This window comes from Streptomyces sp. NPDC091416 (assembly GCF_044756845.1).
Classification (GTDB): Bacteria; Actinomycetota; Actinomycetes; order Streptomycetales; family Streptomycetaceae; genus Streptomyces.
This window is the reverse complement of record NZ_JBIVTU010000008.1, coordinates 245,991-302,500: the sequence shown is the minus strand read 5'-3', so window position 1 is coordinate 302,500 and position 56,510 is coordinate 245,991. Positions and strand designations below refer to the sequence as shown.

At 71.3% G+C, this 56,510-nt stretch carries 51 protein-coding genes (1 of these 51 only partly in view); 20 read left to right on the top strand and 31 right to left on the bottom strand.

Annotation, left to right across the window (positions count from 1 at the left end):
- Positions 1-41, bottom strand: partial view of an ATP-dependent Clp protease proteolytic subunit gene (locus ACIQMX_RS24640; RefSeq protein WP_402481130.1) — the beginning only. 595 nt of this gene lie to the left of the window's left edge; only the first 41 of its 636 coding nucleotides appear in the window; the start codon lies at positions 39-41; its stop codon lies beyond the left edge, outside the window.
- 96 nt (positions 42-137) lie between these two features.
- Here ACIQMX_RS24640 and ACIQMX_RS24635 point away from each other — a divergent pair, with 96 nt between their 5' ends.
- Entirely contained in the window at positions 138-422 is a 285-nt protein-coding gene (locus ACIQMX_RS24635; protein WP_402481128.1) for a type II toxin-antitoxin system Phd/YefM family antitoxin, read from the top strand.
- Positions 423-488: 66 nt separating this feature from the next.
- Here ACIQMX_RS24635 and ACIQMX_RS24630 read toward each other — a convergent pair whose 3' ends face one another.
- Positions 489-1,481 carry an ABC transporter permease gene (locus ACIQMX_RS24630; RefSeq protein ID WP_402481126.1) on the bottom strand — a complete coding sequence of 331 codons (993 nt, stop codon included), beginning with the start codon at positions 1,479-1,481 and terminating at the stop codon, positions 489-491.
- Positions 1,482-1,591: 110 nt separating this feature from the next.
- On the opposite strand from ACIQMX_RS24630, the gene ACIQMX_RS24625 reads away from it, so the two are divergent.
- The 8 genes from ACIQMX_RS24625 to ACIQMX_RS24590 all read left to right on the top strand — a co-directional run bounded on the left by ACIQMX_RS24625 (position 1,592) and on the right by ACIQMX_RS24590 (position 8,640).
- Complete coding sequence (locus ACIQMX_RS24625; protein ID WP_402481123.1) at positions 1,592-2,221, top strand: TetR/AcrR family transcriptional regulator; 630 nt, start codon at positions 1,592-1,594, stop codon at positions 2,219-2,221.
- A gap of 138 nt (positions 2,222-2,359) precedes the next feature.
- Entirely contained in the window at positions 2,360-2,662 is a 303-nt protein-coding gene (locus tag ACIQMX_RS24620; RefSeq protein WP_148015252.1) for an urease subunit gamma, read from the top strand.
- A 10-nt stretch (positions 2,663-2,672) separates the two neighbouring features.
- The gene (locus tag ACIQMX_RS24615; protein ID WP_402481420.1) at positions 2,673-2,984 is read left to right on the top strand and encodes an urease subunit beta; all 312 of its coding nucleotides are present in this window, start codon (positions 2,673-2,675) and stop codon (positions 2,982-2,984) included.
- On the top strand, positions 2,977-4,698 hold the full coding sequence (locus tag ACIQMX_RS24610; protein ID WP_402481120.1) for an urease subunit alpha: 1,722 nt from the start codon (positions 2,977-2,979) through the stop codon (positions 4,696-4,698). The genes ACIQMX_RS24615 and ACIQMX_RS24610 overlap by 8 nt, the downstream gene beginning before the upstream one ends.
- A gap of 13 nt (positions 4,699-4,711) precedes the next feature.
- Positions 4,712-5,374 carry an urease accessory protein UreF gene (locus ACIQMX_RS24605; protein ID WP_402481118.1) on the top strand — a complete coding sequence of 221 codons (663 nt, stop codon included), beginning with the start codon at positions 4,712-4,714 and terminating at the stop codon, positions 5,372-5,374.
- Between the two features lie 84 nt (positions 5,375-5,458).
- A complete protein-coding gene (gene ureG / locus ACIQMX_RS24600) occupies positions 5,459-6,136 on the top strand; it encodes an urease accessory protein UreG (protein WP_402481115.1) in 678 nt (225 codons plus the stop codon).
- Complete coding sequence (locus tag ACIQMX_RS24595) at positions 6,133-6,906, top strand: urease accessory protein UreD (protein ID WP_402481113.1); 774 nt, start codon at positions 6,133-6,135, stop codon at positions 6,904-6,906. Before ureG ends, ACIQMX_RS24595 begins: the two co-directional genes overlap by 4 nt.
- Before the next feature lie 156 nt (positions 6,907-7,062).
- Complete coding sequence (locus ACIQMX_RS24590) at positions 7,063-8,640, top strand: alpha/beta hydrolase (protein ID WP_402481110.1); 1,578 nt, start codon at positions 7,063-7,065, stop codon at positions 8,638-8,640.
- Positions 8,641-8,711: 71 nt separating this feature from the next.
- Here ACIQMX_RS24590 and ACIQMX_RS24585 read toward each other — a convergent pair whose 3' ends face one another.
- The 6 genes from ACIQMX_RS24585 to ACIQMX_RS24560 all read right to left on the bottom strand — a co-directional run bounded on the left by ACIQMX_RS24585 (position 8,712) and on the right by ACIQMX_RS24560 (position 13,047).
- On the bottom strand, positions 8,712-9,434 hold the full coding sequence (locus tag ACIQMX_RS24585; protein WP_363078363.1) for a lysophospholipid acyltransferase family protein: 723 nt from the start codon (positions 9,432-9,434) through the stop codon (positions 8,712-8,714).
- Positions 9,435-9,625: 191 nt separating this feature from the next.
- On the bottom strand, positions 9,626-10,066 hold the full coding sequence (locus ACIQMX_RS24580; RefSeq protein WP_402481107.1) for a Crp/Fnr family transcriptional regulator: 441 nt from the start codon (positions 10,064-10,066) through the stop codon (positions 9,626-9,628).
- Between the two features lie 135 nt (positions 10,067-10,201).
- Positions 10,202-10,933 carry a GAF and ANTAR domain-containing protein gene (locus ACIQMX_RS24575; RefSeq protein ID WP_402481105.1) on the bottom strand — a complete coding sequence of 244 codons (732 nt, stop codon included), beginning with the start codon at positions 10,931-10,933 and terminating at the stop codon, positions 10,202-10,204.
- Between the two features lie 87 nt (positions 10,934-11,020).
- Positions 11,021-11,791, bottom strand: coding sequence for a GAF and ANTAR domain-containing protein (locus tag ACIQMX_RS24570; RefSeq protein WP_402481103.1), 771 nt, complete (start codon positions 11,789-11,791; stop codon positions 11,021-11,023).
- Positions 11,792-11,908: 117 nt separating this feature from the next.
- Positions 11,909-12,376 carry a hypothetical protein gene (locus tag ACIQMX_RS24565; RefSeq protein ID WP_402481100.1) on the bottom strand — a complete coding sequence of 156 codons (468 nt, stop codon included), beginning with the start codon at positions 12,374-12,376 and terminating at the stop codon, positions 11,909-11,911.
- Between the two features lie 236 nt (positions 12,377-12,612).
- A complete protein-coding gene (locus ACIQMX_RS24560) occupies positions 12,613-13,047 on the bottom strand; it encodes an STAS domain-containing protein (protein WP_402481097.1) in 435 nt (144 codons plus the stop codon).
- Between the two features lie 394 nt (positions 13,048-13,441).
- On the opposite strand from ACIQMX_RS24560, the gene ACIQMX_RS24555 reads away from it, so the two are divergent.
- Complete coding sequence (locus tag ACIQMX_RS24555) at positions 13,442-13,840, top strand: DUF5133 domain-containing protein (protein WP_402481095.1); 399 nt, start codon at positions 13,442-13,444, stop codon at positions 13,838-13,840.
- Between the two features lie 238 nt (positions 13,841-14,078).
- On the opposite strand, the gene ACIQMX_RS24550 is transcribed toward ACIQMX_RS24555, so the two are convergent.
- The 11 genes from ACIQMX_RS24550 to ACIQMX_RS24500 all read right to left on the bottom strand — a co-directional run bounded on the left by ACIQMX_RS24550 (position 14,079) and on the right by ACIQMX_RS24500 (position 28,694).
- Positions 14,079-16,199 (bottom strand): glycoside hydrolase family 6 protein, encoded by a 2,121-nt coding sequence (locus ACIQMX_RS24550; RefSeq protein WP_363078349.1) that lies wholly within the window; start codon positions 16,197-16,199, stop codon positions 14,079-14,081.
- Positions 16,200-16,404: 205 nt separating this feature from the next.
- Positions 16,405-17,946, bottom strand: coding sequence for a cellulose binding domain-containing protein (locus ACIQMX_RS24545; RefSeq protein WP_402481092.1), 1,542 nt, complete (start codon positions 17,944-17,946; stop codon positions 16,405-16,407).
- On the bottom strand, positions 17,943-20,696 hold the full coding sequence (locus tag ACIQMX_RS24540; protein WP_402481417.1) for a glycoside hydrolase family 48 protein: 2,754 nt from the start codon (positions 20,694-20,696) through the stop codon (positions 17,943-17,945). Before ACIQMX_RS24540 ends, ACIQMX_RS24545 begins: the two co-directional genes overlap by 4 nt.
- Positions 20,697-20,887: 191 nt before the next feature.
- Entirely contained in the window at positions 20,888-22,423 is a 1,536-nt protein-coding gene (locus tag ACIQMX_RS24535; protein WP_402481089.1) for an endo-1,4-beta-xylanase, read from the bottom strand.
- Positions 22,424-23,150: 727 nt separating this feature from the next.
- Entirely contained in the window at positions 23,151-23,552 is a 402-nt protein-coding gene (locus ACIQMX_RS24530) for a cupredoxin domain-containing protein (RefSeq protein WP_402481086.1), read from the bottom strand.
- A gap of 3 nt (positions 23,553-23,555) precedes the next feature.
- A complete protein-coding gene (locus tag ACIQMX_RS24525) occupies positions 23,556-24,086 on the bottom strand; it encodes a hypothetical protein (protein ID WP_402481084.1) in 531 nt (176 codons plus the stop codon).
- A gap of 150 nt (positions 24,087-24,236) precedes the next feature.
- A complete protein-coding gene (locus ACIQMX_RS24520) occupies positions 24,237-24,395 on the bottom strand; it encodes a hypothetical protein (protein ID WP_363078341.1) in 159 nt (52 codons plus the stop codon).
- A 57-nt stretch (positions 24,396-24,452) separates the two neighbouring features.
- Positions 24,453-25,403, bottom strand: a complete 951-nt coding sequence (locus tag ACIQMX_RS24515; protein ID WP_402481082.1) for a cytochrome c oxidase assembly protein — start codon at positions 25,401-25,403, stop codon at positions 24,453-24,455.
- Positions 25,404-25,523: 120 nt separating this feature from the next.
- Complete coding sequence (locus ACIQMX_RS24510) at positions 25,524-26,549, bottom strand: 6-phosphofructokinase (protein WP_219571799.1); 1,026 nt, start codon at positions 26,547-26,549, stop codon at positions 25,524-25,526.
- 143 nt (positions 26,550-26,692) lie between these two features.
- The gene (locus tag ACIQMX_RS24505) at positions 26,693-27,421 is read right to left on the bottom strand and encodes a glutamine amidotransferase (protein WP_362639577.1); all 729 of its coding nucleotides are present in this window, start codon (positions 27,419-27,421) and stop codon (positions 26,693-26,695) included.
- Positions 27,422-27,455: 34 nt separating this feature from the next.
- Positions 27,456-28,694, bottom strand: a complete 1,239-nt coding sequence (locus tag ACIQMX_RS24500; RefSeq protein ID WP_148015277.1) for a MurT ligase domain-containing protein — start codon at positions 28,692-28,694, stop codon at positions 27,456-27,458.
- Positions 28,695-29,055: 361 nt separating this feature from the next.
- Between ACIQMX_RS24500 and ACIQMX_RS24495 the strand changes: the two genes are divergently transcribed.
- A complete protein-coding gene (locus tag ACIQMX_RS24495) occupies positions 29,056-32,736 on the top strand; it encodes a S8 family peptidase (protein ID WP_402481078.1) in 3,681 nt (1,226 codons plus the stop codon).
- Between the two features lie 56 nt (positions 32,737-32,792).
- Here the strand turns inward: ACIQMX_RS24495 and ACIQMX_RS24490 are convergent, their stop codons facing one another.
- Complete coding sequence (locus ACIQMX_RS24490) at positions 32,793-33,740, bottom strand: helix-turn-helix domain-containing protein (protein WP_402481075.1); 948 nt, start codon at positions 33,738-33,740, stop codon at positions 32,793-32,795.
- Positions 33,741-33,866: 126 nt separating this feature from the next.
- On the opposite strand from ACIQMX_RS24490, the gene def reads away from it, so the two are divergent.
- Positions 33,867-34,412, top strand: a complete 546-nt coding sequence (def, locus tag ACIQMX_RS24485) for a peptide deformylase (protein WP_402481072.1) — start codon at positions 33,867-33,869, stop codon at positions 34,410-34,412.
- 12 nt (positions 34,413-34,424) lie between these two features.
- On the opposite strand, the gene ACIQMX_RS24480 is transcribed toward def, so the two are convergent.
- Positions 34,425-35,075, bottom strand: coding sequence for a TetR family transcriptional regulator (locus ACIQMX_RS24480; RefSeq protein ID WP_402481070.1), 651 nt, complete (start codon positions 35,073-35,075; stop codon positions 34,425-34,427).
- Between the two features lie 170 nt (positions 35,076-35,245).
- Between ACIQMX_RS24480 and ACIQMX_RS24475 the strand changes: the two genes are divergently transcribed.
- The gene (locus ACIQMX_RS24475) at positions 35,246-36,475 is read left to right on the top strand and encodes an acyl-CoA dehydrogenase family protein (protein ID WP_363078328.1); all 1,230 of its coding nucleotides are present in this window, start codon (positions 35,246-35,248) and stop codon (positions 36,473-36,475) included.
- A gap of 79 nt (positions 36,476-36,554) precedes the next feature.
- On the opposite strand, the gene ACIQMX_RS24470 is transcribed toward ACIQMX_RS24475, so the two are convergent.
- Together ACIQMX_RS24470 and ACIQMX_RS24465 are read right to left on the bottom strand one after the other, a co-directional pair.
- A complete protein-coding gene (locus tag ACIQMX_RS24470; protein ID WP_363078625.1) occupies positions 36,555-37,043 on the bottom strand; it encodes a glutathione peroxidase in 489 nt (162 codons plus the stop codon).
- Positions 37,044-37,078: 35 nt separating this feature from the next.
- Positions 37,079-38,083 carry an AsnC family transcriptional regulator gene (locus ACIQMX_RS24465; RefSeq protein WP_363078627.1) on the bottom strand — a complete coding sequence of 335 codons (1,005 nt, stop codon included), beginning with the start codon at positions 38,081-38,083 and terminating at the stop codon, positions 37,079-37,081.
- A gap of 151 nt (positions 38,084-38,234) precedes the next feature.
- On the opposite strand from ACIQMX_RS24465, the gene ACIQMX_RS24460 reads away from it, so the two are divergent.
- From ACIQMX_RS24460 to ACIQMX_RS24450, 3 genes are all read left to right on the top strand, one after another.
- Positions 38,235-39,785: an amidase gene (locus ACIQMX_RS24460; RefSeq protein WP_402481066.1), complete on the top strand. Its 1,551-nt coding sequence runs from the start codon at positions 38,235-38,237 to the stop codon at positions 39,783-39,785.
- A gap of 106 nt (positions 39,786-39,891) precedes the next feature.
- Positions 39,892-41,322, top strand: coding sequence for an MFS transporter (locus ACIQMX_RS24455; RefSeq protein WP_402481064.1), 1,431 nt, complete (start codon positions 39,892-39,894; stop codon positions 41,320-41,322).
- A 47-nt stretch (positions 41,323-41,369) separates the two neighbouring features.
- Complete coding sequence (locus tag ACIQMX_RS24450; protein WP_402481061.1) at positions 41,370-42,617, top strand: amidohydrolase family protein; 1,248 nt, start codon at positions 41,370-41,372, stop codon at positions 42,615-42,617.
- On the opposite strand, the gene ACIQMX_RS24445 is transcribed toward ACIQMX_RS24450, so the two are convergent.
- Positions 42,587-43,153 carry a GNAT family N-acetyltransferase gene (locus ACIQMX_RS24445; protein ID WP_402481059.1) on the bottom strand — a complete coding sequence of 189 codons (567 nt, stop codon included), beginning with the start codon at positions 43,151-43,153 and terminating at the stop codon, positions 42,587-42,589. The two genes, ACIQMX_RS24450 and ACIQMX_RS24445, sit on opposite strands and share 31 nt — an antisense overlap.
- A gap of 13 nt (positions 43,154-43,166) precedes the next feature.
- Positions 43,167-43,736 carry a helix-turn-helix domain-containing protein gene (locus ACIQMX_RS24440; protein ID WP_402481056.1) on the bottom strand — a complete coding sequence of 190 codons (570 nt, stop codon included), beginning with the start codon at positions 43,734-43,736 and terminating at the stop codon, positions 43,167-43,169.
- A gap of 266 nt (positions 43,737-44,002) precedes the next feature.
- Between ACIQMX_RS24440 and ACIQMX_RS24435 the strand changes: the two genes are divergently transcribed.
- Positions 44,003-44,341 (top strand): hypothetical protein, encoded by a 339-nt coding sequence (locus ACIQMX_RS24435; RefSeq protein ID WP_363078655.1) that lies wholly within the window; start codon positions 44,003-44,005, stop codon positions 44,339-44,341.
- Positions 44,342-44,374: 33 nt separating this feature from the next.
- Here the strand turns inward: ACIQMX_RS24435 and ACIQMX_RS24430 are convergent, their stop codons facing one another.
- From ACIQMX_RS24430 to ACIQMX_RS24420, 3 genes are all read right to left on the bottom strand, one after another.
- Positions 44,375-45,748, bottom strand: a complete 1,374-nt coding sequence (locus ACIQMX_RS24430) for a chloride channel protein (protein WP_402481053.1) — start codon at positions 45,746-45,748, stop codon at positions 44,375-44,377.
- A 131-nt stretch (positions 45,749-45,879) separates the two neighbouring features.
- Entirely contained in the window at positions 45,880-47,649 is a 1,770-nt protein-coding gene (locus ACIQMX_RS24425) for a cation:proton antiporter (RefSeq protein WP_363078641.1), read from the bottom strand.
- Between the two features lie 211 nt (positions 47,650-47,860).
- Complete coding sequence (locus ACIQMX_RS24420) at positions 47,861-48,550, bottom strand: hypothetical protein (RefSeq protein WP_402481050.1); 690 nt, start codon at positions 48,548-48,550, stop codon at positions 47,861-47,863.
- A gap of 130 nt (positions 48,551-48,680) precedes the next feature.
- Between ACIQMX_RS24420 and ACIQMX_RS24415 the strand changes: the two genes are divergently transcribed.
- Entirely contained in the window at positions 48,681-48,905 is a 225-nt protein-coding gene (locus tag ACIQMX_RS24415) for a DUF6011 domain-containing protein (protein WP_363078645.1), read from the top strand.
- A gap of 33 nt (positions 48,906-48,938) precedes the next feature.
- On the opposite strand, the gene ACIQMX_RS24410 is transcribed toward ACIQMX_RS24415, so the two are convergent.
- Positions 48,939-49,820, bottom strand: coding sequence for an acyl-CoA thioesterase II (locus ACIQMX_RS24410; protein ID WP_363078647.1), 882 nt, complete (start codon positions 49,818-49,820; stop codon positions 48,939-48,941).
- Positions 49,821-49,866: 46 nt separating this feature from the next.
- Entirely contained in the window at positions 49,867-52,380 is a 2,514-nt protein-coding gene (locus ACIQMX_RS24405; protein WP_363078649.1) for a DUF3516 domain-containing protein, read from the bottom strand.
- Positions 52,381-52,550: 170 nt separating this feature from the next.
- Between ACIQMX_RS24405 and ACIQMX_RS24400 the strand changes: the two genes are divergently transcribed.
- Positions 52,551-53,342: a metal-dependent hydrolase gene (locus ACIQMX_RS24400; protein WP_363078651.1), complete on the top strand. Its 792-nt coding sequence runs from the start codon at positions 52,551-52,553 to the stop codon at positions 53,340-53,342.
- Between the two features lie 22 nt (positions 53,343-53,364).
- On the opposite strand, the gene ACIQMX_RS24395 is transcribed toward ACIQMX_RS24400, so the two are convergent.
- Entirely contained in the window at positions 53,365-54,360 is a 996-nt protein-coding gene (locus tag ACIQMX_RS24395; protein WP_402481047.1) for an Lrp/AsnC family transcriptional regulator, read from the bottom strand.
- 272 nt (positions 54,361-54,632) lie between these two features.
- On the opposite strand from ACIQMX_RS24395, the gene ACIQMX_RS24390 reads away from it, so the two are divergent.
- On the top strand, positions 54,633-56,288 hold the full coding sequence (locus tag ACIQMX_RS24390) for an MFS transporter (RefSeq protein WP_402481044.1): 1,656 nt from the start codon (positions 54,633-54,635) through the stop codon (positions 56,286-56,288).
- Positions 56,289-56,510: the final 222 nt, after the last annotated feature.

The window sequence follows — 56,510 nt, the reverse complement described above, 5'->3', positions numbered from 1 at the left end:
GTGAACTCGGGCAGTACGTGGCGGGCGGCGGGGCGGTGCATGGCTGAGCCTCTCGTCCGTGGTGCGCGGGGCCGGGAGGCAGCCGGGCGCACTTCTGTAAAAAATGTACAGGACGTACAGAAGGTTATGATGGGAGCATGGCTTATGAGATTCCGGTGACGCAAGCCCGAGCTGACCTCGCCGAACTGATCAACCGAGTCGTCTACGGCGGCGAGCGCGTGGTCGTGACGCGGCACGGCAAGCCGCTCGTGGCACTCGTATCGGCCGCTGACCTGGAGCGACTTGAGAGCGAGGAGGCGGCGGAGCGTGAGCAGGTGATCAGTTCCGTCTCCTCGCTCGGCTCCTCGGCGTCCGCTCCGGGCGAACGGCACCGTTTCGGGATCGCCGCGGAACACCGGGGCCAGCAGGGTCCGGCCAGCTGACGGAACGCGGTGAGGCCGTGCATCCCCCACCGCGGTGGCGGATGCACGGCCTCACCGCGCGTCCGCTCAGCCCGCGAGCGCGGGCTGACGCGACGGCTTGGCCTCGGGCGCGGCCGGTACCGGAGGCCTGCGGCGGCCGCCTATGAGAACTGCGGTGAGGCCGAGTACGGCCCACAGGCTCAGGGTCAGGGCCGCGCCGCCCGCCGCCCGCCCGTCGAAGAACGCGACCGAGCGCAGCAGTGAGCCGCCCGCACCGGGCGGCAGCAACTGGCCGAGCGCCCCGACCGGCCGGGGCAGGAGTTCGGGGGCGCTGGTGACGCCCGAGAACGGGTTGCCCATGAGCACCATGAGCAGCGCGCCGAGGCCGACACCTGCCGGCCCGATCAGTGCGGCGAGCCCCGCCACCGTCCCGCCGATGGCGAGAACCGTGAGGCCGAGTGCCCCCGCCTCGCTCCACCAGGCGCCGGTGATCACTCCCAGCCAGCTGTCGGTGAGCGCGGCGGCGACGATCCCCACCAGTACGGCCACGCCGAGCAGCGCCGTGACCGCGCGCCCGCCGCGCAACCGCAGCAGCGTCACGGCCGAACCGGCGGCCACGCCCGCGATCGCCAGGGGCAGGATGCTCGCGCCGAGCACGCTGCCCCGCGGATCCGTGGCCGGTGCCGCCACCACGTCCGTGACCGGCACCGAGGTGCCCGCGGGCGCGGATGCGGTCACCGCTTCGTGCAGCAGCTGGGCGACCACGGGGCCGGCGGCGGAGGCCGTCAGCAGCTCGGGGCCCTTCGGGGTGGCCACGATCGCGCCGTATACGGAGCGGTCCTCGATCGCGGTACGGGCGGCGGCCTCGGAGCCGTAGCGGTGGACCTCGAAGGCGCCGTCGCGCTGTTCGAGCTGCTGCGCCAGGTGGTCGGCGGCCGGTGCGGCGCCCGCGACGCCGACGGGCAGGTCCCGGGGCGCCATCCGGGCGGCGGGCCAGGCGAAGGCCCAGAGAGCGAGCGCGACCACCACGGGGACCAGGAGGACGACCGCCACCAGACGGCGGTTCGGGGCAGCGGACATGACGGGAACCTCGATTTCAAAGAGAAGGATCGTTCGTTTTACGTGACGGTGTCACTGTCCCGCCGGGCGGGAGGCTTGTCAAGAAGGAACGTTCGTTTTAGATTGAGTCCATGGCCCGTGTATCCCAGGAACACCTCGACGCCCGCCGCCGGCAGATCCTCGACGGGGCGGCGCGCTGCTTCGCCCGCGACGGCTTCCACGCCACCTCGATGCAGGACGTGTTCAAGGAGGTCGGGCTGTCGGCCGGTGCGGTCTACCGCTACTTCGGCGGCAAGGAGGACCTGATCGCCGCGATCGCCGACGAGGCGGTCGGCGGGGTCCGGCAGGCTTTCGAGCGTGCCGCCCGCGTCAGCCCGCCGCCCACCCCCGACGTGCTGATGGGCCGCGTGGTGCGCACCCTGTTCGGTGACGACCCGGCGCGACGGGGCGGACTGGACCCGAGGGCCTATGCCGGGCTGATCGTCCAGGTGTGGTCGGAGACGCTGCGCAGCGAGCGCCTGGCGGTCACGCTCGGTGAGGCGTACGAGGGCCTGCGGCGCTCCTGGGCCGAGTTGGTCGGCGTGTACCGCGTGAGCGGCCTGCTCGGCGCCGACGTGCCGGACGAGCACATGGCCCGCACGCTGATCGCCACCGCCCAGGGCTTCATCACCCAACTCGCCATGTTCGGCGACGCGGAGCCGGAGGTTCTCGAGAGCGGCCTGCGCGGGCTGATGTCCATGGATCTGCAAAGGCCCAGTTAACGCGCCGGAAAAACTTCGGCTCTAACGTGCAATACCTCGCCGTGCGGCACCGGTTCGACCTTCAACAGGATGTTGAAGATCGCTAGTGTCTCGCTGCGCCCAGGGCCGGTACTGGGCGGACGACTGTGAGGTGGACGCGTGCAACTGACCCCGCACGAGCAGGAACGCCTGCTCATACATGTGGCCGCCGACGTGGCCGAGAAGCGCCGCGCGCGCGGACTGCGGCTCAATCATCCGGAGGCGGTCGCCCTCATCACCTCGCACCTGATGGAGGGGGCGCGCGACGGCCGGACGGTCGCCGAACTCATGGCGTCCGGCCGCAAGGTGCTCACCCGCGACGACGTCATGGACGGCATCGCCGAGATGATCCACGACGTGCAGGTCGAGGCGACGTTCCCCGACGGCACCAAGCTCGTCACCGTCCATGAACCGATCGTCTGACGGGCCGCCGATGATTCCGGGAGAGATCCTGTACGCGGAGGGGCCCGTGCCGCTCAACGCGGGCCGGACGGTCAGCAGCCTCACCGTCCTCAACGCGGCCGACCGGCCGGTTCAGGTGGGGTCGCACTACCACTTCGCCGAGGCCAACCCCGGCCTCGAGTTCGACCGCGAGGCTGCGCACGGACTGCGGCTGAACATCGCCGCGGGAACGGCGGTCCGCTTCGAGCCCGGCGTGCGTGTCGACATCGAACTCGTCCCGCTGGCCGGGCGGCGCATCGTTCCCGGCCTGCGCGGCCAGACCGGAGGCCCTCTCGATGGCTGAACTCCACCGTGCCGTGTACGCCGACCTGTTCGGCCCCACCGCCGGCGACCGGATCCGCCTCGCCGACACCGATCTGCTCGTGGAGATCGAGGAGGACCGCTGCGGCGGACCCGGACGCGCGGGCGACGAGGCGGTGTTCGGCGGCGGCAAGGTGATCAGGGAGTCCATGGGGCAGGCGCGTACCACCCGCGCCGAAGGCGCGCCGGACACCGTGATCACCGGCGCCGTCGTCATCGACCACTGGGGCGTCGTCAAGGCGGACATCGGCATCCGCGACGGCCGGATCACCGGGATCGGCAAGGCCGGGAACCCGGACACGATGGATGGCGTCCATCCGGAGCTCGTCATCGGCCCCGAGACCGAAATCATCGCAGGCAACGGGAAGTTCCTCACTGCGGGCGCCATCGACGCCCATGTGCACTTCATCTCGCCGACCCTGGTCGACGAGGCGCTCTCCAGCGGCATCACCACTCTGGTCGGCGGCGGCACCGGACCGGCCGAAGGCACCAAGGCCACGACCATCACCCCGGGTCCCTGGCACCTGGCCCGGATGTTCGAGGCGCTGGAGGCGTACCCCGTCAACATCGGTCTGCTCGGCAAGGGCAACACGATGTCCCGTGACGCCATGCACTCCCAACTGCGTTCAGGAGCACTCGGGTTCAAGATTCACGAGGACTGGGGTGCGACCCCCGCGGTCATCGACGCCTGTCTGGGTGTTTGCGAGGAGACCGGGGCCCAGCTCGCCATCCACACCGACACGCTCAACGAGGCCGGATTCGTGGCCGACACCCTGGCCGCCATCGCCGGGCGCACCCTCCACGCGTACCACACCGAAGGTGCGGGCGGCGGGCACGCTCCTGACATCATCAGCGTGGTCTCGGAGCCGTACGTCCTGCCCAGTTCGACCAATCCGACCCGGCCGCACACCGTCAACACCATCGAGGAGCACCTCGACATGCTGATGGTCTGTCACCACCTGAACCCCACGGTGCCTGAGGATCTGGCGTTCGCCGAGTCACGGATCCGGCCCTCGACCATCGCGGCCGAGGACATCCTGCACGACCTCGGCGCCATCTCGATCATCTCCTCCGACTCCCAGGCCATGGGCCGTATCGGCGAGGTCGTGCTGCGTACCTGGCAGACCGCCCATGTGATGAAGAAGCGGCGGGGCGCCCTGCCGGGCGACGGGCGGGCCGACAACCACCGGGTCCGTCGCTATGTCGCCAAATACACCATCAATCCGGCAGTGGCGCAGGGCCTCGACCGGGAGATCGGCTCCGTGGAGACCGGCAAACTCGCGGATCTGGTCCTGTGGGAGCCCGCCTTCTTCGGCGTCAAACCGCAGCTGGTCATCAAGGGCGGCCAGATCGCCTATGCGCAGATGGGTGATGCCAACGCCTCCATTCCCACCCCACAGCCCGTTCTGCCGCGCCCGATGTTCGGTGCCGTCGGCAGGGCCCCGGCCGGCAACTCCTTCAACTTCGTCTCGTCAGCGGCGATCGAGGACGGGCTGCCTGAACGGCTCGGGCTGGGCAAGCAATTCGTGCCGATCACCAGCACCCGGAGCGTGACCAAGGCCGACATGCGGGAGAACGACGCACTGCCCCGGGTCGACGTCGACCCGGACAGCTTCGCCGTGACGATCGACGGCGAAGCGGTCGAACCTGCTCCCGCCAGTGAACTCCCCATGTCCCAGCGCTATTTCCTCTTCTGAGAACGGACCAGGGATGAGCCGTGCGACCCTCCTCGTCCTGGCCGACGGCCGCTTCCCCGCCGGCGGTCACGCCCATTCCGGCGGCGCGGAAGCGGCCGTCGTGGCAGGGCGGATCCGCGACACGGACGACCTCGCCGCATACTGCCTGGGCCGTCTGCACACGACCGGACTCACCGCCGCGGCACTCGCCGCGGCGGCCGCCCGCGGCCACGACCCGCTGGCCCTGGACGAGGCCGCAGACGCCCGTACGCCCGCACCTGCCCTGCGGGCGGTCGCTCGCAAGCTCGGCCGGCAGTTGATGCGGGCCGCCCGCGCGACCTGGCCGGGCGCGGAGCTCGACGCCTTCGCGCTGGCCCGGCCACGCGGCGGCCACCAGCCGGTCGTACTCGGCCTCACCGCGCGCTCGGCGGGGCTCGCGCCCGAGGACGCCGCACACTGCGCCGCGTACGAGACGGTCGGCGGACCGGCCACCGCCGTGGTCCGGCTGCTCTCGCTCAACCCTTTCGACGCCACCGCCGTACTGGCCCGGCTCGCGCCCGAACTCGACCGCGTCGCCGAGCTGGCCGCCGCAGCCGCACGCGGACCCATCGACGAACTGCCCTCTCTCTCCGCCCCGTTGCTCGACATCGCCGCAGAGGCCCACGCCGCACGCCCCGTCCGGCTCTTCGCCTCCTGAGCCCGCACCGCCGAGCCGCACGCCCCGTCCGGCGACCTCGCACCGCCGAGCCGTACGCCGCCCGAACAGCACAGGAGCCGCCCCATGCACCTCGACCACTCCCACACCGGCCCCGCCGCCCTCGGCGCGGACGCCGCGCGCCCCGACGGCACCCGGCGGGCCCTGCGGATCGGCCTGGGCGGACCCGTCGGATCCGGCAAGACCGCGACGGTGGCGGCGCTCTGCCGTGCCCTGCGCGACCAGCTGTCCCTGGCCGTCGTCACCAATGACATCTACACCCGTGAGGACGCGGCGTTCCTGCTGCGCAACGCGGTTCTGCCGCCGGAGCGGATCCGGGCGGTCGAGACCGGCGCCTGCCCGCACACCGCCATCCGCGACGACATATCCGCCAACCTCGAAGCCGTCGAGGACCTGGAGGACACCGTGGGACCGCTCGACCTCATCCTCGTGGAATCCGGCGGTGACAACCTCACGGCCACCTTCTCCAAGGGGCTCGTGGACGCCCAGATCTTCATCATCGACGTCGCCGGCGGCGACGACATCCCCCGCAAGGGCGGTCCCGGCGTCACCACGTCCGACCTGCTGGTGATCAACAAGACCGACCTGGCGCCCTACGTCGGTTCCGACCTCGGGCGGATGGCCCGTGACGCCGCACAGCAGCGAGGCGATCTCCCCGTCGCCTTCACCTCGCTCACCTCGGGCGAAGGCGTGGGCCCCGTAGCGGACTGGGTACGGGGGCAGCTCGCCTCCTGGACCGCGTGAGCGTCCGCGCGACCGCCCGCATCACCGCCGTACGTGACGCACGCGGCGCGACCGTGCTCCCCGTCCTGGAGAGCGACGGACCGCTCGCCCTGCGCCGGACGAGAGCCGTTCCTCCCGGAGCCGCACGTGTCACCGTCGTGGGCGCGATGAGCGCCCCGCTCGGCGGAGACCGGCTCGCCGTCCAGGCACGGGCCGGTCAGGGGACCCGGCTCACCGTCGACGCGGTGGCGGCGACGGTCGCCCTGCCCGGGCCGGGCCCTGACCCGGCGGCAGCCCGCTACGCCATCACGCTGAAGGCGGAGGAAGACGCCGAGCTGAACTGGCTCCCCGAGCAGCTGATCTCGGCGCACGGCAGCGAACTCCACATGACCACCATGATCGAACTCGCCTCCACCGCACGGCTGGTGCTGCGCGAGGAACAGATTCTGGGCCGGCACGGCGAGACCACCGGAACGCTCCTGAGCAGGCTCACCGTCCACCGCGCCGGACGCCCGCTCCTCGACCAGCAACTGGCATATGGTCCGGGCGCGCCAGGCGGCTGGGACGGCCCGGCCGTGCTCGGCGGACACCGGGCGGTCGGACAACTGCTCGTAGTGGAACCGGCCTTCGGTGACGGAGGCCCCGACACCCGGCTGCTGGGGGCAACTGCCGTGCTCACCCGGCTGGCCGGTCCGGCCGTCCTGGTGACCGTACTCGCCTCCGACGCAAGGGAGTTGCGATCCGTCCTGGACCGGGCGAGGAAGGAGCTGGAAGCCGCCGTGCGGGGCTGAGACACCGCTGGCAGGACTCCGGTGTCCGGTTATCGATTCGGTAAAGAAGTGTGTGTGCGATCTGTTCCCGGATGCCCCACAGGCGACAGGATCCGCGGGAGGTTCCTACAGAACTGCGCCGCACCCAAAGGCGCTTCACCATGGGGGAGGTTCCACTTGAGACGCACAGCAGCGTTCGGCTCAGCCGGCGCTCTGGTCGCGGGCACGCTCATAGCGGGCGCGATAGCCGCACCGGCGGCCACCGCCAACGGCCGCCACCACAACGGCTCCGAGGCACGCGGCGTCCAGCTGGCCGCGGCGCGCGCGGCCAGGGCCGGCATCGACTGGGCGGACTGTCCGGCCGACTGGGCCATCTCCGCGCCGATCCAGTGCGGGTGGGTCACCGTCCCGCTCGACTACGCGAGGCCCGACGGCAAACAGATCAAGATCGCCGTCGACCGGCACGTCAGCACCGGAACCAGCAGCGAACGCCAGGGCGCCCTGATCTACAACCCGGGCGGCCCCGGCGGCTCGGGCATGGCGTTCCCCAAGCGCATCGCCACGAAGAGCCCGCTCTGGGTGAACACGGCCAAGGCCTACGACTTCGTCGGCTTCGACCCTCGTGGCGTCGGCCACTCGGCGCCCATCTCGTGCATCGACCCGCAGGAGTTCGTCAAGGCACCCAAGGCCGACCCGGTGCCCGACTCCGAGGCCGACAAGCGTGCCCAGCGCAAGCTCGCCGCCGAGTACGCGGACGGCTGCGCCGAACGCAGCGGCGAGATGCTGCCGCACATGACCACCCCCAACACCGCACGCGACCTGGACGTGATCCGCGCCGCGCTCGGTGAGAAGAAGCTCAACTACCTGGGCGTCTCCTACGGCACCTACCTGGGCGCGGTCTACGGCACCCTCTTCCCGTCCCATGTCCGCCGCATGGTCGTCGACAGCGTCGTCAACCCGGCGAAGGACAACATCTGGTACCGGGCGAACCTCAACCAGGACATCGCCTTCCAGAAGCGCTGGGACGACTGGAAGGCGTGGGTCGCCGTCAACGACGCCACCTTCCACATCGGCACGACGCCGCAGAAGGTCGAGCAGGAGTGGCTGAAACTGCGCGCGGCCGCGAAGAAGAGCCCGATCGGCGGCGTCCTCGGCCCCGCCGAGCTCATCGGCTTCTTCCAGAGTGCCCCGTACTACGACTCCGCCTGGGCACCCATCGCCCGGACCTGGAGCGCCTACCGGGCCGGCGACACCCAGGCGCTGGTCGACGCCGCCGCTCCCGACCTGTCCGACACGGCGGGCAACATCCGGTCCGAGAACAGCAACGCCGTGTACACCGCGGTCGAGTGCGCGGACGCCAAGTGGCCCACGAACTGGCGGACCTGGGACCGGGACAACACCCGGCTGCACAAGGACTATCCGTTCATGACCTGGGCCAACGCCTGGATGAACCTGCCCTGTGCGACCTGGTCGGCCAAGCAGCAGACCCCGCTGAACGTCCGGACCGGCAAGGGCCTGCCGCCGGTGCTGATCGTGCAGTCCACGCGTGACGCCGCCACTCCGTACGAGGGTGCCGTCGAACTGCACAAGCGCTTCGAGGGCTCCCGGCTCATCACCGAGGAGGGCGCCGGATCCCACGGCGTCACCGGACTGGTCAACCCCTGCATCAACGAGCGGGTGGACAGCTACCTGCTCACCGGGAAGACCGACCGGCGCGACGTGACGTGCGCCCCGCACGCCACACCGAAGCCGTGACACCCCAGTGACGGGACGGGCCGCCGGTGTCACCGGCGGCCCGTCCTTGTTCCTCCGTCACCACGGCCGGCTCACACCGCCCGGCCCCGTCGTTTCGGGAACTTCCCGGCACCGTCGGCCTGTTCGGCAGCCTTCACCTTGGCCGCGTACTCGTCGACGTACTCCTGACCGGAGAGGCCGAGGATCGCGTACATGATCTCGTCCGTGACCGCACGGATCGCCGCCTTCTCGTTCTCGAGCCCCGCGTACCGGGAGAAGTCCAGCGGTTCGCCGAAGCGGATGGTGACCTGCTTGATCCGCGGGACGACCTTCCCGGGCGGCTGGATCTCGAACGTGCCGACCATCGCGCACGGAACCACCGGAACCTGTGCCCGGATGGCCATCACCGCCACACCGACCTTGCCCTTGTAGAGCCGGCCGTCGTGCGAACGGGTGCCCTCCGGATAGATGCCGAGCAGCTCACCCCTGCCCAGCACCCCGAGCCCCTCGCGGATCGCCGCCTGCCCGGCTTCCTTGCCCGAGCGGTCCACCGGGATCTGACCGACGCTGTGGAAGAACGCCGCGGTCAGCCGGCCCTTCAGACCGGGGCCGGTGAAGTACTCGGCCTTCGCGAGAAAGGTGACCCGCCGCTTGAGGATCGTCGGCATCAGGAAGTGGTCGGAGAAGGACAGGTGGTTGCCGGCGATGATGGCCGCGCCGTCCGCCGGAACGTTCTCCACCCCCTTGATGACAGGGCGGAAGAACAACCGCAGCAGCGGGCCCAGGACGACGTACTTGAGCACGTAATAGAACACCTGGTTGCTCCCTCGTGTGGTGAACCGTTGCGCGGAGCCCGTTTGCGCTGCTCACCGCCGCTTTCCAGGTCGTTCAGTGTAGGTGCAGCCCTCGCCGGGTGTAACCCGTGCCGATCATCCTCGTGCGAGAGACCGCGGCACCTGGTCGCCCCGGGCAGCCCGGATCCCGTACGGGCCGAACGAGCCGGTTCTCAGGCGTGCGTGGCCGATTCGTACAGGTCGAGCAGCCGACTGCGAGTGGCCTGCAGTCGCCGGGCGAGCACCATGCCGGCCCACTGACTGATCGCGAATCCGAAGACGGGGTCCGAGCGGCACTCGGCCCGTACGCGTGGAGCGTCGAATTCATGGGCGCGGACGGGGCTCGACGTCTCGGCGCCCAGCTCCCATTCGAAGGGCGGGAAGAGCCAGGACAGGCCGACCAGTTCTCCCGGCTCCAGAATGGCGATCTCCGCACGGCGCCGGTGGGGAACCATCGCGTCCAGGGTCACCGACCCCGTCTTGAGGATCCAGAAGCGATCGGCTGCGGCATGTTCCTCGAAGAGCCGCTGCGCCGCCGGGAACTGAACGTGTTCGGAGAGACTCAGAAGGTGGTCACGGTGTGCGGACGGAAGGGCCATGAGCGTGGTGGTCATCGGAGTGCTCCTCCGAGGAAAGGCGGTGTACGGAATTCACGCGGTGTCCAAAGGTTTCGTTCCCCCTCACGCCAGAAGTACGCAACGCGGGGCAGACCTTGCCCGGCCCGGTGCCGACCGCCGCCGGTACGGCGCCTACGGTGTCCGGGCCAGCACGGTGCTGGGCTCGATCAGCCTCCGTACCAGTTGATCCGCCACTTCGGCGGGGCGCAGGTCGGTGCGGGCGGCGTAGGCATGCAGCTGGCGGGCCGCCTCGTACGGCTGGATGTGCCCGGTGGCGGCGAGCATGCCGGCAGCCGTGTCCAGGAGAGCCTTGGCGGAGAGCGTCGACTGCATGCGGGTCACGATGTCGGCGGGCCGCAGCGGGTCGCTGCTCCAGGTCAGAACGGCCGTCACCGCGACATCGGCGAGCGCCTGGACGAGAGCCGTCCGCTCCGGCGCCAGAGCTCGCGGTTCGTGGGAGAGCAGGCTGAGGGCTCCCACGGCCTGGCCGTGCACCCGCAGCGGAAGCGCATGAGCGCCCGCGTAGTCGCCCGAGCTCGCCAGCGTCGCGAACTCCGGCCACTGGGCCGCGCCCTCCCGGATGACGGGCGCGTGCACGGGCACGTTCGTGCGGTACGCGTCGGCGCCGGGGCCCCGCAGGATCTGCGAGGTGAGGAGACCGGTCAGCGCGGGACGGTCGTCCGTCGTCGCGGCGGTCCGCAGATCTCCACGGGCGTTCGCCAGCAGGACACCGGCATCGTCCATCCCGGTCAGGGGGAGGCTGTGGCGGGTCAGACGGTGCAGCAGTGTGAGGGGTTCGACATCCCTGGCGAGCGTGTCGGTGAGGTCGACGAACGCCTCGGCCAGTTGCTGTTCCCTGTTCATACGACTCCACCGTCTTCCTGTCGCTCTTGCGCACCGGAGCGGGTGCCGGTGGCCGCCGCTCGCCTTCCAGGACAAGCACGACCGGTCTCAGTCATGAAACCTGACCTTTCCCTCGATGACGGAGCGGGCCGCTTCCGTCACTGTCAGATCGTGGGAGAAGGCATGTGCTCTCAAGCGTGCCAGCGCCTGCTGGGGATCCACGCCGAGGTGCACCATGATCATGCCGGTGGCCTGGTGTACCTCTTCGTGGTCGCTCTCCGCCATGGCCAGCCACATGTCCTCGTCCGGATCGGACGTGGCGGGTCCCCCGGGCAGGTTCAGCAGCGCGGTGGTGATGGCCTCGGCCATCGGGAACGCGAAGGCGCGGTCCCGTTCGGAGAGCTCACCCGCTTCCTCCCGGTAGAGATCGAGCGTGCCGAGCGCCAGTCCGCCCGCCGAGAGAGGCAGTGAGAACACGGCGCGTACCCCGAGTGCGACGGCCTGCTGGGCGAAGAACGGCCAGCGCCTGGCATCCGGGCCCTGTGTCAGGTCGGCGGCGAGCACCGGTGCCACCAGGTCGACAGCGGACTGGCACGGAGCGTCACCCAGGGTGTACTGGGCCTCGGCGAGCTGCCCGGCGACCTCGCTGCTGGACCACCACAGGACGCGTGCGTCGCCCTCGCCCTGCAAGGAGATCGAGGCGCCGGTGATGTCCAGAAGGTCCACACACGCCTGGCACAGGGCGGCCGGTACCGCCACTTCCGATTCCTCGGCGGTGGCACGGGCGAGCGCATCGGAGAAGCGTCCGACGTCTCCGGGCAGCATGTTCTCGCCCGAGTACGAAGACTCCTCGTCGTCTTCGTGGGGCACGGGTTTCACGGCGCTTCACCTCCATCGGCAGGGCAGCACCACATCTTCCCCCACTCAGGCTGGAAGGACCGCCAACGCGGGCACGCGTTGACCGGGTGAATCCTTCCGGGGTACGCAGCTCACGCGTCACGCCCCGCCTTCGTGGGAAGGAGGCCGCCGACGGGCCCGCCGGATCCCGCACGCCCGTTGTTCGAGTGCCCGGAAGGCGAGGGTCCGCCGGAACGAGCCCGCCGGACCTGAAGGCCCCTGTCCGCCCCCGGCCGGCGCGGAGCGCGGCGGACCGCTCCGCGGACGGCCTGCCTCGTCCAGGGAGAGCGTGACGAGGTGGATCCGCCGGGCCAGTGCCCAGCTCTGGACCAGCGCCAGTGCGTCCTCCGGATACGGCACGCCCACCCGGTCGGTGTCCAGGACCACGGACCCCGTCCACGGCGGCAGTGTCTCCAGCGCGCAGTTCAGCCGTCCGCGGCACGCGGTGCGGGCGTTCACGTCGTCGAGCGGGGAGCTCTCCGCTGCGCAGAAGGCCGCTCGGTCCTGGCACAGCGTGATGACGGCGACGGACCCGAGGAACTGCACATGCACGTTGTACGGCTTCATTGGCCTTCCCCTCAGCCGGGGCGGGCAGTCCTGGATACGGCGGGCCGGGAGGCCCGTCTGTCCGGAGCACGGTGAACGCCGTGCCCGCTCCGGCACCGGAAGGTTCGACGACACGGCCTACGTGCCGCGACCCGGCGGGCTGCCGTCGGGTACCGAAGCCACGAAGCGACAGAACCAGGCTGGTTCATCACTTCCACCCTCCCACACCCGAGCCCCGCACCGGCGAGGGGAAGCGTTCAGCAGAGGGTCGCGGAGCCCGCCGACGCGGTCGCCCCCACGGGGGCGGCGGTCGATTCGCGCTGCCGGTCGGCCCGGTCCTGGACCAGGCGGCGGAAGCCCGCCAGCGCCGCGCGCCCGGGCGGGCACCCGCCGTGCGGGGGCAGACCTGCGACCGCTTCCATCACTCGCTGTGGTTGCGCCTGCCAGCCCACCACGATCACCCGGGGGACGCGGAGCTGTGCGCGCCGGTGCATTTCGAGAAAGAGCAGCAGCCCGGCCGAGTCCATGAACCGCACCTCGTGGACGTCCAGCAGGAGCACGGTGTCGCTCGGCCGCACGCCGGCGAGCACCTGCTCCAGGAGGGGCGCGGCCGCCGCGTCGAGCTCCCCGGCCGTACTGACCAGGACGGAACTCCCGGTGCGCTGTAGTGCCGTGGCGAACGTAGCCGCCACCGGATTGCCACCCACTCCTGCCCTGCTTTCCGCTTGCTCCCACCGGATCAGGCACGCACCGTGCCGCGGGCCGCGGCCGGTGTCCGCCAGGCGCGCCGGTAACCCTTCGCGATTACGCCTTTCGTGTCGCGATGGACGCGACACGGCGTATTCGGCGTGTCAGCGGTGAGCCGTGCGGGAAAGAATTCCGGTGCCGGAAGGTCCCGGCGCGGCCCGGTGCGGCATGCCGAGTCGTTCAACCCGTTGCCGAGCGATGGCTTCCATGACGATTTCCTCTTCTGTCTCCTCCGTGCATCCCCAGGGCTCCGGTGGACGCCGCCGCAGGGCAGGGCCCGGGCGAAAGCCTCTCCTGGAAGAACCGACGACAGCGTGGGCGATCGGCATGATCATGGCCGTGACGCCCTGCTCGGCCCTCCAGGCCGCGCAGGTCCTGGCCACCGCGGCGGAGGGCGCCCATGTCACCCCGGGGCAGGCTGCGGCGGCCATGATCGCCGGATCGCGCGGAGCGACGGTGCCGACCCATCTGGAGCGTTCGCTGCGCAAGGCGATCGAGAACGCGCGCACCCCGCCACTCGCGGCAGCCCGGGCCGCTCCGCTGCCGGGACGCAGACGGACCGAGGAAGCGCTGGCGGAGTTCAGGCGGTGCCGGTCCCGGCTGACGGCATCACCGTCGGACGAGAAGGCGCGCCGGGCGGTCGACGCCGCCGCGGACACCCTGTGCGTCCTGCTGGGAAGGACCAGCGTGCACGACGCCGTGGTGGCCGCGGAGCAGCGCCTGGCCTCTCCGGGGTGAGGTCCGTCCCGGCCGGGTCGGACGGCCGGTGCCGATCGGGGCGGCAGAACGTGGGTTCGGCGCCGGCAACCGGCGCCGAACGTCTCGGAGGTGGGACTCGACGTCCTCACGGTGCCGCGAAAGCCCCGCGCACATGACACCGCCCCCTGCCGGTCCTCCGGCAGGGGGCGGGTCCGTTGGAAACCCGTGGCCGGTCCCCGTCACCGTGTCAGGACGGGGACGGGGGCCGGACCGCAGGTCAGGGCGCGGTGCCCCAGGCGAGTGCGCCGGTGATGTACAGGCCGACCTTCGAAGCGTCGGTGTAGCTCGTCACGGTCGAACGGCTGTAGTCGTCCGCCTCGTTGAAGTTGGACCAGTCGCTCTTGTTCAGCCGCAGCTGCATCTCGCCCGTGGAAGCACCGGCCGCCAGGGTGCCGCTGCCGAAGCCGACCTCCAGGTAGTGGCTGGCGCCGGCCGCCGAACCGGCGGTCTTCACGCTGTGCGTCAGGTTGCCGCAGCCGATGACCGCCCAGTCGCACGAGGTGCCGAAGGTGGAGGCCCCGGCCTCGGGGGTGAACCAGTAGCGCAGCTTCACCGTGGACAGGTCCACGGCGGCGCTGCCCGTGTTGACCAGCTGCAGACCCATCCGGATCTGGTTGTCGGTCGCGGAGGAGTCGGTGTTCTTGTACTGCACCTTGAGCGTGCCCGTTCCGGTGCCGCCGCCCGCGGACGTGGTGGCGGACAGCGCCGAGGAGGCCGCCGAGACGTTGCCGGCCGCGTCCTTGGCCTTGACCGTGTAGCTGTACGCGGTGGAAGCCGACAGACCCGAGTCCGTGTAGGAGGTCGTGGTGGACGAGCCCACCTTCACACCGTTGCGGAACACGTCGTAGCCGGTCACGCCGGTGTTGTCGGTGGACGCCGTCCAGGACAGCGAGACGCTGCTGCTGGTCTTCGCCGTCGCGGTCACACCGGTCGGCGCGGTCGGCGCCTGGGTGTCGTTGCCGCCGCCCGGGTTGCCGCTGCCGTCGATCGGCGGGTAGGCGTTCTTCACGAGCTCCTGGAACTGCGCGGAGAACCAGTGACCCGCGAGCGGGGAGTTCGGCAGCGCGCCCGACATGCTGTTGCCGTTGCGGCCGTTACCGGTGTACGTGGGGTCGCACATCCGGTCGAATCCCTTGCCCTCATCGTTGTCGATGGGGGCGCTGTTGCCGTCCGACTCGCCCGGGGGCTTGGCCCACACGTACGCGTCGATGCCGGCCTCGGGGGCTGCGGTGGGACGCTCGCCGATACCCGCACCGGTCTGGTTGCACCAGTTGCCGGCGTGGATCCGGCGGTCGACCCGGCCGCCGTTCACATAGGCGTCCACGCTGGTCAGCGGGCCTGCGGAGGTGGGTCGTGCGGAGCCGCCCCAGCCGTTGCGGGCGGTGTCGATCAGCATGCCGATGTTGGAGTTGAAGCCCTGGCTCACCAGCAGGGTGCGCAGCGCCTGGGCGAACGTCAGCTCATCGGTGTAGTAGTTCCAGTCGACCCACTTCGACTGGCGCACCGTGGTGCCGTTCACCGAGTCGGTGATCTTGAAGTTCGGCTCCTTGAGAGCCGAGTAGTTGGCCGTGTTCACGATGAAGCCGGCCACGTCGTTGACCGTGGCCCCTTCGGAAGTGGCGGCCTTCTTGAACTCCGCGGCGGCCGGGGCCATGTTGCTGTCCCAGCCGAGCCATCCGTGGTGGGCGGCGTCGATGTAGTTGTAGACGTTGGGAATGGCGCCAAGGGTGTGCAGGGCGTAGCCGACACCCTTCTCGTAGTTCCCGTTCGCCTTCATCGTCGCGCAGGCATCCGTGGAACCGGCGGTGCCGCCCGCGTTGGTGACGATGTTGGGCAGCGAGTCCGGCTCGATGATGGTGACGATGCGCAGGCTCGCGTACGCCGGGTCGGCAAGGATCTCGGAAATCGGATCGATGTACTCGTTCTTGTATCGGTCGAGCTCGGTGGGACCGAGCTCACCGTTGGACGCCAGCGCGGCGCAGTCGCGTCCCGGCAGGTCGTAGATGACGACCTGGAACAGGTCCGCGCCCTGGTCCAGCGCGGTGTCCAGGTGCTCGCGCAGGCTCATCGCGGTAGCCGAACCCTCGATGGCCGCGATGCGGTCCATCCAGACGAAGGCCGGCGTGTCGGCGATGGCGGCGCCACCCGGTTCGGCCGCCGCCTTCGCGGACCAGTCCGGGTTCACGTATGCCGTGGCGCCCACATAGGGGTTGTCGACCCGCGCGGCTGCGGAGGCGGGGGTCGGGATCGCCACCATCAGTGCTGCGCCCATGGCCAGGGCGGAGGTTGCGGCAAGCCTTCGGCGTAGCCCGTGCATGATCGTGCCTCTGGTACTCATTGCGGCTCCGTGCTCCTCTCGTACGCCTGCGGAAACTCCCGCAGACGGCTTGTGGGGGTGTCGCTCCGGGACGCCGTCTGCGGAGACGGCGAGCCGGGTGAAGCGTCGGTGAGGACGCTGGTGGTTCCCCGATGGCGGGCACAGCGGGGTGAATGGATAGCCCGCCATCGGGAGTTCGTCGGGTGACCGGCCGTTCAACGGCCGGTCACGGGGCAGTGCCCGAGGTCAGGGCGCCGTTGAGGTACACCCCGACCTTCGAGGCGTCGGCGAAGGCCGTGTTGGCGGCCCTGCTGTAGTCGTCGGTCTCGTCGAAGGCGGACCAGTCGGCCTTGTTGAACCGGAGCTGCATCTCCCCGGTGGAGGCGCCGGGGGCCAGGCTGCCGCCGGTGAAGCCGACCTCCAGGTAGTGGTCGGCGCCGGTTCCTGCCGAACCGGCCGGCGCCACACGGTGCGTGACCGCGCCGCAGCCGATGACCGCGTAGTCGCACGAGGTGCCGTACGAGGCGGAGCCGGACTCACCGCTGAACCAGTAGCGCAGGGTGACCTTGCTCAGGTCCACCGCCGTGGTGCCGGTGTTGACCAGCTGGAGGCCGGGCCTGATCTGGTTGTCGCCGGGCGATGCGTCGTTGTTCTTGTACTGCGCCTTGAGCGCACCGGTGCTCCCGCCGCCTCCTGCCTCGGTGGTGGCGCCGACCGCGGCCGAGACCGCGGAGGTGTTCCCGGCCGCGTCCCTGGCCCGCACGGTGTAGCTGTGCGAGGACGAGGCGGCGAGACCGGTGTCGGTGAACGAGGCGGATGCGGTGGATCCCGCCTTCACCCCGTCGCGGTAGACGTCGTACCCGCTGACGCCGGTGTCGTCCGTCGCCGGAGTCCAGGACAGCGAGACCGAGCTGTCGGTCGTGCCGGTCACGGTCACACCGGCCGGCACCGTCGGTGCCTGGGTGTCGCCGCCGCCACCGGACTCCGTGCTCGCCTCGAAGGCGAACCGGTTCATCCCGAGGCCCTGCCCGCCCTGCCAGATCTCGAACCCGGCCTCGGCGTCGATGAGATAGTGCGCCGGGTCGATCGACCCGCGGCCCACGCCGTCGTCGATCAGGCCCTTCACATCGAAGTCGGCGAGCTCGGTGGCGCCGCCCTGCAGGACGTACGAGATCACCTTCCAGCCCGATGCGCCGGGGCCGGTCCACACATCCCAGTTCCGGCCGTCGAGCCGGACCGTCGCGGTGCGGGAACCGATCGGCTGGACGCCCCCGCGGTGGTTCATCCAGATCATCACCTCGGTGCCGTCCGGCTGGTCGTCGGTGACCGGCGCCGAGTTGAACCAGATGTCCATCGATACGTTGTACGCACCGGAGGCGACCTGGGTGGTCGACCAGTCGGTCGTCACGCTGCCCAGCTCGTCGACGCGTAGCGGCAGTCCGCTGTCCGTCGTGCACGCCCCCCAGTGACAGCCCTTGTAACTGGAGGGGTACGTCGCCGGGGCGCCGTTCGTCGGGAGGGAGAAGGAGGACTTGGTGACGCTCCAGGCGCCCGTGTCAGGGTCGACGCTGACGCACTGCTCGGCCTCGGAGTTCCACTCGTTCTGCTGGTAGAGGTACTCCCCGCCCTGCAGTTCAGTGGTGCCCCACTGGGTGCAGTCGGTGACCGGCGCCGCTGACGCGGCGGGGGCACCGGTGAGCATCGAAGCGGCGGCGAGCACCAGGGCCGCGGCCGCCCCCGCCAGCGCCGGGAGTCTCGGGCCGGTCACGGCTCCACGCCCCAGGCAAGGGTGCCGGCGACGTAGGCCCCGACCTTGGAGGAGTCGGCGTACGCGGTGTTGGTGGCCCGGCTGTAGTCGTTGCTCTCGTTGAAGTTGGACCAGTCGCTCTTGTTGAGCCGCAGCTGGAGCTCGCCGGTCGACGCACCCGCGGCCAGCGTGCCGGCTCCGCCGGTGAAGCCGACCTCCAGGTAGCGGTCGGCGCCCGTCTTCGGGCTGGAGACGGCGACCACCGAGTGCGTGATGTTGGACGAGCCGAGCGCGGCGTAGTCGCAGTACGTGCCGAAGGTGCTCGGCCCGCCGTCGGCGGTGAACCAGTAGCGCACCTTCACCGTCGACAGGTCGATCGGGGCGCTGCCCGTGTTCAGTACCTGGAGGCCCAGCCGGATCTGGTTGTCGGTCGCGGAGGAGTCCGTGTTCTTGTACTGGATCTTCACCGCGCCGGTGCCCGTCGAACCGCCCGACTTCGTGGTGGCGGTGACCGCGGCCGACAGTGCCGAGGTGTTGCCGCCCGCGTCCCGTGCCGCGACGGTGTAGCTGTACTCGGTCGCCGCGGCGAGGTCCGTGTCGGTGAACGTCCGGGTGGTGGCATTGCCCGCCAGGACCCCGTTGCGGTAGACGTCGTAGCCGGTCACGGCGACGTTGTCGGTGGCGGCGGACCAGGAGAGCGACACGCTGTTGCTCGTCGTCGCCGTCACGGCCAGGCCGGCCGGAGCCGTCGGCGGCTCGGTGTCACCGCCCGGCTCGCCGCCGCCCTCCACCAGCAGCTCCGCGTAGATCGCGAAGGCCAGTGCGAGCGCCGCCTGTGCCCAGAAGCGGTGGTAGGTGAAGGTGGGGGCCGCGCCGCCGTCCAGGTAGGCCTGCACCTTCGGCCAGTCCGGGTCGTCCTTGTACCAGCTGCGGATGTCGATGAAGGTCGAACCCGGCTCGATGGTGTCGCCGTTGGGCATCGTGCCCGACCAGCCGGCCGGGATGTACACCTCGTCGTTGAAGCGGTTGTAGTCCTTCCTGGTCTCCGGCACCGAGATGCCCTTGTCCGTGGCGTTCAGCGCCATCGCGTCCAGCAGCGCCTTGGCCAGAGCCCCGGCGTCCTCGTCACCCGACTTGGCGGCGTAGTACGTGAGCGTCTTGACGTACGCGGCGCCCACACCGACGTCGTTGGCGTAGTCCACGACCGAGACGTGCAGGCCCGCGTTGTCCCCGGGCGACGCCGGGTCCCACGTGTCGGGCTGGCCGGTCCACTTGAGCGTCGACGGGAAGCGGAAGCTGCCGTCGGCACCCACGGTCGTCTCGGACGAGGCCCAGGCGACCCACTTGGACAGCACCGCTTCGGCGGACGCGTTGCCCGTCTCGTGGTAGTACGCCGCGAGGCGTTCCATGCCCCAGGCCTGGAAGCCGAACCAGTTGTTGCTCGGCGGGTCGTGGTAGACCGGCTGCCAGTCGTACGCCATGCCGTAGAAGGTGGGCGTGCCGGCCGGCGGCGCGCTGTAGCTGCCCTCCCAGCTGTTGGTGCAGCCGCCCGCGAACGCGCCCTCGCTCGACTGGAGCCAGGTCAGGAACTCCAGCTGCCGGGTCAGGCTCTTGGACCAGTCGGACCTGGCCGTCGCGGACTTGGGGGTCAGTGACGGCACGTTGGACAAAGCCCAGGCAGCCAGCGGGTTCTGGTAGCCCTGGTGGGAGGCGCCGTCACCGATGCGCCAGGCCCAGCCGCCGCCGCTGCCGGCCGCCGCGCCGCCCCAGGCGTAGTACCAGGACAGCAGGTAGTGCTGGGAGTCCCGGCCCGTGGCCGCCGGGCAGGAGGCCGGGTCGGTGCAGTCGCCGACCCGCTTGAAGTACTTGTCGAACATGGCGTAGCGGAGGTAGTCGCCCATCTTGGCGGCCTTCGCGACCGAGGCCGAGACCTCGCCCGCCTTGCCCTGGGCCGAGGCCCAGCGGAACGCCCAGTAGGCAGCCTGCACCGCGCGGGCGTCGGCGTCCGGCGCGTTGGTGTACTTCCACTGCTTGGCGTAGCTGGCGTCACCGACGAACAGGTCGAGGTACCCGTTGGGGCCCCCGTACTTGAAGAGGTCGGTGGTGGGCTGCGGAACGGTCTCCCAGACCGACTCCTGCGAACCGCGCTGGTAGGTGTTGATGTAGGAGGCCCCGGCACCCGGCCCGGACTCGCCGCCGGTACCCGGCTTGTTGCCGTAGCCGTAGACGTTGTCCAGGTCCATCAGCCAGTGCATGCCGTAGATGTCCATCGTCCCGTAGGACGAGGCGAGTTCGGTGGCGAGCGGGTCGGTGCCGACCTTGACCGAGGGGTCCAGCGCGGAGGGGTAGCCGCTGGGCAGGGGGTGCTCCGGGGCGTAGGTCGCCGGCGCCGACGGGTTGTACGAGTCGGCGGTCGACTGGTCCGCGTGCTGGGGAATGATGGTCTTCTCGGCCACCGCCCAGGCCGCGTTGAAGGGCGCCCAGTCACCGGTCACCCGCCCGTACGCCGCCTCCAGCCACATCCAGAAGCTGACGGCCTCGGACGTGGTCTGGTGCCCGTGGTCGGGTGCCTCGACCATCAGGGTCTCGACCGAGTGGTACGGCAGACCGTCCGGGCTGAAGTAGCCGTTGGCGGACGCCTTGATCTTGCCGTACTGGGTGAGGAAGGCCTGGGTGTACGGATCGTCGGCCGCGGCCGCACGGGCGGCGGTGCCGGCCACGGACGCGGGCTTGGCGACGGCGGTGCCCTGCACCAGACCCGCGGCGAGCAGGCTGCCGCCCAGGGCGCTGCTGAATGTTCTACGTGATATCGACACAAATCCTCCATTGGCGGGTGTCGTTGGGGAGAGGGGGACGAAGCAAGGGGGGACGGGGGTGGGAGCGGGGAGAAGCGCGGGGAAGGAGCGGGGTGATGCGGCGGGGGAGCGGAAGGCGGTAGGGGGTTGGCCTGCGCGGCCGAAGGTCAGGGCTCGATGCCCCAGACGAGCTCGCCGCCGACGTACACGGCGACCCGGTCGGCGTCCGCGTACGAGGTGCCGGTGCCGTGGCTGTAGTCGTCCGACTCGTCGAAGTTCGACCAGTCCGTCTTGTTCAGACGCAGCTGGATCTCCCCGGTGGTGGCGCCCGGCGCCAGACTGCCGCTGCCGAAGCCCACTTCGAGGTAGTGGTCGGCGCCTGCCACGGGAGTGCTCACAGCGGCGACCCGATGGGTCACGGTCGAGCAGCCGATCGGCGACCAGTCGCACCAAGTACTGTACGTGGAAGCTCCGTTGTCGGCGGTGAACCAGTAACGGACCGTCACGTCCGCCAGGCTGACCGCCGCGTCGCCGGTGTTCACGAGTTGGAGGCCGGGCTTGATCTGGTTGTCACCCGAGGAGGAATCGCTGCTGCGGTACTGGGCCTTGAGCGCGCCGGGCTCGCCGCCCTCGCCGCCGCCGTCGTCTCCGCCCAGCGCGGTGCGCACGGCGGAGTAGGCGGACTTCGGCAGCAGGTTCTCGTCGTACAGGTTGGCGGCGCCCTGGCCCGGGAACGTGCTCGGGACCCAGGAGTACTTGTCCGTGTAGTCCCAGACGGTGATCCCGACGCAGCGTTCGACCGCCAGACAGGCCTCGGTCACCTGCCGGTAGTACGAGGACTGCGTGGCCGTCTTGGTGCTGTCGGCGGGCAGTTGCATGCGCACGTCGAGTTCCGTGACGGCCACGTCGAGCCCGAGGTCGGCGAACCGCTGCATGTTCGCCTGCATCTGGTAGGGGAAGCCGTACTGGACGGCCAGATGCGCCTGCATGCCGACCCCGTCGAGCGGCACGCCCTCGTCCAGCAACTCGCTCACCAGGGCGTACATGGCGTCGCTCTTCGCGCCGAGCCCCTCGATGTTGTAGTCGTTGAGGTACAGCTTGGCGTCCGGGTCGGCGGCGTGGGCGGCGCGCAGAGCGGTGGCGATGTAGTCGCTGCCCATGGCGGTGTAGAAGGGACTTGTGCGGAACGTCCCGTCCTCGTTGAACGGCTCGTTCACCACGTCCCACGCGGAGACCGCGCCGCGGTAGTGCGTCGCCTCCTCGGTGATGTGGTTCGTCATGGCGGCCTCGACCTGGGCCGGGGGCAGTGCGCCGACCCAGCCCGGCAGTTGGCTGTGCCAGACGAGGGTGTGGCCGCGCACGGTCTGGCCGTGCTGCTGGGCGAAGTCGGTGATCACGTCGCCCTTGGCGAAGTTGAACTGGCCCTGGGCCGGCTCGGTGGTGTCCCACTTCATGGAGTTGCCGGGGGTGATCTGCCCGAACTCGGAGCCCAGAACGGCCGCGTAGGCGGCATCTGGCAGTTCGGGGTTGTCGGTGGCGGAACCGAAGTACTTGCCCTGGGCGGTGGCGAGTTCATGCAGGGTGCCCTGCTCGGCCGCGGTCGCCGGTCCGCCCGTCAGGGAGGTGGCGAGGGCCAGGGCTCCGACCAGGAGGGCCGGGAGCCCTCCGGTACGGCTGGGTCTACTGCGCTTCACCAAGCTCATGACAAAGACCTTCCTCGGCCGGGCGGCACGGGGTGTTGCGGGGAGCGCGGCTGCGCCCCGTAACACCCCTTTCGCCACCTGGTGTTGGGGGAGAAGGGAGGGGAGTGGAGTGTGCAAGTCTTGATTGTGGGAGCGCTCCCAAGGTGGCGTGGTGATGGGCACCTGTCAAGACTTAAATCACAACTGCCTTACGGGCGCGTTAACTCGGCTACACGTCGAACGGATGCCTCGGGTGGTGCGGCGGACGGTCCCGGGAGCCGCCGGTCGCGTGCGCCGATGACGCCGGCGCCGCAGGCGCGTGAACGCTCTGCCGGACGTGGGAGGCGTGGGTGCGTGCGGGGCGGGAGTGGCGTGTTCGCGATTGCGTGCGCGTGGTCGCGGAGAAGGTCGTGGGTGCCAATGGGGTCGCGCACGTTGGGTGATGGCCGTGAGGACTCACGCATCTGCGCGCCGGTCTCCGGCGAGCCTGTGTTCCTGCCGTCCGCTGCTCGCATGCCGGCCGCGGAAACCGCTGGGCAGCCGGGTGGGGGAGGGGGTGCGGCGGCTCTGTGGCGGGGTCCGTGCCGGGTGCCCGCCCGTCGCGCAAGTAGTGCAACCGTGTATCAATATTGCCGGAGAGTGACGAGCGGACTGCTCCGGGGCTGGGTGCGGTTGCGGTGGCCCGGGGGTCCGTACGGCGTGCGCGAAGGTGTAGGCGGACGGTCTCCGGGCGCTGCGGAGAGCGCTCTCAGCGCACCGTGAGTGAGCCGTGCATCGTCGGATGGATGGTGCAGATGTACGGATATGGGCCCGGCCGGGCCGGAGCGTCGAAGGTGACCTTTTGTCCTGACTTCACCTGGCCGGTGTCGAAGGCCCCGTCACTGGTGGCCGTCACGGTATGCGTTGCCGCATCTTTGTTGATCACGGTGACCTCTGTACCCGGGGCAACGGTCAGGGTGGCCGGATGGAACGCGAAGTCCTTGATCGTGATCAGGGCGCCGCCCGCCGGCCGTGAGGCGGTGGGCGGCGTGGGGGAGGCGGAGGGCGAGGAGCCGCCACCGCCGCCGGAACAGCCGGCCAGGGCGGTGGCGCAGGCCACCGAGGCGGCCACCACGGCGATGCGCGCCCTCGCGGGAAGCAGTGCGGGCACGGCTCAGTACCCTCCGTCGTTCGACGGGGAGGGAGAGGACGGGGCCTTTGTGATCTTGTTCCCGCCGGCGTCGAGCACGTACCAGGCCGCACCGAATCCGTTCGATCCCTGTCCGTTGGTGTCGCCGGCGCTCGTGTCGCCCGCGTAGCGGTACAACGGGTGACCGTTGTACGTGATCTCCTTGCGGCCGTCGTCACGCGTCGTGGTGCCGAGCAGCGACGCCCGCACCCCCTTGCCGGCGACCGGCTTCCCGGTGACGGTCAGGGGCGGCCAGGCCGTTGCGCACTCACCGTTGCACGTCGACTTCGAGGAGGTGTCCGCCTCCCAGAGGTAGAGGGTCCGCCCGTCGCCGTCCACCAGGATGGTGCCCAGGGGGTTCGACGCGGTCGCCACGGTCCCGGACGCCGCCGCGCCGGTCGCGGAAGGCGTGGCCGACGCCGATCCGCCGCCCCCGCCGTCGTCCGAACATCCGCCGAGTAGGGCGGCCAGCAGGCTCACCGTCGCGGCCGCGGCCGCTCCTGCGCGGTACTCCATCACGAACTCCTCGGACCCGGTCGCCGTACCGGCGGCATCGTGGCCCGAACAGTAGGCGCGCACCCGTCCGGCCCCGGACAGGCGCTCGGGGCGAACCGCGAACCGGCACCGTGCGGGTGTACGGATCCGGCCGCCCCTGCTCCGTCCGGCTCAGCTCTCGCGGGTGGCGACCATTCCCATCGTGATGAGCCCCAGCACCACCCAGCCGAACCAGAGCCAGCCGTTGCTCCCCAGCGCGACCGTGTACGCGGTGACCGCCACCAGGGCGCCTACGGTGAGCACTCCCATTGCCTTCGTGGATCCAGACATGCGCGCACCCTCCTAGAGGCCGTGGATGCCATCGTCACCCCGAAGGCCCCTCCGCCGCTACTGTCCGCGCGCCTGCAAGGACGCGAGATACGCGTTGTACGCCTGGAGCTCCTGGTCGCCGTCCCGGTCCGCGGCCCGGTCCGAGCGCTTCGCCGTCCGCTGTTCCGAGCGGTACCACTGGAACACCAGGGCCACCAGGACCAGCACCGAGGGAATCTCGCTGAACGCCCAGGCGATGCCGCCCGCCGCGTTCTGGTCGGACAGGGCGTCGATGCCGAGCGAGGCCGGGGGGTTCTCGTAGGCCTTCACCATCGGCTCGCTCGCCATCATCAGCGCGATGCCGAAGAAGGCGTGGAACGGCATCCCGGCGAACAGCTCCAGCATCCGCATCACATAGCCCGGACGGTGCGGCCCCGGGTCGACGCCCATGATCGGCCAGAAGAAGACCAGGCCGACCGCCAGGAAGTGCACCATCATCGCGAGGTGCCCGGTCGTCGAACCCATCAGGAAGTCGAAGAGCGGAGTGAAGTACAGCGCGTACAGGCTGGCGATGAAGAGCGGGATGGTGAACACGGGATGCGTGATGATCTTCATGTAGCGGCTGTGCAGCAGCATCAGGAGCAGCTCACGGGGCCCCTTCCTGCCACGCCCCGCCACCGGCAGGGCACGCAGCGCGAGGGTTACGGGCGCACCGAGCAGCAGCAGGATCGGCGACAGCATGCTGATCACCATGTGCTGCACCATGTGCACGCTGAACATGACCATGCCGTAGTCGTTGAGCCGGGTGCACATCACCAGCGCGATCGTCAGCACACCGGCGACGAACAGGACGATCCGGCCCGGCGGCCAGCTGTCCCCGCGCCTGCGCAGCCGCAGCACCGCGTACCCGTACAGGACCACGGCGAGGACGCAGCCGGTCAGGAAGAACGGGTCCGCGGAGAACTGGAGCCCGCGTCCCAGCGTGAACGGCGGCAGATCCATGTTCATGCCGTGCCCGCTGTGATCCATCTGTTCACTCCCGATGGGAACGTCGGGACGTCCCTGTTTCGTGCCGGTTGGTCCCGACCAGAGTAGAACCGCCCCCGGCCGCAACTGCGGCCGGGGGCGGTTCCGGGAAGGGGGTGTGTCTCAGAGCACGCACTCGGCTTCGGAGTAGCGCTCCGCGGGGACCGTCTTCAGGGTCTCCACGGCGTCCGCGAGGGGCACCATCGTGATGTCCGTACCGCGCAGGGCCGTCATCATGCCGAACTCGCCGCGGTGCGCCGCCTCCACCGCGTGCCAGCCGAAGCGGGTCGCGAGGACGCGGTCGTACGCGGTCGGCGTGCCGCCGCGCTGGACGTGGCCGAGGATCACCGGGCGCGCCTCCTTGCCCAGGCGCTGCTCCAGCTCGATGGAGAGCTGCGTCGCCACGCCGGCGAAGCGCTCGTGCCCGTAGACGTCCTTGACGCCCGATTCGAACTCCATGGAGCCCTCACGCGGCTTCGCGCCCTCGGCGACCACGACGATCGCGAACTTCTTGCCGGCGGAGAAGCGCCGGCCGACCAGCTCGGTCAGCTCGTCGATGTCGAAGGGCCGCTCGGGAACGACGATGGCGTGCGCGCCGGCCGCCATGCCGGAGTGCAGGGCGATCCAGCCGGTGTGGCGTCCCATGACCTCGACGATCATGACGCGCTGGTGGGACTCGGCGGTGGTCTTCAGCCGGTCGAGGGCCTCCGTCGCCACGCCGACAGCGGTGTCGAAACCGAAGGTCACGTCCGTGGACGCGATGTCGTTGTCGATCGTCTTCGGTACGCCGACGATCGGCAGCCCCGCCTCGGACAGCAGGTTGGCCGCCTTCAGCGTGCCCTCGCCGCCGATCGGGATGATCGCGTCGAGGCCGAGGTCCGCGACATGGCCCCTGGCCGTCTCCACACCGCCGCGCAGATGCGCGGGCTGGACCCGGGAGGAACCGAGGATCGTGCCACCGCGGGCGAGGATGCCGCCGACCGCGTCGAGGTCGAGCTTGCGGTAGTCGCACTCGAGGAGGCCCCGCCACCCGTCGTGGAAGCCGATGACCTCGTCGCCGTGGTCGACCACAGCGCGGTGGACGACGGAACGGATGACGGCATTGAGGCCGGGGCAGTCGCCGCCGGAGGTGAGCACACCAATTCGCATTGCCCGGGAAACCTTTGCAACGTGGGCCGACGACCGGACCACGTCGTCCGGTTGGATCCCCGCCACCCTACCGGCGCAGGGTGGCGGGACCGAACCGGGCGTCCGCCTGCTGGACTCCGCTCAGCTGAGCGAAATGGCCCTCATCAGGCGGGCTGTGTCGCCGCGGCGATCCGCTCGGCGCGCAGCGCCTCGTACCAGCGGTCGTCGGTGGGCGGCAGGGCGTTCACATCGAGGGCCAGCTTCAGCAGCAGATCCGCGATCAGCGGGTTGCGCGCCATCACGGGCCCGTGCATGTACGTGCCGAAGACGGTGTCGTTGTACGCACCCTCGGTCCCGTCGCCGGTGCCGTTGCCCCGGCCGAACCGCACCTGGGCGAACGGGCGTGCCGTCGGCCCGAGATGGGTGACGCCCTGGTGGTTCTCGAACCCGGTCAGGGGCGGCAGCCCGAGGCGCGGGTCGATGTCCCCGAGCACGTCGCCGACGCACCGGGCCCCCTCGCCGCGGGTGGAGATCACGTCGAGCAGCCCGAGGCCCTGCTCGCGCTCACCGAGGTCGTTGACGAACTCGTGGCCGAGGATCTGGTAGCCCGCGCAGACCGAGAAGATGATCGCGCCGTTGGAAGCGGCCCGGCTGAGGCCGCCGTCGCGGCGCAGCCGCTCCGCCGCGAGCCGCTGCGGCCGGTCCTCACCGCCGCCGATCAGATAGATGTCCCCGGACGTGGGGACCGGCTGGTCGCTGCGCACGTCGACACGCGACACGTCGAGGCCGCGCTGGCGGGCCCGGCGCTCCACGACGAGGGCGTTGCCCTGGTCGCCGTAGGTGCTCAGCAGGTCCGGGTAGACCCACACCAGCCGCAGGCTGTTGTTGCTCATGCTTCGTCCTCTCCTGAGGGGCCCGGGGCCGGGGTCAGTTGCCGACACGACGGCGCAGATCCTGGAAGGCGGTGTAGTTGGCGATGACCTCGATGCGTCCGGGCGGTGCCTGCTGGACGGCCTCGTCGAGGTTCTCGCAGACCCGGAAGTCGAGACCGGCCACTTCGAGGCGGACCGCGAGGTCCAGCTTCCGGTCGCCGAGCACGAAGATCGGGTGGCCCGCGAGCTGGGTGTAGTCCACGTCCCACAGCCACGAGGTGTCCGTGCCGTCCGCGCCGCGGGCGTTCACGGAAAGGATCACCGGGGTGGGCGGCGGGTCGATCAGGGAGAACGTCTCCAGCCAGCCCGCCGGGTTCTTCGCCAGCAGGAGACGCAGTTCGCGGCCGAGGAAGGTGACCACGTCGTAGCGGCCCGCGACGGCCTGCACCTGGTACATCCGCTCCAGGGCGACCTGCGGCGGCACGCCGAACACGGCGGCCACGGCGGCCGAACTGGTGGCGTTGGCCTTGTTGGCGCGGCCGGGCAGCTGGAGATGGATCGGCCACGCCGATCCGTGCGGGTCGAGCACGTAGTCACCGTGCAGGACCCAGCTGGGCGGCGGGCGGCGGAAGCCGCACTCGCCGCAGAACCAGTCGTCGCCGGGGCGCTGCATGACACCACCGCAGGACGGGCAGGACCAGGCGTCGTCCTTCCACGCCTGGCCGGCCGCGACCCACACCACGTTGGGTGAGGAGGAGGCCGCCCAGACGATCAGCGGGTCGTCCGCGTTGGCGACGATCACGGCCTTCGAGCCGGACAGTCCCTCCCGCCACTTCTCGGCCAGCATCCGGGTCTCCGCGGCCCGGTCGAGCTGGTCGCGCGAGAGGTTGAGCAGCGCGATCACCTTGGGCGTCGTGTCGCGGGCGACGCCGGCGAGGTACTTCTCGTCGACCTCGATCACGCCGTACTGCGCGTCCGAGCCACCGGCCAGGGCCGAGGTGATGCCCGCGGGCATGTTGGCGCCCAGCGCGTTCGACACGACCGGGCCGGCGGCCCGCAGTGCCTCGGCGATCAGCCGGGTCGTGGTCGTCTTGCCGTTCGTCGCCGACACGAGGATCACGTCCAGGTGCTGCGCCAGCCGCCCCAGCAGGTCGGGGTCGAGCTTGAGCGCCACCCGGCCGCCGATCACCGATCCGCTGCCCCGACCGGCCGCTCGCGACACCGCCGCAGCGGCCTTGCCCGCCGTCACGGCCAGCTTGGCCCGCGGCGACAACGGCTCCGTGTTGCCTGCCATCGTCCTAGATCCTCCTTGCATCGGTCCGCGCCCAGCCTATCGATGTCCGGCGCGGCGGAGGCACGGCGGCACCGTCCGGACCGTGGAGTTCCCGTGGAACGAGACACGCGCGAACTAACACCACTTCATTTGTCTGGCAAACATACAGGTCAGGGCGGTTGTGCGGGATCCGGAGACGCGTCGCCCCGTCATTTCACGCCGAAGGCCCCCGAGACCGGGACCCGGACACGGGAGGTCTCGCAGCCCGTGCGGGGTTGTCGGCACGCCGGCTCCGGGTGCTGCCCGTCACGTTTCCGCCATGTCGGAGATACGACACAGGACAAGGCTGTGCAAGGGCCGTGACGCCGATTAAACCGATCCCATGAGATCAATAACCAGGCGCCGGTTCCTGCCGGCCGCCATCGCGCTGACCATGGCGCTCACCGGGTGGGCGGGGGTGCCGGCCGCGGTGGCGGACCCCTCCGCAGCCGCTGCGGCGGGCCCGTCCGCCGGTACGTCGTACGACCTCACGCTCGTCACCGGCGACGTGGTCCACTACACCGATCTTCCCGGTGCCAACGACGTCGTGACGGTCGACCTCGCCGACCCGGCCGCCGGCGGCGTGCAGGTGCGGACGCAGGGGGAGCACACGTATGCGGTGCCGACGCAGGCGATGCCGCTGCTGGCCGCCGACCGGCTCGATCCGCGTCTGTTCGACATCACCGAGCTGGTGGCGATGGGGTACGACGACGCGCGGACCGGTTCCGTGCCGCTGATCGCGACGGCGCCGGAGAACGCCCGTTCCGCCCGGCCCCCGGCCGCCCCCGAGGGCGCCGCGACCGTGCACACGCTGGAGTCGATCGACGCGACGGCGCTGCGCACCGCCAAGGACGACGCCCACGCGTTCTGGAAGGACATCGCTCCCGGGAAGGCGCCGCGCACCCTCGACGGTGGCATCGGCAAGCTGTGGCTGGACGGGAAGGTCAAGGCCTCCCTGGCCGAGGAGACGGCGCGGATCAGGGCGACCGACGCCTGGCAGCAGGGCTACGACGGCAAGGGTGTGAAGGTCGCGGTGCTCGACACCGGCGCCGACCTCGACCACCCCGATCTCGTCGGCCAGGTGGACGCGTCGAAGAGCTTCGTGCCGGGGGAGGGCGTCGACGACGGCCACGGCCACGGCACGCACACCGCCTCCACCATCGCCGGCACCGGCGCCGCCTCCGGCGGGAAGGAGAGGGGCGCGGCCCCCGGCGCCCGGCTGCTCATCGGCAAGGTCCTGAGCGACAAGGGCAGTTCCGGCAGCGACTCCGACGTCATCGCGGGCATGGAGTGGGCCAGGGACCAGGGCGCGGACATCGTGTCGATGAGCCTCGGCACGCCCGACGGGTCCGACGGCGACGACCCCATGGCGCAGGCCGTGAACACGCTGTCGGCCAACGGCGGTCCGCTCTACGTGATCGCCGCGGGCAACGCCTACGACCCCGGCACGGTCGGCTCCCCGGGTGCCGCGGCCTCCGCGCTGACGGTCGGCGCGGTCGACGGGAACGACGAGCGGGCCGAATTCTCCAGTCAGGGCCCGCTGACCCGTACCCACCGCCTCAAGCCCGACGTCTCCGCCCCCGGCGTCGACGTCACCGCCGCGGCCTCGCAGTCGGTGCCCGGCTGGACCGGCGGCCCGTACCGGACCATGAGCGGCACCTCGATGGCGACGCCGCTGGTCGCGGGCACCGCCGCGATCCTGAAGCAGCGTCACCCCGACTGGAGCGGCCGGCGCATCAAGGACGCGCTGATGAGCACGTCGCACCGCACCGGCGCGACGCCGTACGAGGCCGGCACCGGCCGGGTGGACACCGTAGCGGCCCTGGACTCCACGATCGAGGCGACCGGCTCGGTCGAAGCGGCCACGTACGACTGGCCGCACGCCGACGCGAAGGCGGCCACCCGCACGATCACCTACCGCAACGACGGTGACGCGGACGCGACGCTCGCACTCGCCACCGGCACGGACTCGGACGCCTACGTGCTCTCCGCGCCGTCGGTGAGGGTCCCGGCGCACGGAACCGCGGACGTCACCCTGACCCTCGACCCGGCGAAGGTTCCCACCGGCACCACATTCTCCGGTCAGGTCTCCGCCACGGACGCGGCTTCCGGCGCCGTGGTCGCGCACACCGGTTTCGCGTTGTTCAAGGAAGCGGAGATGTATGACTACACCATCGAGCTGAAGGACCGCGACGGCAATCCCGCGGCGCACACGGTGGCGTTGTACGACGCCTCCTCGACCACCGCGGCGTACGTCGAAGTCGACGGGGAGAAGACCCTGCGCCTGCCGCCGGGCCGCTACGCCGTCTCGGCCTACCTCGACGTGCCGGGCGAGCGGTCCGACGCACTCGGCCAGGCGCTGCTGATCTCCGACGAGATCACGCTCGGCGCCGGCCACCCAAGAGGCACGGCGGTCCTCGACGCGACCAGGGCTCGCGAGGTGACCGCGGTCCCCGAGCGCAGGAGCGAGACGGTCCAGCGGGTCTTCAACCTGTCGCGCCGCTACGGCGACGCCGCACAGCACGGCTGGTCCACCTCCTGGCTGGTGGCCGCCAAGTACGACTCCGTCTACCTGACGCCGACCGAGCAGGTCGCCGACGGTTCGCTGAAGGCGTTCATGAGCTGGCGGATGCGGCAGCGGGCGCTCGCCGCGACGACCGGCACCGGCCGCGAGGTCACGCTGGTCCCGCAGGGCGGCAGCGCGTACCACGACGGCACCGGCACCCTGAGGACCGTGTACGCGGGTCAGGGCGCGGCAGCCGACTACGAGGGCATCGACGTCCGCGGCAAGGCGGTCGTGATCTACCGCAGCACAACCGTGACCGCCGCTCAGCGGGCGCAGGCCGCTTCGGCCGCCGGCGCCGCGATGCTGATCGTCGTCAACGACACCCGTGGCCGCCTCTTCGAGACCTACAGCGGCGGCGGGGACGTCACTGTGGCGTCCGTGGCGCAGTCGGACGGCGCCCGGCTGGTCACCGAGGCGAGGACGGGCCGCGGCACGCTGCGCGTCACGCAGCGGGAGTACCCGGACTACACCTACGACCTGGCCGAGAAGTTCGACGGCCGCATCCCGGACAGGTCGCTGGCCTACCGGCCGGACAACGGCGACCTGGCCCGTCTGGACTCCGGCTTCTACGCGGCGGCGGGCACGACCGGTTTCGGCGGCCGCTACTTCGTCCCGGCGTGGAGCCCGGCTCTCGGCGGCGACTCGTACGAGAAGTACGGGCGCACGCTCACCGAGTACGTCACCCCGGTCACGAGCGACATCGGCACGTGGTGGGAGCAGCACGAGGGTCTGGGCGCCGCGGCCTCCTTCCGGGAGAGCGGCTACACGCAGGTGTCACCCGGCCGGCCTGCCGGGGCCGAGTGGTTCAAGCCGGTGCAGGCCCCGCGCCTGACCGACGACCACTCCGTCTACGCCACCGGTACCAACACGCTGATGTGGAACATCCCGATGCTGTCGGGCGGCGACGACGGCCACGCCGGGTTCGGCGGAACCGCCCAGACCTCGCTGCACCGGGGCGACACCCAGCTGGCGAAGGTGAACTCCCGTGCGGGGCGTGCGTACAACCTGACCACGGGCTCGTACACGCTGGAGGCGGCGGGGCAGCGCAACTCCCCGGCATGGAGCACGTCCACGAAGACCGACACCACCTGGGGCTTCGACTTCGAGGCGGCGCCCGCGGGCACCCCGGCCCGGCAGGACGTGCCGTTGCTGAACCTCGGCTACGACGTCGACACGGACCTCCAGGGGGCGGCGCGGGCCGGCCGGATCCTGCGGCTCGGCCTGCACGCCGCCTCGCTCGCCGGTGACGTGACGGCGGACGCGGCCACCTTGCAGGTCTCGTACGACGACGGTGCGACCTGGCAGGAGGCACGGCTGAAGCGCACCGGCGACGGCCGGTGGACGACGACCCTGGGCACGCCGCGTCACGCCGGGTCGGTGTCACTGCGGGCCGGTGCCACGGCGCCCGGCGGACTCTCCGTCCAGCAGGAGGTCGTCAGGGCGGTCACGCTGCGCTGACCGGGAGAGGAATCACAGCCGGGGGCGGGCCTGCGTACGGGCCCGCCCCCGGCTCGTCATACCCAGCCCCGGTCCCTCGCGTGCCAGCCCAGCTGGAGACGGGTCGTCGCGTCGGTCAGGGCCATGAGCGCCTGGAGCCTGCGCTGCACGGTGCGTACCGACAGCTGGACCTGACCCGCCACCGCCGAGTCCGTGAGGCCGGCGAGCAGGAGCCGCAGGATGTGTGCGTCGACGGTGTCGATCTCCGCGTGCGGCTGCTCCTGGTAGGGGCGGGCGCGCCCCCACACCTGCTCGAACAACTCCCGTGCCACATGGGCCAGTCCGCCGCGCAGCACCACCGCGGGGTCCACTCCGGCGTCCCGTCCGTGCAGCGGCAGCATCGCCACGGCACCGTCGCACAGGATGAGCTTGTAGGGAACCTCGGTGACCGTGCGTACCTGGACCCCGTCGGCCAGGGACTGTGCCACCTGGTCCGCCGCACCCGGCTCACCCAGGAACCCCTGGTCGATGACGGCCCGCACCCGCACATCGCGCGAGATGGCCGTCACCTCCGCACTGTCGGCCGGGGTGACCGCCTGGGGTGTGCCGGCGGAGAAGATGTCGATCGTCCCGCGCGCGGAGAGCTGGAGCTGGAGATAGCGCATGCGGATCGCGTCGGTGCCCTCGACGATCTCCACGAGATCGCGCTGGGCCCGGTCGGCGGTCGCCGTGCGGTACGTCTCCGCGAGCCGCGCCACGGCGAGTTCGGCACGCTGGAGGCGCTCGCGGTGGGCCGCGAGTTCGACCCCGAGGGCGACGGCCGGGGGCGCCGCCGCGTAGCGCTCGCCGTCGGCCACCCGGAGAACCAGTCCGCGGTCGGCCAGGGTGCGCAGCGCGGCGCCGGTCCGCCGTTCCGGCAGGCCGACCGCCTCGGCGAGCTGTGCGTAGCCGGGCGAAGGCAGCGTGATCAGCGCCTGGTACACCGCGTCCTCGTCCGCCGTGAGGCCGAGATCCTGAAGGCTCATCGCGGCACCGACCTCCGTTCTCCTCGTACGCACCGGACCGTGTGGCCTGAAGTGTCGCAGGTCGCTGTCGCGGTGAGCCCTTCGCGGCAGGCAGCGGGCGTTCTGGCGGAACGTACGATGTCCGTCATGCGAAACCGCCCCATCCCCGGCAGCTCCGGCCTCGTCCGGACCATGACCCTGCTCGGCGACCCGGTGCTCCACGCCCCGTGCGAGCCGGTCACGGACTTCGGCCCGTCGCTCGCCCGGCTGATCGAGGACCTGTTCGCCACGATGTACGAGGCGCAGGGCGTAGGTCTCGCAGCCAACCAGGTCGGTGTGCCGCTCCGGGTGTTCGTCTTCGACTGCCCCGACGACGAGGACGTCCGCCATCTCGGACACGTGGTCAACCCCACGCTCGTCGAGGCCGACGGCATCACCGTGCGCGGCCCCGAGGGCTGTCTGTCGCTGCCGGGCATCGAAGCCGGTACGCCGCGCTTCGACCGGGCCGTGGTCGAGGGTGTGACGGCCGACGGGGAGCCGGTGCGGATCAGCGGAACGGGCTTCTTCGCCCGCTGCCTCCAGCACGAGTGCGACCATCTCGACGGGACCGTCTACACGGACCGGCTGACCGGACTGCGCCGGGCACGCGCGCTGCGGGCGGCCCGCCGGGCGCCCTGGGGGCGCGCCGGCTGAGGGCCGCCGGGGTCAGAACCCGGGGCCGCCGGGGCGGTCGCCCGCCACCGCCAGCCTGCCCCAGAGCAGGTCGGCCAGACACCGCACCAGCTGCTCGCGCGAGCAGGGGCGTTCCCCCAGCCACCAGTCGCCCGCCGCGTGCATCATGCCGACGATGCCGTGGCCCCAGATCCGGGCCATCCCCTGGCTGTCGGGGCCGAGATCCACCCGCTCCGCGATGACCGTGGCGAGCTCCTCTCCCAGCCGCCGCAGCAGCGGGGCGGAGTGCCGTCCCACGTCGAAGCCCTGCTCGGAGGAGGGCGCCGCGTCGTCGGACGGGTGTATCAGGAAGCGGTAGACCTGCGGGCGGGCCTCGATCGCCGCGAGGTAGGTGTCGAGCGTCGCCTCGACGCGGGCGCGGCGGTCGGCGGGGGCGTCGAGCGCGGCTCGCAGGGCGCTGAGCAGCGCGTCGGTGTGCCGCTTGGCCAGGGCGCGGTAGAGACCGCCCTTGTCGCCGAAGTGCCGGTAGAGGATGGGCTTGGTGATGCCCGCCTCTGCCGCGATGGCGTTCATCGAGGCCCCGGGGCCGTCCCTGAGCACCACGCGGTCGGCGGCCTCGAGCAGCTCGCGGCGGCGGCGTTCGGCCGCGGACCGCTGGCGCTCGGCCTGTCGTGTGGTCTCCATGTCGTTTCTCCCACCCCTGACCGTGCATGTCCGTCCTGCCTGCGCAACGTAACACCCTGCCCAGCGCTGTGTGGATCGCCTTCCGGGCGGTTGACAGAGGCTACTTGTCGGTAACAGACTGTTGTTACCGCAAGTAACTATTTCTTTGACGGCAGTACGTGGAGGGGAACATGGCCGAGTTCACGCTCGATCTCAACGACGACCAGAAGCAGGTCCGTGACTGGCTTCACGGCTTCGCCGCGGACGTGATCCGTCCGGCTGCTTCGGAGTGGGACGAACGTGAGGAAACGCCCTGGCCCGTCATCCAGGAGGCCGCCAAGGTCGGAATCTACTCCCTCGACTTCTACGCGCAGCAGTTCTTCGACCCGACGGGCCTCGGCATCCCGATGGCGATGGAGGAGCTCTTCTGGGGCGACGCGGGCATCGCCCTGTCGATCGTCGGTACGGGCCTGGCGGCCGTAGGCGTCCTCGCCAACGGCACAGAGGAACAGATCGGCACCTGGATCCCGCAGATGTACGGCGACGCGAACGATGTGAAGGTCGCCGCCTTCTGCTCCTCCGAGCCCGACGCCGGCTCCGACGTCGGCGCGATGCGTACGCGTGCCGTGTACGACCAGGCCAAGGACGAGTGGGTGCTCAACGGCACCAAGACCTGGGCCACCAACGGCGGCATCGCCAACGTCCACGTCGTGGTCGCGGTCGTCGACGCCGAACTCGGCACCAAGGGGCACGCCTCCTTCATCGTGCCGCCGGGCACCGCGGGCCTCTCGCAGGGCCAGAAGTTCAAGAAGCACGGCATCCGCGCCTCCCACACCGCCGAGGTCGTCCTGGAGGACGTGCGCGTCCCGGGCCACTGCCTGCTCGGCGGCAAGGAGAAGCTGGACCAGCGCCTCGCACGGGCCCGCGAGCGCGCTGCCTCCGGCGGCGGCGAGCGCGTGAAGAACGCCGCGATGGCCACGTTCGAGGCCTCCCGCCCGGCCGTCGGCGCGATGGCCGTGGGCACCGCCCGTGCCGCGTACGAGGTCGCGCTGGACTACGCGAGGACCCGGACCCAGTTCGGCCGCCCGATCATCGACAACCAGGGCATCGCCTTCCAGCTCGCCGACATGCGTACGCAGATCGACGCGGCCCGCCTGCTGGTCTGGCGCGCCTCGTGGATGGCGACCACCGGCAAGCCGTTCGAGTCGGCCGAGGGTTCCATGTCCAAGCTGTACGCGAGCGAGACCGCCAAGAAGGTCACCGCTCAGGCGATCCAGATCCTCGGCGGCAACGGGTTCACCCGTGAGTACCCGGTGGAACGCATGCACCGGGACGCCGCGATCTACACGATCTTCGAGGGCACGAGCGAGATCCAGCGCCTGGTGATCGCCCGCACGCTGTCCGGGATGCCCATCCGCTGACGTATCTCCGGCACGGTGACCCGGCCCCCGTGCCTGTCCGCCGGACAGGCGCGGGGGCCGGGCCGCACCGGCCCGGCGCTCAGGCGGGGAGCAGCGCCTCGATGGCCGCGACGACCTCGGGGGCCTCGGGCTCCGTGCGGGGGCGGATCCGGGCGACCGGCTCGCCCGCGGGGGAGATGAGGAACTTCTCGAAGTTCCACTGGATGTCACCGGCCTCGCCGTCCGCGTCCGCGAGCAGGGTGAGTTCCGCGTAGAGCGGGTGCCGGCCGGCGCCGTTGACGTCGGTCTTCGCCAGCAGCGGGAAGCTCACCCCGTACGTCGTGGAGCAGAATGTCTGGATCTCCTCCGAACTCCCGGGCTCCTGGCCGCCGAACTGGTTGCACGGCACGCCGAGCACGGTGAAGCCCCGGTCCCCGTACTCCTTCTGGAGCCGTTCGAGGCCGGCGTACTGCGGGGTCAGCCCGCACTTGGAGGCGACGTTCACCAACAGGACCGCCTGGCCGCTGTAAGCGCCCAGCGTCGTCGGCTCGCCGGTCAGGGTGTGGAGCGGGATGTCGTGCAGCGTCATGGATGTCTCCTCGTCGGTGTCTTCCACGGCAATTGTCACTCCCAGAGGTTCATCGGCACGAACCCGACCGCCCGGCCGTCCGGATCCAGCAGCCGGCCCATCAGCTTCACCGCGCGCAGCGCGACCGCGCGGTCGGCGATCCGCAGATGCGGGAGGGTCGCGGCGAGCCGCACCTCCAGGGCCTGGGCGTCCACCAGGGAAGAGACCCAGACGGTGGCGATGAGATTCTGCGGACCGGCCAGGCCCAGGCACTGTCTGATCTCCGGCAGCTTGGCCAACTCCCTTGCGGTGGAGTCCAGATGCTCGGCAGCCACGGTGCCGAAGAACGTCACGGCGACCGGTGAGCCGGACAGTGAGCGGGCCAGGTCGCAGCGGATCACCAGGCGGCCCGCCTCCAGCAGCCGGTTCAGCCGGCGGCTCGCCGTGTTGACCGAGATTCCGAGCGCTTCGGCGAGCTCGCTGAGGGACATGCGGCCGTTCTCGCCCATGGTCGTGACGAGTTCGGCGTACTCCGGCAGATGCGGCGAATCGCCCAGGGCCGACCGGCGGGACGCGGTCAGGACTTCCTGCTGGGAACGGCTCAGGCTGGTCAGCCGCCACACGCTGCCCTCCGTGTAGCTGCGGGTGATCAGATGCGCCCGGGTCGCCACGATGCCGGGAATGGTCCCCAGCCGGTCCACGATGTAGCCGGAGAGCGCGCCGAAGCCGGTGGCCATCGCGGTGATCAGCAGATCGCGCCCGCCCGCCGCGTGCTCCACGGTCACCGCGTGCGGGTCCGCTGACAGGAGTTCCGCGACCGCCCCCGCCTGCCCCGGCGCGCAGTCGATCTCGATCAGCGCGCCGGCACCCGAGCCGCCGTACGGGTATGCCGTCACCCAGGCGTGGCCGGCGGCCCGCAGCCTCTCCCAGCGCCGGGCCACGGTCGCGGCGTCGATGTCCAGCGCCTTCGCCAGCTCGGTCCAGGGCGCCCTCGGGTTGATCTGCAGGGCGTTGACCAGGGCCAGGTCCAGCTCGCTCATCGAGGGCAGATTTTCGGTCATCACAGGTCCGAACCGGAAGGCGTGAGGGGAAGGAACTGCATTTGCTCATCTCCCATGACAGATATCAGCAATTTCGGGCGGCTTCTTGAGCGGAGATTAGCATCGCCGTACTCCATCAGATCCAGCCACATCCTGCCTCCGGAGGCGCCGCGTGCAGCAGCCTTTCGCCACCCTCACCGACGCCGCGGCAGCCCTGCGGTCCGGCGCCGCCGGCAGCGCGGAACTCGTCGCCGCCGCCCTCGCCGACGCCGAGGTGCTCGATCCGCTGCTCGGTGTGTACGTGACCCGCTTCCCGGAACAGGCCCTGGCCGCGGCCCGTGCCGCCGACTCCCTGCCCGCCGCCGAACGCGGTCCGCTGCACGGGCTGCCCCTCGCGGTGAAGGACAACCTCGCCACCGTCGAAGGTCCGGCCACCGTGCAGAGCCCCGCCCACGACCCGCACTGGTGGCGCGGCCTCGACGCGCCGGCCGTCGCCCGGCTGCGCGGTGCCGGGGCCGTCGTCCTCGGCAAGACCACCATGACCGAGTACGCCATGGGCCGCCCCGATCCCTCCCACTCCTTCCCGGTGCCCCGCAACCCCTGGGACCCCGAACGCTGGACCGGCGGATCGAGTACGGGCAACGGTGCCGGCATCGCCTCCGGGCTCTTCCTCGGCGCCCTCGGCAGCGACACCTCCGGCAGCGTCCGGCTGCCCGCCGCCCTCTGCGGTACCACCGGCCTCAAGACCACCTTCGGGCTGCTGCCCGTCGACGGCTGCGTCCCGCTCAGTCCCTCGCAGGACGTCCTCGGCCCCATGGCCGTCACCGCACGCGACTGCGGACTCCTCCTCGACGCGCTGACCGGCCCCCGGCGGCCCGCCCCAACGGCGGACACCGCGGTGCCCGGACTGCGGATCGGCGTCCCGTACGGGCTGCTCGACGCGCCGGGCATCACGGCGGCGTGTCGCGACGCCTTCCACGAGGCCCTGCGGACGCTGCGCGAACTCGGCGCCCATGTACGGGAGTTCCAGCTCCCCGAGTTCGGCGGCCTGCTCGCGGTGAACGCCGTGACGATGCTCGCCGAAGCCTTCGCCGTGCACGGTGAGCGGCTCGTCGCCGACTGGGACGGGCACGGCCGGAGCTTTCGCCGGCTGGCCGCCGCGGGCGGGCTTCTGCCCGCTCATCTCTACCTCCGCGCCCAGGACACCCGTGAACGGCTCACAGCGGCGCTGCTGGAGCGGATGGACGGGCCCGGCGGCGTCGACCTGATCGCCACCCCGACCTGGCCGGCCCCCGCGCGACGTTACGCACAAGAAGCCGCGCCCGGCGAGGAACTCAACCTCACCGCCGTCTGGAACCCCACCGGATTCCCGGCCCTCGCGCTGCCCATGGGCGCAGACCCGGCCGGACTGCCGCTCTCCCTCCAACTGGCCGGCCGGCCCCGCAGCGAGTACACCCTGATCGCCGCGGGCGAGGCCTACCAGTCGGCCACCATCTGGCATCTGCGCCGGGCCGCGCCCGACCCCCGGCGACGGCCCGCCCCGCTCCAGGACCCGGAAACCGGACCGGCTCCCGCGCCGTACGCCGCCAGTCCGGGCGACGGTGCCACCGACACCGGAGCGCTGCTCGCCGCCCTCGGAATCACCCCCGGCCCCGCCGATCTGGCCGTCGTACGGGCCGTGGCCCAGTCACTCCTCACCGCCGGCCGGCAGTCCACCGACTGACCCCGGCCCACCCGGGCGCACCGACCCCGGGCGCGCCACCCGAAGTCCCCTGTCCCGCCACCCTCTGCCGCGCCCGTGCGCGCGGCCGTGCCCAAGTGGAGAACCCATGTCGCGTATCCAGCCCACCACGGGCACCGGCGCGCCCGGCCTCGGCGCCTCCCGCGTCGCCGCGGTCGTCGGATTCCTGGTCTTCGTCGAACTGACCAGCGGCATCATCCAGGGGATGATGCCGACCCTGCTGCCCGAACTCGGCACCGTCCTCGACGTCGGTGCGGGCGACCTCAACTGGGTCAACGCGGCCCAACTGCTCGCCGCCGCCGTCTCGGTGCCGCTGTTCGGCCGGCTCGGCGACATGTACGGCCACCGACGGCTCCTGCGCATCGCCGTCCTCTGCCTCGCCGTCGGCTCCGTCCTCGTCGCCTGGGCGCCCTCCTTCGAGGTGCTGCTGGCCGGCCGGGTGCTGCAGGGGCCGCTCGCCGCGCTCCTGCCCCTGGAGATCGGACTGGTCCGCGACCGGCTCGACGCCTCCGGCGCCCGCAGCGCCATCGCCCTGCTCGTCGGCGCGCTGACCTTCGGCGCCAGCGCCGGCATGGTCGTCGCCGGACTGCTCCGGGAGGCCATCTCTTCCGTGCACGGTGTCCTGTGGATCCCGGCCGCGGCCACCGTCCTGTGCGCCGGAGTCGTCTTCTTCCTGGTGCCCGAATCCAGGACCCGGGCCCGGGGCCGGGTCGACTGGGCCGGGGCCGGACTCCTCAGCATCGGACTCGCCACACTGCTGCTCGGCATCTCCCAGGGGCCCAAGTGGGGCTGGACCGACGCGGCCACCCTCGGCCTGTTCACCGTCGCCGCGCTCACCCTCGCCGCCTGGGTCCTGGTCGAACTCCGCGTCGCCGAGCCGATCGTCGACATCCGCCTCACCGTGCGGCGCACCCTGCTCCCCGTCTACGCGGCGAGCTTCCTGCTCGGCACCGCTCTCTTCGGCGCCCAGACCGCGCTGGTGCTGTTCGTCTCCTCACCCGCCGACAAGGTCGGCTACGGATTCGGGTACGACGCCCTCGGGATCGCCTGGCTGATGCTGCCCTCCGGCGTCATGGCGTTCGTCGCCTCGCTCCTCGCCTCCCGCCTGTTCGGGCTCATCGGCGGACGCGGCACCCTCGGACTCAGCGGCGGTCTCATGGCGATCGGCTACCTGTTCCTGATCGCGGCCCACGACGAGCCCTGGCAGTTCGTCGTCGTCAACGTCATCGTCGGCACGGGCGTCGGACTCGCCCTCAGCGCGATGCCCGTCCTGATCGTCGACTCCAGCCCGCACGAACGCACCGCCATCGCCACCGGCATCTACAACACCGCCAAGACCGTGGGCGGTTCCGTCGCGGGCGCCGTCTTCGCGGCCATCCTCACCGCCCTCACCTTCCAGGGCACCGAGATACCGACGATCGACGCCTACACCACGGTGTGGTGGTGCTGCGCCACGGTCTCGGTCCTCGTCGCCGCCGCGGCCGCGGTCGTGGCCCGCCCCGCGAAGTCCGCCGACTGAACCCCGGCCCAGCCCCCTTGAACCCCCTCCACGGAAGGAACCGCGCCATGCCCGCCCCCACCACCTCCGTACTCCTGCACAACGGCCTGCTCATCGACGGCACCGGGGGCGACCCGGTCCACGACGGAGCGGTCCTCATCGAGGACGGGCGCGTCCGCTGGGCGGGCCGGACCGGGGACAGCCCCACGACAACGGCCGCGACCCGGCGGATCGACATACGCGGAGACGCGATTCTCCCGGGGTTCATCGACTGCCACGTCCACATGGCCGCGCCCGGGACGGCGATGAGCCACGCCGAGATCGCCGCCCTGCCGCACAGCCTGCTCACCCTCCTGGCCGGCCCCCGGATGAAGCTGACCCTCGAAGCCGGGGTCACCACCGCACGGGACCTCGGCGGTGCGGACGCCGGACACCGGCGGGCCGTCGAAACCGGCCTGCTCGTCGGCCCCCGGCTCCAGGTCGCCGTGTCCATGCTCAGCCCGACCGGCGGGCACGGCGACTTCCGGCCCGGCAACGACCACCGTCCCCACGAGAACGCCATGGGCCGGCTGGCCGACGGACCCGCCGAATGCCGCCGGGCGGTCCGCGAGGTGCTGCGCCAGGGCGCCGACTGCGTCAAGATCGCGGCGACCGGCGGCGTGTGGAGCCCGACCGACCAGCCCGACGACGACGGGTTCCTGGAGGACGAGATCCGTACGATCACGGAGATCGCCGCCGGGCACCGGGGCAAGAAGGTGGCCGCCCACGCCCAGGGCCGGGGCGGGATCCTCAACGCGGTGCGGGGCGGCGTCGCCAGCGTCGAGCACGGCTACGAGATCGACGACGAGGCCATCGGCCTGATGCTGGAGCGGGGCACCTTCCTCGTGCCGACGCTGACCACCGCCCGGACCGACCCGGACCCCGGGAAGGCGGCGCCCTGGGCGTACGCGAAGAAGAAGCACTGGCAGGACGTGGCCGGCCGGCACATCCCGCGCGCCATCGAGCGGGGGGTGCGGATCGCGATGGGCACCGACTGCGGCATCGCCGAGCACGGCACCAACCTGCGCGAGCTCGGCCATCTCGTGGACTGCGGCATGACTCCCATGGGCGCGTTGCGGGCCGGAACCGCCGAGGCGGCCGAACTCCTCGGTCTCGCCGCCGAGATCGGCACTCTGGAGCCGGGCAAACGCGCCGACGTCGTGATCGCCCGCGGCAACCCGCTCGACGACATCCGGGCTCTCGGCGACCCGGAGAACATCCTGCTGGTCATGAAGGACGGCGTCGCCTACAAGGACGTCGGGGGGCTCACCGCCTGAACGGACCCGGCGCCGTCCCGGCCGACCGCCTTGTAGTAGAAGGTGGTCGGCTTCAGGACACCGGCCGGGTCGGCGGCGTAGTCGGGAACGGAACCGCACTCCGTCCAGCCGGCCGAGCGGTACAGCCGCTCGGCCGGACTGCCGCTCTCCGTGTCCAGAACCATCAGCGTCACGCCGTCCTCCGCCGCCGAGCGCTCCACCGCACCCAGCAGCCGCCTGCCGAGGCCCTGGCCCCGTGCCGACGGACGGACCATCAGCTTGGCGACCTCCGCGCGATGACGGGCGTTGGGCAGCGCCGCGCGGACCAGGCCGATGGTGCCCGCGATCCGCTCACCGTCCCGGGCGATCCATACCCGGTGCTGCCCCGCGTCCACGGCACCGGCACGCTCCCGCCACCAGGACGCGGCGGCCTGCCGGTCGAGCGGGGCGAGGAAGCCCACGGACGATCCGCCGTCGACCGTCTCCACGAGGAGGGCGGCCAGCTCATCGGCGTACGTGACCAGTTCGGGTCCGGACACCGGAACGATCTCGGTCATGCGGCAGGTCCTTTCACGGTGCGACGATCATCAGTGCGTACCGGACCCGCTCCGGGCCCGGACAGTGGAAACGCGAGGGGCCGCGCAGCCGGAACCGGAGACAGTCGCCCGGGCCGACCGTGTGCGCGGTGGCGTCGACGGTGACCTCCAGCGTCCCCTCCAGGACCCAGATGTGCTGCTCCAGTCCGGGCACCGGAGGATTCTCGTACGCGATCACGGCACCCGGGTCCAGCAGGCCCTCGATCACCTCCGCGCGCAGTCCCGCGTGCGGGGGCGAGACCGACCGGCGGACGAAGCCCGTCGACTCGTCCCGCCACACCGCCTGCCGCCCGGCGGGCACCAGCTGCGGCGGCTGGGCCTCCACCTCCATCAGCAACCGCGACATGGTCCGCTCGTGGACGCTGCACAGCCGGCCGAGCTGGGCGGCCGTCGGGCTCAGCTCGCCGCGTTCGAGCCGCGAAAGGGTCGAGCGGCTCAGCCCGCTGCGCCGGGCCAGCTCGTCCAGCGACCAGCCCCGTTCCATCCGCAGCTCGCCCAGGCGCACCGCGAGCCCGGCCTCCACGGCTCCGGCCTCGTTTCTCATGATGGAGATGCTATCTCCATCTGGAGAGAATGGGGGAGCCGCCCCGCGACAGCGCCGGGTTTCCCCGCGCTGCCGGACGCGCGCCGCCGTGCCAGGCTTGTCCTTGGGGACGCCCGGCCGGGGCGCTTCGGTCCTGCCGGGTGGTTCCGCTACCCGAGGAGGCCGACATGGCCAGTACCAGCAAGCAGCCAGGGACGGCGCGGAGCGCCGACACGGAGCCCTCCCACCCGCTCCGCACCGGCTGGACCGCTTTCGCCGCCATCCTGATGATCTTCGGTGGCGCCATGGCGATCTTCCAGGGGATCGCCGCCATCGCCAAGGACGACGTCTTCGTCGCCACCCGCAACTACGTGTTCCAGTTCAACCTGACCGGCTGGGGCTGGATCCACCTCGTTCTCGGCATCGTCATCGTTCTCGCCGGCTGCGCCCTGTTCACCGGGGCCGCCTGGGCCCGTGCCGTCGGTGTCGTCCTCGCCGGACTCGGCGCACTCGCCAACTTCATCTGGCTGCCGTACTACCCGCTGTGGTCGATCGTGCTCATCGCGCTGGACATCTTCATCATCTGGGCGCTCTGCGCGGGGTGGGGAGAACGCGAGCGGGTCTGACAAGAGGACATGTCGCGGCCGCCGGCGATGTCGCTACGACGCGGGCGGCTGCGTGGTGAACGCCGCAGGCGGCGGCGTGATCCTGAGCGTGACGACGTAGGAGACGACCACCGAGACGATCACGAGCGGCATGACCGTGAGTCCCTCGGACCCCAGGAGCAGCGTGGCCAGCAGCACCGACGTCATCGGGAGCTTCAGCATCGCCACGCACATCGCCCCGATCCCCATGGCGAACCCGGAGGTCGGGTTCAGCCCCGGGAGATGGGAGAGCGCGAGGCCTCCCGCCGCACCGGCGAACATGGCCGGGAAGACGGGACCACCCCGGAACGCGCTCAAGGACGCGCAGTAGGCAAGCGACTTGCAGACGATGAGGACCACGAGGGTGGCCGCCGAGTACGTCGCGGCGTCGGCCAGCAGCGGATCCAGCGCGTGCTCGCCCGAGTACAGCACCTGCGACGCGGAATTCCCGCTGATCTCGGCGTACACGAGTGCCAGCACGCCGACGGCGAGGCCCATCACCGTGGTGGCCACCACCCTCCGGCGCTCGACCCGCGGCTGAAGGAACAGCGCCAGCCGGCGGATCCCCGAGCCCACCAGTGCGGCCCCCAGCCCGAGGGCGACGGCCCAGCCGAACTCGGCGACGGTGGGTCCATCGGCCGGCGGAACCTTGTGCAGCGCCAGTGAGTACGTCCCCAGCCCCGTCCACGAGCCGAGACCCGTGAAGATCAGCGAACCGATCCCGGCCGCCAGGAGCCCGGGGACGAGCGCCACGCCCAGCATCATCCCGGCCAGCCCCGAAGCCTCCATCAGCAGGAACGCGCCGAGCAGCGGCGAACCCAGCAGGGCGCTGACGGCGGCGAAGCTGCCCGCGGCCCCCACCAGCGCGCTCGCCCCCGGATCGATGTCCGGCTTGATCAGCCGCACCGCGTACACGGCCACGCCCCCGCCCAGCGCGATCAGCGGTGCCTCCGGGCCCAGCACCGCGCCCAGACCGAGGGAGGCGATGGCGGCGAGAGCGATGCCGGGCAGCTGCGCGGCCGGCGGCGGGCCGGTGCTCACCAGCCCTTCGGCCGGCTTGTGCCCGCCGTCTCCCGGGAGGTACCGGATGGCCAGCCCCGTCAGCAGCCCCGCCACGCCGATCAGCGGAACCGGCCACCACGAGGGCGTCCCGTCGAAACCGAGGGCCTCGGGCAGGTCGTCGTACGTCAGCGACTGCAGTTCGGAGACGAGAGCGAGGAAGCCGAAGGCCCCCGCCGAGACCGGGACTCCCAGCACCGCCACGATCAGCAGCAGGACCGCGTAGCCGCGCGTGCGGATCAGGGCGGCGGGATCGGGGTGCGGGGCGGCGGGGGCTCCGGTGGGATCGGGCTGCCGGGCGGCGGACGCTCCGGCGGGTTCGGCCGACATGCTCGTTGTCTCCTCGGCTCGGGAATCCTCGTGCCGCCCCGTCCTGAAGGAAATCCGGGGGCGGCAGCGCGGTGGGGTCGATCGGGGTTCGGGTCACCCTGTCCGGCCGGTGGCCGGCCGTGCCACGGCGATCAGCCGGTGAGCACGCCGGTGGGCGGGCTCAGGAGGATGACGGTGTCGCCTGCGCCCGCAGGCGGCGTCAGGGTGTCGGTGACCGGGTCGAGCCGCTTGTCCGGACTCACCACGAACAGCAGCACATGACGGTCGGGGAGCGCGCTGCCGGCCGGTCGCGCCACCACGCGGGCACCTGCCTCGTACCGGCGGGCGAGCTCGGGTCCGGTGAGACCGCCACCGAACAGCGACTCACCGCCCGTGTACGGCGCGACCACCCCGTGGCTCGCCGAGGGAGAGGCGAGCCGGTGGACCGGACCGTCGACGCTCTCGCGCAGGGTCGTCGAGGCCAGGGCGTTGAAGTCGTTCTCGTCCGTGAGCAGCAGCACTCCGGTGATCCCTTCGAGCTCCGCGCCGGCGCCGGTCGCCGCGGCGAGCAGTTCACCGGGGGCCAGCTTCAGCCCGGCCTCCACGATCCGCTTCCGCTCGCCCTCCGCGCCGGCCCACATCAGGACGTCCAGCCCCGCCGTACGCAGGGCACACGCCAGGTCGACCGCCCACGGCGCGCCGCCGACGAGCAGCGGCCGGGACCGGGCCGGACGCAGCACCCCGAGCCGCCGGGCGACCGGGAACGCCGTCAGGCCGTACAGCATCACGGTGGCGACGATCACGACGAAGGTGGCGGGCAGGATGCGTTCGGCGCCCGTGACGTCCTTGTCGATCAGATCGGCCGAGAACGTGGACGCCGTGGCCGCGGCGACGATGCCGCGCGGGGCCATCCAGCCGATGAACCACCGTTCGCCGCGCGGCACATCGGTACGCAGCGTCGCCAGGTGCGCCACCAGCGGCCGGGTCACCAGGACGAGGAGGGCGACCAGCGCGAGCGACGGCAGCACCACGTGCCGCAGCGACGACGGGGTGACCGTGGCCGAGATGGAGACGAACAGCAGACCGATGATCAGTGAGACGAGCGTGTCGAAGAAGGGCCGCCGCGCGGGGAGGTCCAGACCCGGGAGATTGGCCATGGCCATCCCCATCACGACGGCGGAGATCAGGCCCGTGTCGTCGCGCAGCGCGTCACACGCCGTTGCCATGCCGATCACGGCGGCGAGCTGTACCGAGGTGGCCAGCTCCTCACTGAGCCGCACCCGCCGGAGCAGCAGCCACAGCACACCGGCGCCGATCGCCCCACCGGCGACGCCCACCGCCGCACTGGCCGCGAACTCGCCCACCTGGCGCCCGAACCCCGGCCGCTCGCCCACGAGAACCGCGTGGAAGACGAGCGCCCCCAGGATGCCGCCCACCGGATCGATCAGCGAGCCCTCCCAGATGAGGATGCGCTGCAACCGCTCCGTGGGCCTGACGAAGGCCAGCAACGGCCCGACAACGGTCGGCCCGGAGACGACCAGAATCGAGGCGAGCATCACCGCCGCCCCCATGGACATGTCCAGGACCGGTACGGCGAACAACGCGGCCGACACCACGGTGAGCACCGTCCCGAGCAGGAGCAGCCGGCGCACGACCCTGCGTGTGTGGTTCTTGAGCCATTTGAGGTCCAGGCCGAGCCCGGCGTCGTACAGGATCACCGCCACCGCCAGGGACACCAGCGGGGAGAAGGCGGCCCCCAGGAGCCGTTCGGGGTCGACGGAGTCGATGAGTGCCCCGGCGGTGAAGCCGACCGGCAGCAGGACGAGCAGCGCCGGGACACGCAGCCGGTTCGCCAGCAGCTGCGAGGCGACTGCGAGCACCACGATCAGTCCCAGACCCATGAGCACCTGATCGGCCGTCATAACCGCGCCTCCTCGGACGACATCCCTCCGGTGCCCGGGGCTGCGGTCGCGGCCCGCGGAACACCGCCCGCGACCACCTTCCGCGGCGGGGGCGAGGCAGCGCGGTCAGGCGCGCGCCCGCAGCGGGCCGGGGACCGCGGTATCCGTCCAATGGCCTAACGGTGCGAGGGAGGAAGCGCGAGGACCGGCCGGTCCGGCCGGCCGCGGGCCGTCACTTCTTCTTGTCGTCCCACGGCGTGCCGATCCAGCTGTCGAACGAACGGACCACCGCGGCGAGCGCGGCCGCCAGCCGCTGGTCGACCCACGGGGCGTGCACGACGACCCGGTCGTCGGACCGGTATTCCAGAGGGGCTTCCCGGCCGGCCCGCCAGATGATGCGCCGCGGGCCTCGCGGCACGTCGCCGCCGCCGCCGAAGAGGCTCGCCACGCCGATGAGCACCCACAGAGGGAACAGCGGCCACCACACGGACCACCAGAAGATCCGGCCCTTGAACCCGACGGCCTCCGGGCAGCCCGCCTGGGCGACGGTCCAGCGCGTGCGCAGCCCCTTGCCGGACAGCGCCTTCTCCCGTACGAACGTGCCGAGGAGCTCACCCTGCCCGCCCCACACCTGATACTCCGAGACGCCGTTGCCCGCCGACGTGGTGACGAGCGTGGCCAGCCGGGTACGGCGCTCCGGCTCGGCCCACAGCACGAAGGAACGGGCACCGTCCTTCCGCGCCGCGAGATACGCCGGTATGCCACCCGGCGGCAGCTCGCGCTCCAGGTACGCGACCACGTCGGACCGGCCCGGGGACGAGCCGACGACGGCGTGGCCGAAGCCTTCGGCCACGCCCGGACGGACCACGCCGCCTGCTTTCGGGTTCGTGGGAAGGGCCAATACGTGCAGGGCGTTGGTCACGGGCGACTCCTCCATTGTGCGCGACCGGAAGTCGAAGGGTAGACGGGTTCCGGGAAGGCGTGACGCGGGGAGCCCCCACAACCCGGGCAGCGCGAAGCCCGAAGCCCCCGGCCCCTGGGATGATCGACGCATGGAGCCCCCGGAACCCGCCCCCGACGCCGAACCGCTGCCCGGCACCGCCGCGGCCACCGGCCGCCGTCCGGTCCGCTGCCGCATGTGCGGGCGTCCGCTCACCGGCACGGCCTCGCGCCGCACCGGCCTCGGCCCCTCCTGCGATGCCAAACTGCACCCGGCTCCGCCGGACATCCGCACCCGCCGGCACGACGTCGAACAGGACCCGCTGCCGGGTACCTGAGCCGTACGAGCGGGCACGCGCCCCCGGCGGCCGTCAGGACCGCTGCTCGCCCAGCCGCCGGAACAGTCCCTCCTGCACCACCGACACCAGCAGATTGCCCTCGCGGTCGTAGATCCTGCCGCGCGCCAGTCCCCGCCCGCCGGTCGCCACGGGCGACTCCTGGTCGTACAGGAACCACTCGTCGGCCCGGAACGGCCGGTGGAACCACATCGCGTGGTCCAGCGACGCCATGTCGAAGCCGCGCGGCCCCCACAGCGGCTCCACCGGGATGCGCACCGCGTCCAGCAGCGTCATGTCGCTCGCGTACGTCAGCGCACAGGTGTGCACCAGCTGGTCGTCGCCGAGCGGGCCGACCGCACGCATCCACACCGCGCTGCGCGGGTCCGCGTCCCTGATCTCCTCCTGCGTCCAGCGCAGCCGGTCGACGTAGCGGATGTCGAACGGCTGACGGCGCGCCATCCGTTCCAGCGCCTCCGGCAGTCCGCCCAGGTGCTCACGCACCTCGTCGGCGACCGTCGGCAGCTCGTCGGGACCGGGCACGACACGGGCCGGCGGCAACTGGTGCTCGAAGCCCGCCTCCTCCGGGCGGTGGAACGACGCCGTCAGATTGAAGATCGTCCGGCCCTGCTGCACGGCCGTCACCCGGCGGGTCGTGAACGACCGGCCGTCCCTGACGCGCTCGACCTCGTAGACGATCGGCACCCCGGGACGGCCCGGCCGCAGGAAGTAGGCGTGCAGCGAATGCACCGGCCGGTCCCCGTCCGTGGTGCGGCCCGCCGCCACCAGCGCCTGCCCCGCCACCTGACCGCCGAAGACCCGCTGCAGGGACTCCTCGGGACTGCGGCCGCGGAAGATGTTGACCTCGATCCGCTCCAGGTCGAGCAGGTCGACCAGGCGCTCGGCGGGGTTCGTCATGCGGTTCTTCTCCACTCTCGCAGCGGCGCCACCGGTACGGGCGCGCTCACAACTGGCCCACGGAGGTCACCCGGACGACCGCCCGGCCCTCCTCGTCCGACGCGGCCAGGTCGACCTCGGCGCTGATGCCCCAGTCATGGTCGCCGTTCGGGTCGGCGAACGTCTGCCGGACGCGCCACAGACCGTGCTCGGCATCCTCGTCGATCTTCAGCAGCTTCGGCCCGCGGGCATCGGGACCGGTGCCCAGCTCCTCGTACTCGTCCCAGTACGCGTCCATCGCCTCGCCCCACGCGTCCTCGTCCCAGCCCGCGTCCCCGTCCAGCTCGCCCAGATCGCGGACCCGGTCCAGCGCGGCCAGCTCGACCCGGCGGAACATCGCGTTGCGCACCAGCACCCGGAAGGCGCGCGCGTTGGCCGTGACCGGCTTGACCTCGTCGGCCCGGTCCTGCGCCTGCTCCGCCGTCTCCACCTCGGGGTTGGCGAGCTGCTCCCACTCGTCGAGGAGACTGGAGTCGACCTGACGGACCATCTCGCCGAGCCAGGCGATGAGGTCTTCCAGGTCCTCGGACTTGATGTCGTCCGGGATGGTGTGCTCCAGCGCCTTGTACGCGCTCGCGAGATACCGCAGCACGATGCCCTCGGTGCGGGCCAGCTCATAGTTCGACGTGAACTCCGTGAACGTCATGGCGCGTTCGTACATGTCGCGGATCACCGACTTCGGCGACACCGGATGGTCGCTCACCCACGGGTGGCTCTGGCGGTAGACGTCGTACGCGTGCCACAGCAGTTCGCTCAGCGGCTTCGGGTACGTGACCTCCTGGAGGAGTTCCATCCGCTCCTCGTACTCGATGCCGTCGGCCTTCATCTGCCCGACCGCCTCACCGCGCGCCTTGTTCTGCTGTGCGGCGAGGATCTGGCGCGGGTCGTCGAGCGTCGACTCCACCACGGAGACCATGTCCAGCGCGTACGACGGCGAGTCGGCGTCCAGCAGCTCGAACGCGGCGAGCGCGAACGTGGACAGCGGCTGGTTCAGCGCGAAGTCCTGCTGCAGATCGACGGTGAGCCGCACGATGCGGCCCTCCGCGTCGGGCTTGTCCAGCCGCTCCACCACGCCGCCGTCCAGCAGCGACCGGTAGATCGCGATCGCCCGGCGGATGTGGCGCAGCTGCGCCCTGCGCGGCTCGTGATTGTCCTCCAGGAGGTGGCGCATGGCGTCGAATGCGTTGCCGGGACGTGCGATCACCGAGAGGAGCATGGTGTGCGTGACCCGGAAACGGGAGGTCAGCGGCTCGGGATCGGACTGGATCAGCTTGTCGAAGGTGGTCTCCGACCAGGCGACGAAGCCCTCGGGCGCCTTCTTGCGGACGACCTTGCGCTTCTTCTTCGGGTCGTCGCCGGCCTTCTTGACCGCCTTCTCGTTCTCCACGACGTGCTCGGGGGCCTGCGCGACGACGAAGCCCGCCGTGTCGAACCCGGCCCGGCCCGCCCGGCCCGCGATCTGGTGGAACTCACGGGCCCGCAGGGTCCGCACCCGGGTGCCGTCGTACTTGGTGAGGGCGGTGAACAGCACCGTGCGGATGGGCACGTTGACGCCGACGCCGAGCGTGTCCGTCCCGCAGATGACCTTCAGGAGCCCCGCCTGGGCGAGCTTCTCGACCAGCCGCCGGTACTTCGGCAGCATGCCCGCGTGATGCACCCCGATGCCGTGGCGTACGTAACGGGAGAGGTTCTGGCCGAACTTGGTGGTGAAGCGGAAGTTGCCGATGAGATCGGCGATCTTCTCCTTCTCCTCCTTGGTGCACATGTTGATGCTCATCAGCGACTGCGCCCGCTCGACGGCCGCGGCCTGCGTGAAGTGCACGATGTAGACCGGCGACTGCCGGGTGTCCAGCAGCTCGGTGATCGTCTCGGTGATCGGCGTCAGCCGGTACTCGTAGCTGAGCGGGACCGGCCGGGTCGCCGAGCGCACCACGGAGGTCGGGCGGCCGGTGCGGCGGGTCAGGTCCTCCTCGAACATCCGGACGTCGCCGAGCGTGGCCGACATCAGGACGAACTGGGCCTGCGGCAGCTCCAGGATCGGAATCTGCCACGCCCAGCCGCGGTCCTGCTCCGCGTAGAAGTGGAACTCGTCCATCACGACCTGGCCGATGTCCGCGTACTTTCCGTCACGCAGCGCGATGGACGCCAGCACTTCCGCGGTGCAGCAGATCACCGGTGCGTCGGCGTTGACCGAGGCGTCGCCGGTGAGCATGCCGACGTTCTCCGTGCCGAACAGCTTGCACAGGTCGAAGAACTTCTCCGAGACCAGGGCCTTGATCGGAGCGGTGTAGAAGGTGACCTTGTCCTGGGCCAGCGCGGTGAAGTGCGCACCGGCCGCGACCAGGCTCTTTCCGGACCCGGTGGGTGTGGAAAGGATCACGTTGGCCCCGGAGACCACCTCGATCAGCGCCTCCTCCTGAGCGGGATAGAGGGTGATCCCCTGCGTCTCGGTCCATGACGAGAAAGCCTCGAAGAGGGCGTCGGGGTCGTCGGTCGGGGGCAGCTGATCGATAAGGGTCACGCCCCCATCTTGCCTGTCTTCCACCCCGATGAGGGAACCGGACGACGGTACGAAGATCACGGACGATACGCTGCCCACTCAACTCGGCCGCACCACAACGATGATGGCCGGAACATGCGCACAGGCGATGCCTGTCGCACCTCACGACACCTACGGGGGCGGAAACAGCCATGATGGGACCGGCACACTCTCTGTCAGGGGCAGCGGCCTGGCTGGGGGTGGGCGCGGCGGCGGCGGCCGCGGGCCACGCCATGCCGTGGCCCGTCCTGGTCGTCGGCGCGCTGATCACCGCCGGCGCGGCGCTCGCCCCGGACCTCGACCACAAGTCGGCGACCATCTCGCGCGCCTTCGGCCCCATCTCCCGCGGCCTCTGCGAGATCGTCGACAAGCTCTCGCACGCCGTCTACAAGGCCACGAAGATGCGGGGCGACTCGAACCGCAACGGCGGCCACCGGACGCTCACCCACACCTGGCTGTGGGCGGTCCTGATAGGAGCGGGCGCCTCGGCGGCGGCGATCACCGGCGGCCGGTGGGCGGTGCTGGCGATTCTCTTCGTCCACCTGGTGCTCGCCGTCGAAGGACTGCTCTGGCGGGCCGCCCGGGTCTCCAGCGACGTCCTGGTGTGGCTGCTCGGCGCGACCAGCGCCTGGATCCTCGCCGGCGTCCTGGACAAGCCGGGCAACGGCTCCGACTGGCTCTTCGACGCCCCCGGCCAGGAGTACCTCTGGCTCGGCCTGCCCATCGTGCTCGGCGCCCTCGTCCATGACATCGGCGACGCGCTGACGGTCTCCGGCTGCCCGATCCTGTGGCCGATCCCGGTCGGCCGCAAGCGCTGGTACCCGATCGGCCCGCCGAAGGCCATGCGGTTCAGGGCCGGCAGCTGGGTGGAGCTGAAGGTGCTGATGCCGGCGTTCATGGTGCTCGGGGGAGTGGGCGGGGCCGCCGCCATGAACTTCATCTGACGGCCGGCGGCCCGTCCCGCGCCTACGCGGGCGCGGGAGGGACCAGACGGCCGTGCGAGATCAGGGAAGCGGCCTGCTTGAGGCGGCGCACCCGGATGCTGACCCCATAGGCGTCGACGCCGGGGACGGCCGCCAGGCGCGTGGTCAGATAGCGGTAGAACTCCTCCGCGTCGCGGCAGATGACAATGGCCATCACGTTGTGGTCGCCACTGGTCGCGGCGGCGAACGCGACCTCTTCGTGACGGGCGATCTCGTTTCCGGCGCTCTCCAGACGCGCGGGTGCCACGCGCAGCCAGAGGGTGGCGTTGAGGTGGTAGCCGAGGTGCTCCGGCAGCAGGTCGATGTCGTACGAGAGGGTGCCGGACGTCTCCAGGGACTCCAGCCGGCGGGCGACGCGGCCCTTGGACCAGCCGGTTGCTCCGGCCAGCTGTGTGTGCGAGGTACGGCCGTCCTCGGCGAGGGCGTCGAGCAGCGGGCCGTCCTGTGCGGTGAGAGGGAGGAGCGGGCCGTCCGGGACGGGGGACGGGCTGCCGGCCAGCAGCCGTTCCTGCCCGGCGGTGAGGTGTCCGCCGTAGCCGGTCCAGCCGGCCGTGCGGGGGTCGCCGAACGGATGGATGAGCAGATCGATGCTCACGTCGAGGACGGCCGTGGACCGGGGAAGCTGCCGGAGCAGCATGTCCTGGCGCGGGGCGTGGAGCGGTGAGCGGATGACGCAGATGATCTCCGAACCGCCCGAGGCGATGCCCACGTAAGCGATGTCGGGCCGTCGGGCCAGAGTGTCGGCGAGCGGAGCGACCCGGTCGGGGCGGCAGCGGATGCGGGCGACCCACTGCGCCTCACCGTGCACGGCCGGATCGACCAGGCCCACGACCCGCATCACACCCGCCCGGCGCAGGGCCTGATAGCGGCGCGCCGCCGTCTGCTCCGACACCCCGACCACCTCGCCGACGAGCCGGAACGGGGCGCGCGGTGCGCGACGGAGCGTACGGAGGATTCTCAGGTCCACGTCGTCGATCACGGGGGAAGTGTGGCATGACGACGGCTGTCCATGGAGGTTTGTCGTCGCCGGCCCGGCCTGCTTCGTTGGTTCTGCCGCCAGTCGCCGATGCTGGGGTCCGGATCTTTCCGGAGCGGGGGCCTGGCGCTTCCCGGCCCTGGCGCCCGTAGCGGGCGCGGACGGCGCGGTCAGGGTGAACGGCCGCCCCACGCGAGCCGGCGCCCCGGCTGCCCGCCGGACAGGACCCCCTCGGACATCAACCGCGGCGCTCCGCGTCGCAGAGGAGTACTTCCTTGAACGTCACACCCGCGGCGAGCAGCCGGCCCGACCGGCGGACGGCCACGCTCGTCATGGCCTGCCTGGGCGTCTTCGTCGCCTACTTGCCGGTGACCACCGTCGCCGTGAGCCTGCCGGCCATCCAGGCGGCACTCGACGCGTCGACGGCCCAACTGTCCTGGGTCCAGGACGCGTTCGTGCTGCCCATGGCCGCGTTCATTCTGACCGCCGGTGTGGTCGGCGACGTCCACGGGCGCAAGAAGGTCTTCCAGGCAGGTCTGTTGTTCTCCGCCGCCGGTGCCGCCGTCGCGCTGTCGGCGCCGTCGATCGAGGTGCTCTGGGCCGGCCAGGCACTCGCCGGACTCGGTGCCGCCGCGCTCCTTCCCACGACCCTGGCCCTGATCAGCCATGCGGTGCCCGACCACCGGGAGCGCGGCCGGTTCATCGGCCTGTGGGCCACCTCGCTGCTGATGGCGCTGGCCGTCGGCCCGCTGATCGCGGGACTGGTCCTGGAGCACGCCGACTGGCGGTGGATCTATCTCCTGGTCATTCCCGTCTCACTCGTCGCGGCGGTCTTCGCCGCCCGACTGCTGACCGACTCGCGCGCCCCGCACGGGCGACGGCTCGACTGGCCGGGCCAGATCACCGCCGCGGTGGCGATCACGGCGCTGGTGTACGGCGTGATCGAGGGCGGTGCCGGTTCCTTCACCGACGCGACCGTCCTGGTGGCGCTGTTCATCGCCGTGGCCGGCGTGGTGCTCTTCGTCATGGCCGAGCGGCGCAGCGAAAGCCCGATGCTGGACCTGGCCCTGTTCCGCAGCCCGGCGTTCACGGCCACCACCCTGGTCGCGATGATCACGTTCCTGGGCCTCATCGGCTTCTTCTTCCTGCTGAGCCTCTACTTCGGCCTGGTGCAACAGCTCGACACCCTCCAGGCAGCCTGGCGCCTGCTCGTGGTCACGGGCGCCTCCATCGTCGTCGGCGGCCCCGTCTCCCGCCTCATGCACCGGGTTCCCGCCCGCGCCCTGATCACTGCCGGGCTCCTCGTCGTCACCGGCGCGCTGCTCTCGATGACCACCCTCGACGCGGACACGTCCTTCGCTTCCCTCGCGTGGCGGCTGGCCCTGCTGGGCATCGGGATGGGCGGCATCCTGACGCCCATGACGGCCACCGCCGTCGCCTCCGTTCCCCAGCACCTGGCAGGCATGGCCGCAGCCGGCAACAACGCCTTCCGTCAGATCGGCGGCGCACTGGGCCCGGCCGTCCTGGGCGCGCTCCTCACCTCCCGCGCCCTGGACACCTTCCCCGCCCGTCTCGCGGACGCGGGGATCTCCGGAGCCGACCGGCAGCACATGGCGGAGACCGCCCGGGAGGGAGGCCTCGGCGCGGTCGCCGGGATGGACCTGGGCGCGCACACCGGCCAGGCCCTGGGCGCGGTGGGCGACGCCTTCCTCGACGGACTCCGGCTGTGCCTGATCGTGGCCGCGGCACTCACGCTGCTCGCCGCGCTGGTGTCCGCGGTCCTGCTGCGACCGCGCACGTCATCCGCCGCCACGGTGACGGTCTCATCGCGGCCCGTGCCCGGCAGCGCCGCCAGGGACGCGGCAACGCCCGCAGGCGGCGGCGACCCGGCTGACGGCGACGCGTTCGTCCGGAACGGCACCCCCGGCTGACGGCGACGCCTTCGTCCGGGACGGCACCCCCGGCTGACGGCGACGCGTTCGTCCGGGACGGCACCCCCGGCTGACGGCGACCACCACATCACGGATCCGGAACGGCACCCGGCGGGGGGGGGGGGACCCGGGCCCCCCCCCCCGGGGGCGGGGACCCCGCCCCGGGGCCCCCGGGCCCGCCCCCCCCCCCCCCCCCGCCCCCCCCGCCCCCCCCCCCCCCGC

Excerpts from the sequence above, each read along its gene's own strand:
- ACIQMX_RS24435 (WP_363078655.1), top strand. The coding sequence starts at position 44,003 with ATGATCTTCGGTGGCGCCATGGCGATCTTCCAGGGGATCGCCGCCATC.
- ACIQMX_RS24455 (WP_402481064.1), top strand. The coding sequence starts at position 39,892 with ATGTCGCGTATCCAGCCCACCACGGGCACCGGCGCGCCCGGCCTCGGC.
- ACIQMX_RS24500 (WP_148015277.1), bottom strand. The coding sequence starts at position 28,694 with ATGGCAGGCAACACGGAGCCGTTGTCGCCGCGGGCCAAGCTGGCCGTG.
- ACIQMX_RS24615 (WP_402481420.1), top strand. The coding sequence starts at position 2,673 with ATGATTCCGGGAGAGATCCTGTACGCGGAGGGGCCCGTGCCGCTCAAC.
- ACIQMX_RS24470 (WP_363078625.1), bottom strand. The coding sequence starts at position 37,043 with ATGACGCTGCACGACATCCCGCTCCACACCCTGACCGGCGAGCCGACG.
- ACIQMX_RS24535 (WP_402481089.1), bottom strand. The coding sequence starts at position 22,423 with ATGAGCTTGGTGAAGCGCAGTAGACCCAGCCGTACCGGAGGGCTCCCG.
- ACIQMX_RS24625 (WP_402481123.1), top strand. The coding sequence starts at position 1,592 with ATGGCCCGTGTATCCCAGGAACACCTCGACGCCCGCCGCCGGCAGATC.
- ACIQMX_RS24610 (WP_402481120.1), top strand. The coding sequence starts at position 2,977 with ATGGCTGAACTCCACCGTGCCGTGTACGCCGACCTGTTCGGCCCCACC.
- ACIQMX_RS24400 (WP_363078651.1), top strand. The coding sequence starts at position 52,551 with ATGATGGGACCGGCACACTCTCTGTCAGGGGCAGCGGCCTGGCTGGGG.
- ACIQMX_RS24550 (WP_363078349.1), bottom strand. The coding sequence starts at position 16,199 with ATGAGTACCAGAGGCACGATCATGCACGGGCTACGCCGAAGGCTTGCC.
- ACIQMX_RS24525 (WP_402481084.1), bottom strand. The coding sequence starts at position 24,086 with ATGGAGTACCGCGCAGGAGCGGCCGCGGCCGCGACGGTGAGCCTGCTG.
- ACIQMX_RS24410 (WP_363078647.1), bottom strand. The coding sequence starts at position 49,820 with ATGACGAACCCCGCCGAGCGCCTGGTCGACCTGCTCGACCTGGAGCGG.
- ACIQMX_RS24415 (WP_363078645.1), top strand. The coding sequence starts at position 48,681 with ATGGAGCCCCCGGAACCCGCCCCCGACGCCGAACCGCTGCCCGGCACC.
- ureG (WP_402481115.1), top strand. The coding sequence starts at position 5,459 with ATGCACCTCGACCACTCCCACACCGGCCCCGCCGCCCTCGGCGCGGAC.
- ACIQMX_RS24425 (WP_363078641.1), bottom strand. The coding sequence starts at position 47,649 with ATGACGGCCGATCAGGTGCTCATGGGTCTGGGACTGATCGTGGTGCTC.
- ACIQMX_RS24630 (WP_402481126.1), bottom strand. The coding sequence starts at position 1,481 with ATGTCCGCTGCCCCGAACCGCCGTCTGGTGGCGGTCGTCCTCCTGGTC.
- ACIQMX_RS24635 (WP_402481128.1), top strand. The coding sequence starts at position 138 with ATGGCTTATGAGATTCCGGTGACGCAAGCCCGAGCTGACCTCGCCGAA.
- def (WP_402481072.1), top strand. The coding sequence starts at position 33,867 with ATGCGAAACCGCCCCATCCCCGGCAGCTCCGGCCTCGTCCGGACCATG.
- ACIQMX_RS24430 (WP_402481053.1), bottom strand. The coding sequence starts at position 45,748 with ATGTCGGCCGAACCCGCCGGAGCGTCCGCCGCCCGGCAGCCCGATCCC.
- ACIQMX_RS24605 (WP_402481118.1), top strand. The coding sequence starts at position 4,712 with ATGAGCCGTGCGACCCTCCTCGTCCTGGCCGACGGCCGCTTCCCCGCC.
- ACIQMX_RS24465 (WP_363078627.1), bottom strand. The coding sequence starts at position 38,083 with ATGACCGAAAATCTGCCCTCGATGAGCGAGCTGGACCTGGCCCTGGTC.
- ACIQMX_RS24440 (WP_402481056.1), bottom strand. The coding sequence starts at position 43,736 with ATGAGAAACGAGGCCGGAGCCGTGGAGGCCGGGCTCGCGGTGCGCCTG.
- ACIQMX_RS24520 (WP_363078341.1), bottom strand. The coding sequence starts at position 24,395 with ATGTCTGGATCCACGAAGGCAATGGGAGTGCTCACCGTAGGCGCCCTG.
- ACIQMX_RS24475 (WP_363078328.1), top strand. The coding sequence starts at position 35,246 with ATGGCCGAGTTCACGCTCGATCTCAACGACGACCAGAAGCAGGTCCGT.
- ACIQMX_RS24450 (WP_402481061.1), top strand. The coding sequence starts at position 41,370 with ATGCCCGCCCCCACCACCTCCGTACTCCTGCACAACGGCCTGCTCATC.
- ACIQMX_RS24565 (WP_402481100.1), bottom strand. The coding sequence starts at position 12,376 with ATGAAGCCGTACAACGTGCATGTGCAGTTCCTCGGGTCCGTCGCCGTC.
- ACIQMX_RS24580 (WP_402481107.1), bottom strand. The coding sequence starts at position 10,066 with ATGACCACCACGCTCATGGCCCTTCCGTCCGCACACCGTGACCACCTT.
- ACIQMX_RS24490 (WP_402481075.1), bottom strand. The coding sequence starts at position 33,740 with ATGAGCCTTCAGGATCTCGGCCTCACGGCGGACGAGGACGCGGTGTAC.
- ACIQMX_RS24515 (WP_402481082.1), bottom strand. The coding sequence starts at position 25,403 with ATGGATCACAGCGGGCACGGCATGAACATGGATCTGCCGCCGTTCACG.
- ACIQMX_RS24445 (WP_402481059.1), bottom strand. The coding sequence starts at position 43,153 with ATGACCGAGATCGTTCCGGTGTCCGGACCCGAACTGGTCACGTACGCC.
- ACIQMX_RS24480 (WP_402481070.1), bottom strand. The coding sequence starts at position 35,075 with ATGGAGACCACACGACAGGCCGAGCGCCAGCGGTCCGCGGCCGAACGC.
- ACIQMX_RS24510 (WP_219571799.1), bottom strand. The coding sequence starts at position 26,549 with ATGCGAATTGGTGTGCTCACCTCCGGCGGCGACTGCCCCGGCCTCAAT.
- ACIQMX_RS24505 (WP_362639577.1), bottom strand. The coding sequence starts at position 27,421 with ATGAGCAACAACAGCCTGCGGCTGGTGTGGGTCTACCCGGACCTGCTG.
- ACIQMX_RS24575 (WP_402481105.1), bottom strand. The coding sequence starts at position 10,933 with ATGAACAGGGAACAGCAACTGGCCGAGGCGTTCGTCGACCTCACCGAC.
- ACIQMX_RS24495 (WP_402481078.1), top strand. The coding sequence starts at position 29,056 with ATGAGATCAATAACCAGGCGCCGGTTCCTGCCGGCCGCCATCGCGCTG.